The organism is Clostridium acidisoli DSM 12555, assembly GCF_900176305.1.
Taxonomy (GTDB): Bacteria; Bacillota; Clostridia; order Clostridiales; family Clostridiaceae; genus Clostridium_I; species Clostridium_I acidisoli.
Genome location: NZ_FWXH01000014.1, coordinates 1 through 57,671, shown reverse-complemented (window position 1 = coordinate 57,671; position 57,671 = coordinate 1). Strand labels below are relative to the sequence as shown.

54 protein-coding genes and 1 tRNA gene (1 of these 55 running past the window's edge) are annotated in these 57,671 nt (G+C 30.9%); 17 read left to right on the top strand and 38 right to left on the bottom strand.

Annotated features, from left to right (window positions below):
• The 12 genes from kal to B8978_RS14345 form a co-directional block, all read left to right on the top strand.
• A protein-coding gene (kal, locus tag B8978_RS14400; RefSeq protein ID WP_479723216.1) for a 3-aminobutyryl-CoA ammonia lyase crosses the window boundary here: on the top strand, nt 1-213 show its 3' portion. The gene continues 174 nt to the left of window position 1, outside the view; only the last 213 of its 387 coding nucleotides appear in the window; its start codon lies beyond the left edge, outside the window; the stop codon is at nt 211-213.
• A gap of 14 nt (nt 214-227) precedes the next feature.
• Nucleotides 228-1,070, top strand: a complete 843-nt coding sequence (gene kce / locus B8978_RS14395) for a 3-keto-5-aminohexanoate cleavage enzyme (RefSeq protein ID WP_084116743.1) — start codon at nt 228-230, stop codon at nt 1,068-1,070.
• Complete coding sequence (gene kdd / locus B8978_RS14390) at nt 1,057-2,091, top strand: L-erythro-3,5-diaminohexanoate dehydrogenase (RefSeq protein ID WP_278326947.1); 1,035 nt, start codon at nt 1,057-1,059, stop codon at nt 2,089-2,091. Before kce ends, kdd begins: the two co-directional genes overlap by 14 nt.
• A 28-nt stretch (nt 2,092-2,119) precedes the next feature.
• The gene (gene kamA / locus B8978_RS14385; protein WP_084116741.1) at nt 2,120-3,412 is read left to right on the top strand and encodes a lysine 2,3-aminomutase; all 1,293 of its coding nucleotides are present in this window, start codon (nt 2,120-2,122) and stop codon (nt 3,410-3,412) included.
• On the top strand, nt 3,409-4,437 hold the full coding sequence (gene kamB, locus B8978_RS14380) for a lysine 5,6-aminomutase reactivase subunit KamB (RefSeq protein ID WP_084116740.1): 1,029 nt from the start codon (nt 3,409-3,411) through the stop codon (nt 4,435-4,437). The genes kamA and kamB overlap by 4 nt, the downstream gene beginning before the upstream one ends.
• Nucleotides 4,438-4,448: 11 nt before the next feature.
• Complete coding sequence (gene kamC / locus B8978_RS14375) at nt 4,449-5,903, top strand: lysine 5,6-aminomutase reactivase ATPase KamC (protein WP_084116739.1); 1,455 nt, start codon at nt 4,449-4,451, stop codon at nt 5,901-5,903.
• Nucleotides 5,904-5,905: 2 nt separating this feature from the next.
• Nucleotides 5,906-7,450, top strand: coding sequence for a lysine 5,6-aminomutase subunit alpha (gene kamD, locus B8978_RS14370; protein ID WP_084116738.1), 1,545 nt, complete (start codon nt 5,906-5,908; stop codon nt 7,448-7,450).
• A 19-nt stretch (nt 7,451-7,469) separates the two neighbouring features.
• Entirely contained in the window at nt 7,470-8,252 is a 783-nt protein-coding gene (gene kamE, locus B8978_RS14365) for a lysine 5,6-aminomutase subunit beta (protein ID WP_084116737.1), read from the top strand.
• A 23-nt stretch (nt 8,253-8,275) separates the two neighbouring features.
• Nucleotides 8,276-9,448, top strand: a complete 1,173-nt coding sequence (locus tag B8978_RS14360; RefSeq protein WP_084116736.1) for a PucR family transcriptional regulator — start codon at nt 8,276-8,278, stop codon at nt 9,446-9,448.
• A gap of 216 nt (nt 9,449-9,664) precedes the next feature.
• Nucleotides 9,665-10,390: a DUF975 family protein gene (locus tag B8978_RS14355; RefSeq protein ID WP_084116735.1), complete on the top strand. Its 726-nt coding sequence runs from the start codon at nt 9,665-9,667 to the stop codon at nt 10,388-10,390.
• 178 nt (nt 10,391-10,568) lie between these two features.
• The gene (gene greA, locus B8978_RS14350) at nt 10,569-11,027 is read left to right on the top strand and encodes a transcription elongation factor GreA (RefSeq protein WP_084116734.1); all 459 of its coding nucleotides are present in this window, start codon (nt 10,569-10,571) and stop codon (nt 11,025-11,027) included.
• Between the two features lie 104 nt (nt 11,028-11,131).
• Complete coding sequence (locus tag B8978_RS14345) at nt 11,132-11,725, top strand: hypothetical protein (RefSeq protein WP_084116733.1); 594 nt, start codon at nt 11,132-11,134, stop codon at nt 11,723-11,725.
• On the opposite strand, the gene B8978_RS19920 is transcribed toward B8978_RS14345, so the two are convergent.
• The gene (locus B8978_RS19920) at nt 11,722-11,862 is read right to left on the bottom strand and encodes a hypothetical protein (RefSeq protein WP_176212709.1); all 141 of its coding nucleotides are present in this window, start codon (nt 11,860-11,862) and stop codon (nt 11,722-11,724) included. The genes B8978_RS14345 and B8978_RS19920 overlap by 4 nt on opposite strands.
• 91 nt (nt 11,863-11,953) lie before the next feature.
• Here B8978_RS19920 and B8978_RS20470 point away from each other — a divergent pair, with 91 nt between their 5' ends.
• Nucleotides 11,954-12,064, top strand: coding sequence for a hypothetical protein (locus B8978_RS20470; protein ID WP_084116801.1), 111 nt, complete (start codon nt 11,954-11,956; stop codon nt 12,062-12,064).
• Between the two features lie 83 nt (nt 12,065-12,147).
• Here B8978_RS20470 and B8978_RS14335 read toward each other — a convergent pair whose 3' ends face one another.
• The 6 genes from B8978_RS14335 to B8978_RS14310 form a co-directional block, all read right to left on the bottom strand.
• A complete protein-coding gene (locus B8978_RS14335; protein ID WP_084116732.1) occupies nt 12,148-12,786 on the bottom strand; it encodes an ABC transporter permease in 639 nt (212 codons plus the stop codon).
• A 50-nt stretch (nt 12,787-12,836) separates the two neighbouring features.
• Entirely contained in the window at nt 12,837-14,123 is a 1,287-nt protein-coding gene (locus B8978_RS14330; protein WP_084116731.1) for an O-acetylhomoserine aminocarboxypropyltransferase/cysteine synthase family protein, read from the bottom strand.
• 59 nt (nt 14,124-14,182) lie between these two features.
• Complete coding sequence (locus tag B8978_RS14325; RefSeq protein WP_084116730.1) at nt 14,183-15,100, bottom strand: 4Fe-4S binding protein; 918 nt, start codon at nt 15,098-15,100, stop codon at nt 14,183-14,185.
• Nucleotides 15,087-15,743, bottom strand: a complete 657-nt coding sequence (locus tag B8978_RS14320; protein ID WP_084116729.1) for an ABC transporter permease — start codon at nt 15,741-15,743, stop codon at nt 15,087-15,089. Before B8978_RS14320 ends, B8978_RS14325 begins: the two co-directional genes overlap by 14 nt.
• Complete coding sequence (locus B8978_RS14315; protein WP_207651892.1) at nt 15,724-16,731, bottom strand: ABC transporter ATP-binding protein; 1,008 nt, start codon at nt 16,729-16,731, stop codon at nt 15,724-15,726. Before B8978_RS14315 ends, B8978_RS14320 begins: the two co-directional genes overlap by 20 nt.
• An 89-nt stretch (nt 16,732-16,820) precedes the next feature.
• Nucleotides 16,821-17,729 (bottom strand): glycine betaine ABC transporter substrate-binding protein, encoded by a 909-nt coding sequence (locus tag B8978_RS14310; protein WP_139796061.1) that lies wholly within the window; start codon nt 17,727-17,729, stop codon nt 16,821-16,823.
• A 484-nt stretch (nt 17,730-18,213) separates the two neighbouring features.
• Between B8978_RS14310 and B8978_RS14305 the strand changes: the two genes are divergently transcribed.
• On the top strand, nt 18,214-20,094 hold the full coding sequence (locus B8978_RS14305; RefSeq protein ID WP_084116727.1) for an LTA synthase family protein: 1,881 nt from the start codon (nt 18,214-18,216) through the stop codon (nt 20,092-20,094).
• A gap of 49 nt (nt 20,095-20,143) precedes the next feature.
• On the opposite strand, the gene B8978_RS19915 is transcribed toward B8978_RS14305, so the two are convergent.
• Nucleotides 20,144-20,284: a hypothetical protein gene (locus B8978_RS19915; RefSeq protein WP_176212708.1), complete on the bottom strand. Its 141-nt coding sequence runs from the start codon at nt 20,282-20,284 to the stop codon at nt 20,144-20,146.
• A gap of 318 nt (nt 20,285-20,602) precedes the next feature.
• Between B8978_RS19915 and B8978_RS14300 the strand changes: the two genes are divergently transcribed.
• Nucleotides 20,603-20,854, top strand: a complete 252-nt coding sequence (locus B8978_RS14300; RefSeq protein ID WP_084116726.1) for a hypothetical protein — start codon at nt 20,603-20,605, stop codon at nt 20,852-20,854.
• Nucleotides 20,855-20,914: 60 nt separating this feature from the next.
• Here B8978_RS14300 and B8978_RS14295 read toward each other — a convergent pair whose 3' ends face one another.
• The 24 genes from B8978_RS14295 to B8978_RS14190 all read right to left on the bottom strand — a co-directional run bounded on the left by B8978_RS14295 (nt 20,915) and on the right by B8978_RS14190 (nt 49,099).
• Complete coding sequence (locus B8978_RS14295; protein WP_084116725.1) at nt 20,915-21,370, bottom strand: AraC family transcriptional regulator; 456 nt, start codon at nt 21,368-21,370, stop codon at nt 20,915-20,917.
• A 207-nt stretch (nt 21,371-21,577) separates the two neighbouring features.
• A complete protein-coding gene (locus B8978_RS14290; protein ID WP_084116724.1) occupies nt 21,578-22,069 on the bottom strand; it encodes a DUF2691 family protein in 492 nt (163 codons plus the stop codon).
• Entirely contained in the window at nt 22,066-22,437 is a 372-nt protein-coding gene (locus B8978_RS14285) for a hypothetical protein (protein WP_139796060.1), read from the bottom strand. The genes B8978_RS14290 and B8978_RS14285 overlap by 4 nt, the downstream gene beginning before the upstream one ends.
• Nucleotides 22,438-22,470: 33 nt before the next feature.
• The gene (locus B8978_RS20430; RefSeq protein ID WP_278326946.1) at nt 22,471-22,593 is read right to left on the bottom strand and encodes a hypothetical protein; all 123 of its coding nucleotides are present in this window, start codon (nt 22,591-22,593) and stop codon (nt 22,471-22,473) included.
• Nucleotides 22,594-22,983: 390 nt separating this feature from the next.
• On the bottom strand, nt 22,984-23,304 hold the full coding sequence (locus B8978_RS14280; protein ID WP_084116722.1) for a hypothetical protein: 321 nt from the start codon (nt 23,302-23,304) through the stop codon (nt 22,984-22,986).
• Nucleotides 23,305-23,306: 2 nt separating this feature from the next.
• The gene (locus B8978_RS14275) at nt 23,307-23,504 is read right to left on the bottom strand and encodes a hypothetical protein (RefSeq protein ID WP_084116721.1); all 198 of its coding nucleotides are present in this window, start codon (nt 23,502-23,504) and stop codon (nt 23,307-23,309) included.
• 342 nt (nt 23,505-23,846) lie between these two features.
• Nucleotides 23,847-24,341, bottom strand: a complete 495-nt coding sequence (locus B8978_RS14270; protein WP_084116720.1) for a hypothetical protein — start codon at nt 24,339-24,341, stop codon at nt 23,847-23,849.
• Nucleotides 24,342-24,359: 18 nt separating this feature from the next.
• Nucleotides 24,360-25,217 (bottom strand): RHS repeat-associated core domain-containing protein, encoded by an 858-nt coding sequence (locus tag B8978_RS14265; RefSeq protein ID WP_084116719.1) that lies wholly within the window; start codon nt 25,215-25,217, stop codon nt 24,360-24,362.
• Nucleotides 25,218-25,831: 614 nt separating this feature from the next.
• Nucleotides 25,832-26,275 carry a hypothetical protein gene (locus B8978_RS14260; protein WP_084116718.1) on the bottom strand — a complete coding sequence of 148 codons (444 nt, stop codon included), beginning with the start codon at nt 26,273-26,275 and terminating at the stop codon, nt 25,832-25,834.
• A 27-nt stretch (nt 26,276-26,302) separates the two neighbouring features.
• Nucleotides 26,303-26,461, bottom strand: coding sequence for a hypothetical protein (locus B8978_RS19910; protein WP_176212707.1), 159 nt, complete (start codon nt 26,459-26,461; stop codon nt 26,303-26,305).
• Nucleotides 26,462-26,710: 249 nt separating this feature from the next.
• Complete coding sequence (locus B8978_RS14255; RefSeq protein WP_084116717.1) at nt 26,711-27,040, bottom strand: hypothetical protein; 330 nt, start codon at nt 27,038-27,040, stop codon at nt 26,711-26,713.
• A gap of 2 nt (nt 27,041-27,042) precedes the next feature.
• Nucleotides 27,043-34,593 (bottom strand): GBS Bsp-like repeat-containing protein, encoded by a 7,551-nt coding sequence (locus tag B8978_RS14250; RefSeq protein ID WP_084116716.1) that lies wholly within the window; start codon nt 34,591-34,593, stop codon nt 27,043-27,045.
• Nucleotides 34,594-34,925: 332 nt separating this feature from the next.
• Entirely contained in the window at nt 34,926-36,407 is a 1,482-nt protein-coding gene (locus tag B8978_RS14245) for a hypothetical protein (protein WP_084116715.1), read from the bottom strand.
• A 123-nt stretch (nt 36,408-36,530) separates the two neighbouring features.
• Complete coding sequence (locus B8978_RS14240; RefSeq protein ID WP_084116714.1) at nt 36,531-37,925, bottom strand: sugar porter family MFS transporter; 1,395 nt, start codon at nt 37,923-37,925, stop codon at nt 36,531-36,533.
• A 94-nt stretch (nt 37,926-38,019) separates the two neighbouring features.
• A complete protein-coding gene (locus B8978_RS14235; protein ID WP_084116713.1) occupies nt 38,020-39,639 on the bottom strand; it encodes a mannitol dehydrogenase family protein in 1,620 nt (539 codons plus the stop codon).
• 34 nt (nt 39,640-39,673) lie between these two features.
• Nucleotides 39,674-40,423, bottom strand: coding sequence for a GntR family transcriptional regulator (locus B8978_RS14230; protein ID WP_084116712.1), 750 nt, complete (start codon nt 40,421-40,423; stop codon nt 39,674-39,676).
• A 33-nt stretch (nt 40,424-40,456) separates the two neighbouring features.
• Nucleotides 40,457-41,527 carry a mannonate dehydratase gene (uxuA, locus tag B8978_RS14225; protein WP_084116711.1) on the bottom strand — a complete coding sequence of 357 codons (1,071 nt, stop codon included), beginning with the start codon at nt 41,525-41,527 and terminating at the stop codon, nt 40,457-40,459.
• Between the two features lie 189 nt (nt 41,528-41,716).
• Nucleotides 41,717-41,792: transfer RNA gene (locus tag B8978_RS14220), tRNA-Thr, on the bottom strand.
• Nucleotides 41,793-41,931: 139 nt separating this feature from the next.
• Complete coding sequence (gene tkt, locus B8978_RS14215) at nt 41,932-43,911, bottom strand: transketolase (protein ID WP_084116710.1); 1,980 nt, start codon at nt 43,909-43,911, stop codon at nt 41,932-41,934.
• An 8-nt stretch (nt 43,912-43,919) separates the two neighbouring features.
• Nucleotides 43,920-44,504 (bottom strand): D-sedoheptulose-7-phosphate isomerase, encoded by a 585-nt coding sequence (locus B8978_RS14210; protein WP_084116709.1) that lies wholly within the window; start codon nt 44,502-44,504, stop codon nt 43,920-43,922.
• A gap of 56 nt (nt 44,505-44,560) precedes the next feature.
• The gene (gene fsa / locus B8978_RS14205) at nt 44,561-45,205 is read right to left on the bottom strand and encodes a fructose-6-phosphate aldolase (RefSeq protein ID WP_084116708.1); all 645 of its coding nucleotides are present in this window, start codon (nt 45,203-45,205) and stop codon (nt 44,561-44,563) included.
• Nucleotides 45,206-45,281: 76 nt separating this feature from the next.
• Nucleotides 45,282-46,634 (bottom strand): PTS ascorbate transporter subunit IIC, encoded by a 1,353-nt coding sequence (locus B8978_RS14200; RefSeq protein ID WP_207651891.1) that lies wholly within the window; start codon nt 46,632-46,634, stop codon nt 45,282-45,284.
• A 58-nt stretch (nt 46,635-46,692) separates the two neighbouring features.
• Complete coding sequence (locus B8978_RS14195) at nt 46,693-46,971, bottom strand: PTS sugar transporter subunit IIB (RefSeq protein ID WP_084116707.1); 279 nt, start codon at nt 46,969-46,971, stop codon at nt 46,693-46,695.
• Between the two features lies 1 nt (nt 46,972).
• Complete coding sequence (locus B8978_RS14190) at nt 46,973-49,099, bottom strand: BglG family transcription antiterminator (RefSeq protein ID WP_084116706.1); 2,127 nt, start codon at nt 49,097-49,099, stop codon at nt 46,973-46,975.
• 437 nt (nt 49,100-49,536) lie between these two features.
• Here B8978_RS14190 and hsp18 point away from each other — a divergent pair, with 437 nt between their 5' ends.
• Complete coding sequence (hsp18, locus tag B8978_RS14185; protein WP_084116705.1) at nt 49,537-49,977, top strand: heat shock protein Hsp18; 441 nt, start codon at nt 49,537-49,539, stop codon at nt 49,975-49,977.
• Between the two features lie 108 nt (nt 49,978-50,085).
• Here the strand turns inward: hsp18 and B8978_RS14180 are convergent, their stop codons facing one another.
• The 6 genes from B8978_RS14180 to B8978_RS14155 all read right to left on the bottom strand — a co-directional run bounded on the left by B8978_RS14180 (nt 50,086) and on the right by B8978_RS14155 (nt 57,208).
• The gene (locus tag B8978_RS14180; protein ID WP_084116704.1) at nt 50,086-51,417 is read right to left on the bottom strand and encodes a replicative DNA helicase; all 1,332 of its coding nucleotides are present in this window, start codon (nt 51,415-51,417) and stop codon (nt 50,086-50,088) included.
• Between the two features lie 71 nt (nt 51,418-51,488).
• Complete coding sequence (gene lonC / locus B8978_RS14175) at nt 51,489-53,390, bottom strand: Lon family ATP-dependent protease (RefSeq protein WP_084116703.1); 1,902 nt, start codon at nt 53,388-53,390, stop codon at nt 51,489-51,491.
• A gap of 14 nt (nt 53,391-53,404) precedes the next feature.
• Nucleotides 53,405-53,848: a 50S ribosomal protein L9 gene (rplI, locus tag B8978_RS14170; protein ID WP_084116702.1), complete on the bottom strand. Its 444-nt coding sequence runs from the start codon at nt 53,846-53,848 to the stop codon at nt 53,405-53,407.
• Between the two features lie 3 nt (nt 53,849-53,851).
• Nucleotides 53,852-55,873 carry a DHH family phosphoesterase gene (locus B8978_RS14165; RefSeq protein ID WP_084116701.1) on the bottom strand — a complete coding sequence of 674 codons (2,022 nt, stop codon included), beginning with the start codon at nt 55,871-55,873 and terminating at the stop codon, nt 53,852-53,854.
• A 10-nt stretch (nt 55,874-55,883) separates the two neighbouring features.
• On the bottom strand, nt 55,884-56,861 hold the full coding sequence (locus B8978_RS14160) for a DUF2232 domain-containing protein (protein WP_084116700.1): 978 nt from the start codon (nt 56,859-56,861) through the stop codon (nt 55,884-55,886).
• Between the two features lie 29 nt (nt 56,862-56,890).
• Nucleotides 56,891-57,208, bottom strand: coding sequence for a MazG-like family protein (locus tag B8978_RS14155; RefSeq protein WP_084116699.1), 318 nt, complete (start codon nt 57,206-57,208; stop codon nt 56,891-56,893).
• A 197-nt stretch (nt 57,209-57,405) separates the two neighbouring features.
• Here B8978_RS14155 and B8978_RS19905 point away from each other — a divergent pair, with 197 nt between their 5' ends.
• Nucleotides 57,406-57,582, top strand: coding sequence for a hypothetical protein (locus B8978_RS19905; RefSeq protein ID WP_176212706.1), 177 nt, complete (start codon nt 57,406-57,408; stop codon nt 57,580-57,582).
• The last annotated feature ends 89 nt before the right edge of the window (nt 57,583-57,671 follow it).

Here is a 57,671-nt window from a genome sequence, read left to right as displayed (position 1 = left end):
TCACCAGTTTATGCTGGTGATTTCATAGAAGTTAGTGGGAAAATAATAAAAGTAGGAAATACCTCTCGAAAAATGACTTTCGAAGCCAGAAAATTTATATCACCAAGACCTGAAATTAATGATTCTGCTGCTGATCTTCTTAAGGAACCTATTATTGTGTGCAAGGCCATTGGTACTTGTGTTGTTCCAAAAGATAAGCAGCGAAAAAAGTAGACTAGGAGGCATATATGGACAAATTGATTATTACCGCAGCAATTTGTGGTGCGGAAGTCACAAAAGATCAAAATCCAAATGTTCCATATACAGTAGATGAAATTGTTAAAGAGGCTGAACTTTCCTATAAAGCCGGTGCAAGTATAATTCATCTGCATGTTAGAGAAAATGATGGTACTCCTACTCAAGATTATAATATATTTAAAAAATGTATTGATGGTATAAGGCAATGCTGCCCTGATGTAATTATTGAGCCTTCTACTGGTGGAGCTGTTGGCATGAGTAATGATGAACGTTTAAGTCCATTAAAACTAAATCCTGAAATTGCAACTCTAGACTGTGGAACTTTAAATTTTGGAAATGATGATGTATTTATAAATACAGAAAACACAATAATTTATTTTGCTGAAAAAATGGAAGCACTTAATGTAAAACCAGAAGTAGAAGTTTTTGATAAGGGAATGATTGACACAGCCATAAGACTTAATAAAAAAGGAATTTTAAAGTCACCGCTTCATTTTAATTTTGTTATGGGTGTACCCGGAGGAATTTCTGCAAGCTTAGGTGATTTAGCTTTTCTAATAGGAAGCCTTCCAACTGATTCAACATATACAGTAACTGGAATTGGCAGACATCAATTTAACCTAGCTGCGATAGCCATAGCAAGTGGTGGTCACCTACGTGTTGGTTTTGAAGACAATATTTATATACAAAAAGGAGTGCTTGCAAGTTCAAATGCAGAAATGGTTGCAAAGATAGCTCGCATTGCTAAAGAACTTGGAAGAGATATTGCTTCTCCAAATGAAGCAAGAAAAATTTTAAGTATAAAGGAGAAACATAATAATGGAATCATCTAAATATGGTATACACAGAGTTATTGAGCCTAAAGGAACATTACCTCAAGCAGCACTTAAAATATCAAATGATATGAAAATAACTAATAATGAAATTTTAATAGACGTTCAAGCCCTTAATATAGACTCTGCAAGTTTTACACAAATAGAGAAAGCTTCCAATGGAGATTTAGAAACAATTAAAAATACTATTCTTTCTATTGTAAATGAACGTGGCAAAATGCAAAATCCAGTTACAGGGTCAGGTGGAATGCTTATAGGAACAATTAAAGAAATCGGAGAAACTTTAATAAGCAAAACAGATCTTAAAGTTGGAGACAAAATAGCTACCTTAGTATCCTTATCACTAACACCACTAAAGATAGATAAAATAAAAAGAATCTATACTGAAATAGATCGAGTAGAAATAGAGGGTTCGGCAATTCTTTTTGAAAGTGGTATATGCACAAAATTGCCTAAGGATTTAAGTGAAAATCTTGCTCTTGCAGTCCTTGATGTAGCTGGTGCACCTGCCCAAGTGTCAAAGCTTGTCTCACCTAATGAAAGCGTACTTATTTTAGGTGCCTTTGGAAAGTCTGGAATCCTGTGCTCCTATGAAGCAAAGAAAAGAGCTGGCAAAAATGGCAGAGTTGTTGGTGTTGTAGCCTGTGAATCGGATAAAAACGGTCTTTTAGAAACGGGATTTTGTGACGAAGTGATTTTAGCTGATGCTACAAACTGTATTGAGATTTTGGATGCCTCACTTAAAGCAAATAATGGAAAAGAATATGATATAGCAATAAACTGTGTTAATGTCTCTAACACTGAAATGTCAACCATCCTTCCTGTAAGAGATGAGGGCACGGCTTACTTCTTCTCCATGGCTACAAGTTTCACAAAAGCTGCTCTTGGTGCAGAAGGTGTAAGCAAGGACGTAAAACTATACATTGGAAACGGCTATACAAAAGGTCATGCAGAAATTGCTCTCAATGAACTTAGAGAGTCAAAGTTACTAAAAAAAATTTTTGAAAAAAGATACTCTTAATTTAATTTTTATAAAGGAGATTTTTATAATGTTAACGAGCAGACGGTATGAACTATTTAAAGATGTAAAAGATAGTGATTGGAATGACTGGAAATGGCAGCTTAAAAATAGAATAGAGACTGTAGAAGATTTAAAGAAATATCTTCCCCTTACAAAAGAAGAGGAAGCTGGTGCAAATAAATGTGTTGAAAAATTTAGAATGGCAATAACACCTTATTATTTATCTTTAATTGATCCAAATGATAAATATGATCCTATCAGAAGGCAGGCAGTACCTACCATTGATGAACTAAATATATCAAGTGCAGACCTTTTAGATCCACTTCATGAGGATGGAGATTCCCCTGTTCCCGGTTTAACTCACAGATATCCTGACAGAGTTCTCCTACTAATAACAGATCAATGTTCAATGTATTGCCGCCACTGCACTAGGCGAAGGTTTGCTGGTCACAAGGATAGTTGTCTTCCAATTTCTCAAATTGATAAATGTATAGAGTATATTGCAGCAACACCTGCTATAAGAGATGTCCTTCTTTCTGGTGGAGACGCCCTTTTAATAAGTGATGAAAATTTAGAATATATATTGAAAAAATTAAGAGAGATTCCTCATGTAGAAATAATCAGAATAGGCTCTCGAGTTCCCGTTGTTATGCCTCAAAGAATAACAGATAATCTTGTAGCCATGCTTAAAAAATATCATCCAATTTGGCTAAACACACATTTCAATCACCCCAATGAAATTACAGAAGAATCGAAAATGGCATGTGAAAAATTAGCCAATGTTGGCATTCCTCTTGGAAATCAATCAGTTTTATTAAAAGGTGTTAATGATTGTGTTCATGTAATGAAAAAACTTGTTAATGAATTAGTTAAAATAAGAGTGAGACCATATTATATATACCAATGTGACCTTTCCATGGGACTTAGTCATTTCAGAACTACAGTTTCAAAAGGTGTAGAGATAATAGAAGGTCTTCGCGGACATACTTCAGGTTATTGTGTTCCAACTTTTGTAGTTGATGCTCCTGGTGGTGGTGGAAAAATACCTGTAATGCCAAACTATGTTATAAGTCAAAGCAATGACAAGGTCATTCTTAGAAACTTCGAAGGAGTTATAACTTCATATCAAGAGCCTAAAAACTATAATCCAGATTGCCATTGCGATGTATGTACAGGCAGAAAAAAGGTTCATAAAATTGGTGTAGCAGGCCTTTTAAATGGAGAAAAAATAACTATAGAGTCTGGAAATAATGAAAGAAAATCTAGAATCAAGAATTTTGCTAGTGAAAAAGAAACTACTGTCACCACTGTAAAAGCATGAAAATATCTAAGTCATTAAATCATTTTATTAATAATGTGTGTAAATACAAAACTTTATCTATTATAGGTCTTGAAAAAAATACAGGTAAAACCACTACCCTAAATTTTATTTTAAATAATGTAGTAAATAAAACTATTGGAATAACTTCCATAGGAAGAGATGGCGAAGAAAAGGACCTTGTACACGGAACTTCTAAGCCTAAAATTTATATAGGTGTAGGTACACTAGTTGCCACTGCAAAAAATAGTCTTCTTATGAGTGATGCTACTTTTGAAATACTTCACGTATTAGATATAAACACACCTCTTGGAAAAATTGTAATTGCTAAAAGTGTAACTTCTGGTTTTGCAGAGATATCTGGTCCATCAACAAAAAGCGGAATAAAAGCTGCAATAAACTCTATGGAAAATTATGGAGTAAACTTAAGCATAGTTGATGGTGCCCTCTCAAGAAAAACTTTTGCTGATCCACTTATTACAGAAGCTTTAATATTATGTATTGGTGCCGCCTACTCTGAGAATATAAATACTCTTGCATGTGAAACTTTAAAAATAGTATCCTTTTTTTCTATATTAGAAGCTGAGAATGAAGTTAGTAACCTTTATAATAAGGTCATGACAGAATGTAAACTTGCTTTTATATATGAAGACAAAATACTGAAGAGTTCCTTAAAAACTGTTATTGGTGCCTCAGAAGAAATTATTTCTAATTTTAATGACAAGTTAAAATATATTTTTATTAGGGGTACCCTTACAAATTCACTTATTGAAGGCATTTTAAATTCTAAGTATACCTTAAGTAAAATAGTTTTTATTATAGAAGATAGTACAAAGTTATTTTTTAGCAGAGAAATTTATCTTAGATTCCAAGCTAAAGGTGGCTCTTTTAAAGTAATAAATAGGATGAATATAATTGGTATAAGTGTGAATCCAAAAGCTACCTCTGGCTACTGCTTAGATTACACTGAACTTAAATCAAAACTAGAAAAGGAAATAGCTATCCCTATTTTCAATGTTTGTGAATAGGATGTGATTTTATGATTAATTCGGATAAGAAAATTTTAGAAAAAGTTGGATTTTTAAAAGTAATAGCTACTCTCCAGCTTTCTACTGTTTTCAGTAAACCTTTAATATATAATACAAAGCAGCTTATAGACAAAAAAAGCCTAGAAGCTGAATATAATAATATAGAAAAGTGTATTTCAAAAATTAAAGATGAACAATTTTTTTCTGATTTTACACATTTATTATCTAGATTTAGAGATATCAGAAATACCTTTACAAGATGTAAGGCGGGTGAAATCCTAGATGAAGTAGAACTTTACGAAATTAAAAGTTTTGTCATTACATCCTTTGATTTAAAAAATATGTATGACTCCTGTGACTTTAAGCTTCATGACATAACACTTTTAGATTTTAAAAACATTTATAAATTACTTAACCCAATGCATAACAAAACTGAAAGTTTCTATATTTATAATGAATATTCACAAAAACTTTCTGAAATACGTCTAAACAAAAGTGAACTGGACAAAATTCTCTTTAAAGAAAAAGATTTAGAAAAGCAAAAAGATTTTTTTAAAAGAAGAGCTTATTTGATAAATGAAGAAAAATCCGAAGAATTTAAAGTTAGAAAAATGCTTTCCTCTGAAATTTCAAAATATGCAGAGGAATTATTGTTTTTTACTTCAAATATTGGTAAGTTAGATCTTATTTTTGCAAAAGCAAAACTTGCATCAGATTATAATATGTGTCATCCACTTATATTAACTGAAAAAAAAATAGTAATGAAAAATGGTATACACCCAATTATAAAAGCAGAAGTTATAAAACGTCATGGAGTTTTCTACCCAATTTCCATTGATGTTTCTACTGGCAGTACTGTAATTACAGGTGCTAATATGGGTGGCAAAACTGTAATTTTAAGCATAGTTGCTCTTAATTACATAATGGCCTCTCTAGGCTTCTTTTGCTTTGCAGATACCTTTGAGTTTAAGCCATTAAATTTCATAAGTTTTTTATATGAAGATACTAGTTCTCTTGAAACAGGCCTTAGTAGCTTTGGTGCTGAAATAACAAAGCTAAAAGAAATACTTGAAAGACTAGCTAATGAAGATGGTCTTCTACTCATTGACGAATTTGCAAGAGGTACAAATCCAATTGAAGGAAGTAACTTAACAAAAGCTTTGGTATGTTACTTAAACAAATTTTCTTCAATATCAATACTGTCAACACACTATAACGGAGTTTGCAATCTAGCAAAACAACATTATCAAGTAAAAGGTTTAAAAGCTGTTGATTTTAAAGCTATAAAAAATTCCTTTAACACAGAAAAAAATTACCTTGAACTTATAAATAATCTTATGGATTATACTTTAGAAGAAGTAGCTAAAGATGCCCCTATACCAAAAGATGCTCTTAACATATGTTCACTTATGGGGTTAGACGAAAAAATTATAAAAATTGCTGATGAATTATACAGGGAGGTTTAAACATGGAAAGCAAACTAAATCTTGATTTTGAAATAGTAAATAAAGCGAGAACTTGTGCTCATAATATATCTTTAGAGGTTCAAAACTTCATAGACAAACACACAACAGTTTCGGTTGAAAGAACAATTTGCAGGTTATTTGGTATTGATGGAGCCACTGAAGAAGGCGTTCCTCTACCAAACATTGTTGTAGATAACGTACTTAATAAAAATTGCCTCTCAAAAGGTATTGCTTATTATATAAGTAATGCCATGCTTTGCACAGGACTGTCACCTCAGGAAATAGCAATGCAAATTTCACTTGGCAAATTGGATCTTACTGAACTTAGCCAACATGATGAATTAGAAATCATGAATCTTTCCATAAAAGTAGCTGAAGATTCACTAAAAATAATAAATGCAAACAAAGAAGCTAGAGATAAAACATTAGCACTTTATGGTGATAAAACTGGTCCTTATTTATACGTAATAGTTGCAACTGGAAACATATATGAAGATATAATTCAAGCAGTTGCAGCTGCAAAACAAGGTGCAGATATCATTGCCGTAATAAGAACCACAGGACAAAGCCTACTTGATTTTGTTCCCTATGGTGCCACCACTGAAGGTTTTGGTGGAACCTATGCAACACAAGAAAATTTTAAACTTATGCGAAAGGCACTTGATGATGTAGGTCATGAACTTAAAAGATATATAAGATTATGCAATTATTGTTCTGGTTTATGCATGCCTGAAATTGCTGCCATGGGTGCTCTTGAAAGACTTGACGTCATGCTTAATGATGCACTTTACGGCATACTTTTTAGAGATATAAATATGAAAAGAACCCTGATTGACCAATATTTTTCAAGGGTAATAAACGGCTATGCTGGTGTAATTATAAATACAGGTGAAGACAATTATCTAACTACTTCTGATGCCTTTGAAGAAGCTCACACCGTCCTTGCCTCTCAGTTTATAAATGAGCAGTTTGCCCTAATGGCTGGACTTAAAGAAGAACAAATGGGACTTGGTCATGCATTTGAAATGGACCCAGATATGGAAAATGCCTTTGTTTATGAGCTGTCTCAAGCTCAAATGGCACGCGAAATCTTTAGCAGCGCTCCACTAAAATATATGCCACCTACAAAATACATGACGGGAAACATCTTTAAAGGTCAGGTTCAAGATGCATTATTTAACATGGTTACAATAATGACAGACCAAAAAATTCACCTTTTAGGTATGCTTACAGAAGCAATCCATACCCCATTTATGTCAGATAGAGCGCTTTCTATTGAAAATGCAAGTTATGTTTTTAATTCCATGAAAAATTTAGGGGATGAAATAGAATTTAAAAAAGATGGAATGATTCAAACAAGAGCGGATTTTGTACTAAAAAAATCCTACGAACTTTTAAAAACAATAGAATCTGACGGCCTATTTAATACTCTTGAAAAAGGTGCTTTTGCAGGAATTAAAAGATCAAGGGATATGGGAAAAGGTCTTGATGGAGTAATTGTAAAAGATACTGATTACTTTAATCCTTTTTTGCAATTAATGTTATAAAATAGAAAGGACGGTTGTTATGAGTGGCGGATTGTATTCTCTTGAAAAAAAAGAATTTGATAAAACACTTGATTTAAAGAATGTTAGACCTTATGGCGATACTATGAATGATGGAAAAATGCAAGTTAGCTTCACACTTCCTCTTGAAGATTCGGAAAAATCTACTGAAGCTGCTAGAATTTTAGCTGAAAAAATGGGACTCACATCTCCTGATGTGGTTTGCCACAAAAAATTAGATAAAGACTTCACATTTTACGTTATATACGGTAATCTTAAACATAGTGTAGATTACAATTCAATAAATATTAAAACAGTAGATGTTAACACTATGACCATGGATGAAACAGATGAATACATTAGAAATAATATAAAAAGAAAAGTCATTATTGTTGGTGCCAGCACAGGAACCGATGCACATACTGTTGGCATAGATGCAATAATGAACATGAAAGGTTATGCTGGTCATTATGGACTTGAACGTTATGATATGATTGAAGCTTACAATCTTGGAAGTCAGGTTGAAAATGAGGACTTCATTAAAAAAGCTGTTGAATTAAATGCAGATGTGCTTTTAGTTTCTCAAACCGTAACTCAAAAAGATGTTCACATTAAAAACTTGATAAATTTAGTAGAACTTCTTGAAGCAGAGGGTTTAAGAGATAAATTCATACTCATATGTGGTGGTGCAAGAATAACTCAAAAACTTGCAAAAGAACTTGGTTATGACATTGGCTTTGGTCCTGGAAAGTTTGCAGATGATGTGGCTACTTTTGCAGTAACAGAGATGGTAAACAGACAATAATTAAATTTTATGGGGGTGCTACCTTGGCTTTTCTAGTTAGAAATATTATAGATTACAATTTACTTGAAGGTGCTACAATTGCCGCTGGTAAAGCTGGAGATAACAGTGAAATATTATGGATAAACTTAATGGAAATTTTAGATGCCTTGGACTCCCTACAAAAAGGAGAACTTTTAATTACAACTGGCTACCAAATAGACAACGAAAAGCTTTATAAGGACATAATCCTAAGACTTAAAGCAAAAGGCCTTGCGGGCCTTGCCATACAAACAGGTTATTATATATCTGAAATTCCAAAATACATTATTGAAACCGCAGATAAATACAATTTTCCTGTAATTGATTTACCGCAAAACCTGACTTTTTCATATATAACTCGTACTTTAATTGATAATATAAACTTGCAGTTTAATTTAAGCAGCGATTCCGATTTTATAAATCTAAAAAACAAATTAGAAACCGTTTTAATTGATAATTCTAGCAACACCAATAAACTGTTAACTTCCGAATCACTTTATCCCCTACATCTTTTTTTGCTGTCTATTTCTTCTGATAACAATATCATAACAAATGATGTTGTTTTAAAAGCAGTAGACAAAATAAATTCCTATTTTTCTGGAATTCATAGCGAAACAAAACTAGAGTGGTGTGGTAAAAAAATCTTATATATAGTCTCCTTAGAGAATGGTTTAAATGTTCAAAATGTATACTTTGATCTTTCAAAAATACTTAAAAGTTTAACAACTGAATTCAACATGACCTTTTTAATTGGTACAAGTGTTTTAAATAGTCTTAAAGACCTAATTTCCTCATTTAACGATGCCTTAGCTAGCCAACAAATTTTAAAAAAGCTTGGAACTAAAAAAGGAATTTGTTCTTTTGAAGACATAGAGTTATTTAAAATGTTTGATATCCTTCATCATAGCGATTTATCTATTAAATTTGCATATGATACCTTAAAACCTGTACTTGATTATGATCTCCTACATAAAACCTCATACTTTGAAACACTTAAGCTATATTTGATTAACGAGTGTAGTATTGCTGAAACTTGCAGTAAATTATTTATACATAGACATACTTTAAAAAATAGACTAAACAAAATAAGTGAAATATGCAAGATTGACTTTGAAAGTTATTATTCTAAAATGCGCTTTTCCATGTCCATATTTATTTATGATCATTTTATTGGATAAGTTTTATTTGCATCCTGTGTTTTTATAATTATATGCTTATATTTCACTCTTATTGCAGATTAAAAAAATAGCGTAAATCAAATTAAATCCTTACTAAAATTAGAAATCAAGTTAAATTATTGATTATGTTGTCAAATCATGTTAAAATATATCAGAAAATAGGAATTATTTATTTTATAAATCGCAATTTTTTTATTTAAAATTAGGAGGACATTTATGCACATTGGTCAAGTAAAATCAGATGCAAAAGCAAGTTTAAAAAACAGGAAGTTAAAAGCAGCAGGATCAATTTTGGTTTATCTTTTATTGGCTTCTATAATTCCACAATTAATTAATTATTTCCTTCAAATCTCTATTGGAAAATTTCCCGGAGCAATTATAGGTTTAATTTTAAGTATCATTGTTACTTCTGCTTTGTTAGTAGGAAATTATAGATATTTTATAAGTTTTTCTGATAGAGATAAAGATACCAAACTATCCTTATTGTTTTCTGGATTCGACTCATTTTTAAAGGTGATTGGCTTCCGTTTGCTTTTAGGACTAATTTTGGGTGTTATATATGCAATCATTTTTGGTATATGTTTTATAATAGTCTTAAAATATAACACAAATCCAGCTGTTATACTTATATTGATACTAATTGGATTAATTGTATATATTGCAACTATTTATGTATCTTTAAGATTAAGCTTTACTTGTATAATATTTGCCGAAGAAAAAACAAGTGGAATAATCTATTCTATGAAAAAAAGCTTTGGCTTATCAAAAGGTTACACATTAAAATTATTTTTATTAAATCTTAGCTTTATAGGGTGGGCTCTATTGTGTATTTTAATAATACCAATATTTTATGTACTTCCATACATTGAGCTTTCCAATATTAATTTTTATTACAAGTTAAAAGAAATAAGAGAAAATAATATTACTTTAGCAGCAGAATAATACTGCATTTTTAATTTTAATCCTATTTTCATTCATTAAATAATAACATGCTGACACAATGTTAGCATGTTATTATTTTAGTAAAAATTTTTTCTAAAGTTTACCTATCTTACATTCCTTAAAGTGGTAAAATATATATTAATATTAATGATATAACAAAAAGCTACGGAGGTTTTTTATGAATAACCAGTTAACCCAAGAAGACATAAAAAAATTAAAGGAAGAAATGGATTATAGAAATACTACCTTGCGTTTTGAAATTGCAAGAGAAAAAATGGTAGCTGCTGCATTTGGTGATAGAAGCGAAAATGCCGAATACAAAGCAGCTAAGCAAAGATATTATGAAAACAACAGAAGAATAGGCTACTTAAAACGTATGATAAAATCGTCTACTGTAGTAGAAGCTGTTATTCATAAAGATAAGGTTAGCATAGGAAGTAAGGTTAAAATCAAATTTTTAGATAGTAATGAAATTGATGAACTTACCCTTGAAACTGTACTTAACGCAAATCCCATTGAAAATATTATCAGCATTGATTCTCCTTTAGGAAAAGCCATCATTGGTAAATCTATTGGTGATATTGTAAACGTTGATTTTCCTGATGGTTCTCATTCTATAGAAATACTTTCATTATAAAAACTCAATGGCTAACAACAGCGGTTACACCTCATTTATTACATTTTAATATACTTTTGTTTGAAAAAATATATGTTAAGAAAAGTAAAAAGGAGTTTAATAGTATGGTTAATGTTTTTGCTAAATTTACAGATTTATTTCTTAAATTCACAGATTTGTTTGGATGGACAAATTCAAACGTATGGATTGAGATTGCTAAAAAAAACAATGGTAAGTATATTCAAGGTAATATCATTAAACCAACTTCCCTATGTTTTAAGTACAATTCTTTAGATATAATTTTCGATACATTTAGAAGAGCAAATGATGAACGTGGAATAAATACCCGCATAATAATTAATCTCAATTCAAATTCTAATTTTAAATTTAAAATTAGAATTAAAAATAGTATATATACTCCATTTGTATTTTTTAATAAGATGAAACGTATAAATATAAAAAACAACATTACAGATAAATATATAGTAGTAAGTAATGAAGAAAATACTATTATTAATCTTCTAAAAGATAATATAATTAAAGATATTAATAAAATAGATTTATTTTGTATAGAACTTAAGACCTTGGCAAGAAAAAACAAGAAGCAATTATACATAGAATATAACGGTGTGATAAATGATATGGATGAATTTAATTCTCTCTACAATTTGTGTATTTCACTAATTGATAACATAAGTTATAAAAAAGACCCCTGTTAGGTTCTTGATTTTTTTATTTCCTCTTTTATGTTTTCTAATGTCATCTTCGTTTTGGGATCTGTTGTAATCCTATTGGGATGTTTAGGACTTTTGCTTTTGTTATTATTCTCTCTGTCTTTTTCTGATTTATATTCCATTATACTCACCTTCCTTAGTAATTGTATCTCCAAAGGTTAATAAAAATATTCATTTAATGCTAGCATTTATGTCTTTAGGCAATTTTGAAAGATTTCTCATGTAGTAGGAACACTTGGAATTAGTGCATTTGGTGATATAAGCGAAAATGCCGAATACAAAGCAGCTAAGCAAAGATATTATGAAAATAACAGAAGAAGTTGATTTTCCTCATGGTTAGCATTCTATAAAAATACTTTCATTATAGTGCCAAAGAAGTTTGTGACTCCTCTGGCATCTCATAAATACTAATCCCTCTGATATTTTGTAATACTCTGTTGAAAAAGTAACAAAATCATCTCTGAAATAACTGATAATAGAGCTACAGATGCACCTCCAACAAATAACATTACATAATCATTCATGCTAAGTCCTGTGAATATAAAATCCCCTAGTCCGCCAGCGCCTATATAAGAAGCTAATGTTGCACTTGCAATAACCTCTACAGAAGAAATTCTTATACCTGTTATTATTAATGGCAGTGCTAACGGAATTTGAATTTTAAAAAACAGCTCTTTTGAACTCATTCCCATGCCCAATGCACTCTCAATAATTGCTTTATCTATATTTTTAAACCCTAAATATGTATTAGTAAGCATTGGAGGAATACCCAAAATTATTAATGCCACCAATGCAGGTATAAAACCTGTTCCTAACACTGGTAATACTAAAACTAGGATTGCTAAACTAGGGGTGATTCTTAAAAAATTAAAAAAATTAAGCACAGGATAAAGAACTTTTGCGCTCTTTGAGCATAAAATACCTGTTGGGATAGCTATTATAATGCTTATTAAAACAGCCGTTATACTTATAATTATATGAATACTAACAGCTTTGTAATATTGTGTATGATTACTAATTATAAACTTAATAACTTCATTCAACATAACTAATATTTCTCCCTTCTAATATCCTTTAAAACAATACTATTTTATTTCTACATGACTTTATCAAATGCCTGACTTAAATCCGCTATTAAGTCTTCTGCTTTTTCAAGTCCTATAGACAATCTTAATGCCTCTGGAAACGCCCCCGCATTGTTTCTATCTTCTACACTAAGGGTACCGTGAGTTGCTACAGCCGGTTGAACGATTAAGGATTTCGAATCTCCAATATTTGCAACAAAACTAAATAATTTCAAATTATTTATAAAGTTATTTATAGCTGTTTGATCACCTTTAAACCCAAAGGTAAATATTGTACCACTACCTTTAGATAAGTATTTTTTTGCAAGCTTGTTATTTCTATCGTTTTGGAGGCTTGGATATCTAACCCACGAAACCTTAGGATGTTTAGATAAATATTTTACTATTTCTTCTGTAGTTTCTACCTCTTGTTTTACTCTAACAGCTAAAGTTTCAATACCTTGGATTATTAAATATGAATTAAACGGACTTATAGCTGCTCCAAAATCACTTAGATATCTAAATCTTATTCTTGTAGTAAAAGCTGTTAATGGAAATATTTCATATATATTTCGATTTTGAACACTGTAATCTAATTCTGTAAATTGTGGAAATTTACCATTACCCCAATTAAATTTTCCACTTTCAACAATTACACCTGCAACAGCTGCCCCGTGACCACCTATTGCTTTCGTTGCTGAATGAACCACTATATCTGCTCCGTATTTAATTGGATTTAGAAGATATGGACTTGCTAAAGTATTATCTACAATAAGTGGAATATCATTTTCATGTGCTATTTTGGCCACTGCCTCTATGTCCAAAATACTAATAGACGGATTACCAATAGATTCTGCAAATATAGCTTTAGTATTTGGAGTTATCGCCTTTCTAAAAGATTCAATATCGTAACTGTCCTCTATCCATCTAACCTTTATCCCAAACCTAGGAAGAATATGATTAAAAAGATTAAAAGAACCTGAATATAGAGTTTTTACTGCTGCTATCTCTCCACCGCATTCAGCCACATTAATAAGCGTATATGTTATAGCAGCCATCCCTGATGCAACCGCAATAGCTGCTGTTCCTCCTTCTAAAGCTGCAATCCTTTTTTCCAATACTTCAGTTGTAGGATTAGCTATTCTAGTATAATAAAACCCTTCTTCCTGAAGAGAATATAACCTTCCTAAACGCTTAGTATCTCCAAAATTAAAAGCTGTTGTTTGATAAATTGGAACGGAGGATGAATAGTTATGATTTTCTGGTTTATAGCCTGCTCTAACCTGTAATGTTTCAAATCCATAATCGTTCTCTGACATAAATAAGACTCCTTTGTTTTTATATTATTAATTTATTTTATAAAAAGACATACAACAATCTATATTTTTTCTAAGTTCAAAGCCTTTTTAGGGCAAGTATTCACGCATATTCCACAACCTAAACATTTTGAAGTATCTAATACTATCTTTTTATCATGTTTTTCGAAAACTTTTTGTGGGCATCTCTTTACACACATACCACAGCTAACACAATTTTCTTTTTCTAATTTTATGACATGGCTTACATAGGGCCAGCTCCCCTTAAGTCCTAATTCCTTTGAAGCTCTCAAAGGATAACAGCAACAGCTGCAACAATTGCATATAGCACTTTCTTCTATAGAATGAATAAGTCCCTCTTTATCCGCATGTTTTAATAGTTCTATTGCTGCCTCTTTATCTAACTTTTTACCATGTCCTCTATCTGATGAAGTGTTTAATCCACTGCTCATACTCATACATACATTTCTATCAAAGCCGCACCCATCTTCTATGGATTTACAATCACAAGGAATGACATAAATATCTCTCTTCTCAACTCTTACAAAATCTATTGCATCCTTAAGCGGTACGATTTTACTGGCATTATATGTTAATTCTTTTACGTCCTTACTCCTCTTTCCATCTAAATATTCTTTATACAGCCAATCAGCTATTTTTTTTCTATCCTTATCTTGTATTTTATGCCATTTTTCACTTTGGAAACTTGCAAGGTTATCTAATCTAACTGTAAGGTGACTTACTTTGTATTTTATTTGATTACTCTGCAAAACCTTATCAACTACAGAGTCTCTATATGCATGGTTTAATATTATCTCCACATCTCTTCCTATTGAAATCTCTATCTCAGATTTTGTTAATATAGAACCTTTTATACCTTTAATAATTTCCAAATCATCTTCAGTATAAATTATATTTAAGAAAGGTATTACGATATCAGGAACTTTTAAAAGTTCTATAACTTCATCATATTTTTCCACTAAAATCACTCCCACACTCACCTCTAGCTTTTTGAGATGCAATTTTTTCTAAAACGAGTAACACTTGATTTGTTATTAGGGATAAACCAGCAGACATAATAGTACCCCAAAGTATTTTTGTTAAATAATTCATTCGGAGTCCATCAAAAAGCATTACTCCAAGACCCCCAGCATTTATTACCGCTGCAATAGTTGCAACTCCTATAGTGGAAACCATTGCTATTCTAGTTCCACCCAAAATTATTGGGAGAGCTAATGGAATCTGAATATTTATAAATAACTGCATCGAACTTAAACCCATTCCTTTTGCTGCTTCTATTATTGAAGGATCTATAGACTGAAAAGCAACCAGTATATTTCTAACTAAAATATATTGATTATAGATTATAAGCACAACAATAGCTGTTTGTTCTCCTAGGCCTAACACTGGAATTAAAAATGCAAACATTGCAAGGCTAGGTATTGAATACAATACTCCAAATAAAGCTAACACAATAGCTGACAATATTTTTGAGTGAAATATAATAAGTACTATTGGAATTGCAATTAGTAAAGATATTAAAACACTCATAGCCACTAAATAAATATGTTGTGACAATAAGGTCAACATATCACTGTAATTTTCAAACAGATATTTTATCACGATTCTCACCTGTCTTCTCTTTGTTTTCTTCTCCAAATTTTAGTTGTAGTTGTTTCCAATCGATTTGTCCAATAACATTATTTTTGTCATCCTCTACTATAATGATTTTCCCATCATTAAATATATGAGTGGTTAATACATTGTACAGACTTTCTTCTCCCCCAACTCTTATCATCTCATCATTTATAGGTATTTCTATAGGTATTATCGCCTGGTTTGCTCTTAAGAACTTTAATCTTTGGAGGGTATCATCCGAAGTAACAAGGCGTGAAACAAATTTGTTTGCAGGATTAAAAAGAATATTATATGGTGTATCAAATTGCTCTATTTTACCTCTGTTCATTACAATAACTTTATCTCCAAGTTTGAAAGCTTCATTGACATCATGAGTAACAAAAATAATAGTTTTATTGAGCTTTCTTTGTATCCTTAAAAGTTCATCCTGTAAATTTTGTCTTGTTATGGCATCAATAGCTCCGAAAGGTTCATCCATAAGCATTATTTCAGGATTTGCTGCCATGGCTCTAGCAAGACCAACCCTTTGTTGCTGCCCTCCTGATAGCTGTCTTGGATACCTTTTTCTAAAAGTATCTGGTGGAAGATTTACCAAGTTTAATAAATTATCCACCCTTTCACTTATCTTCTGTTTATTCCAGTGTAGAATTTTAGGTACTGTTCCTATATTCTGCTCCACAGTCATATGCGGAAATAATCCAATTTGCTGAATAACATATCCAATTCTCAATCTAAGTTTTTCTACAGGCAGCTTTTCTACACTCTCACCAAAAAATAATATTTTCCCGGAGCTAGCCTCATATATTCTATTAATCATCTTTAAAAGAGTTGTCTTACCCGATCCAGAGGTTCCTAAAACAGTAATAAAACTTCCTTCTTCAATGCTTACGCTTACCTCTGATACCGCATAATCCTTAGTTCCATTAAACTTTTTACTAGCCTTTACAAATTCAATAGCCGGCTTATTCAACATTTATGACACCTCTCTTTAATATAATTATTAAAAGATTGGCATATAAAAACTGTGCTAATGCCAATCTATATTTTTACAAATGTCCTAATCTATTTACCGAACTCTTTATCGTAAAATTCCTTTGCTACAGCTTTATACTCTTTTTTATCTATATCTACTTCTGCGTTTAACTTTATTAGCGTTTTATTGTCTAATTTAGCAGTAACCTTATTAAGTATAGCTTTCACATCTGGATTTTTAGTTAAGATATCTTGTCTTACTACTGGAGCTACATTATATGGAGGCCATGCATGTTTATCATCCTCCAATACAACAAATTGAGAATCGGTTAATTGACCTTCCGTAGTGTATGCAACAGCAAGATCTGCTTTATCATTCTTTAGTACATCATATTTAAGTCCATTATCATACAATTTTTCATCTTTAAAGTTAAATTGGCCATATATCTTTGTTAAAGAAGGTAAGCCATCTGATCTTTTATCGAATTCTCCTTGTGACGCAAATCTAATTTTGCTTGCATTCTTCTGTAAATCAGAAATAGTGTGAATATTGTATTCATCTGAAGCTTTTTTGGTAATTACTAAACCTTGAGAATCATTAGCTGCAGATGGATCAAGCCAAATCAGCTTATATTTTTCTTTATATTTTGATGCTACCTCATCATAAACTTCTTTAGATGTATATTTAGGCTGTTCTTTCAATATTGAAAGTAAACCAGTACCTGTATATTCAGGGTATAAATCAATTTGCCCATTAACTAAAGATGTATGAACTATCGCATCACCTAAATTAAATTTTCTATCAACTTTATAACCAGCATGTTCTAAGGCTTCTGAATACAATTCTCCTAAAATTAGAGATTCTGTAAAGTTCTTAGAGCCAACTTTTATAGTCGGTTTGGAATTTGCGCTATTTGATACTGTACTTCCACACCCGCTAAATATTATGGCTACAACACTTAATGTTATTAATGATAAGGCCATTAATTTCTTTTTCATTTTTAACAACTCCCCCTAATAATATTTTAATCTTATTAAAATCTAATCATATAAAAATAGTAAGGAAATCAAAAAAAGGATTGGCAGAGATATAATACATCCTGCCAATCCTTTTATCATTAATTACATAAATGTAATTTAACTTACTTTGATAAAATATATGGACGCAGAAAAAATCTCTTTACTAAAGATACTGCAAAGAAATTCAACATTCGTAATGAAAATGTCATGAAATATATTTCTACACTCATCATATTCTACGTCCCCCCTTTTTATAATTCCCTACTATTAATATATGAATACTATTATAACATTTTTTATATTGTTGTCAATATATTTAATTTGCCTTTTAATATTAATAAAAATTTAATATTCTTCAAATCTATATTATTGTACAATTAATACAATGCGTAACCATATATTTCATTGATTATTAAATTTTGTATACTCTTGACATTATATTAAAGAAAGGTAGTTAATATTTATGAATCATATAAAGTTCTTAAAATTAATATTAAAAAAAATATTTATAAACAATTTAGATATTATATATTTTTTTATTATAATTTCTATAAAGGAGATCAATTATAATAAATTAATCTCGCCATATTTCTTAAATTACAAAATTCCTATTATTTCCTCTGTAATTGTAATTTCAAGCATTTCCATTTTATTTAAAAACAAAAACAGAATACGATACCTGTACATTATGGATATACTAATAAGTATAATTGTTTTTGCGGACTCATTATATTATAGGTATGCCAAAGATGCTATATCTATAGGCACAATAAAAAATGCTACCATGCTTGGTAGTGTATCTTCTAGCGTTGAAACCCTTCTAAAGTTTTCAGATGCCTTTTATTTTATAGATATAGTTGTTTTAATACCTGTACTTTTTTTATATAAAAAAATATCTAGAGTTGACACTTCTTTTTATATACGATTTATTGTTTTTTTAACAGTATTTTTTATAGGTGCTGCAGGTGATGCACTATGCATTCACAATTTAGATATTGAGCAACCAGGACTAATTCATACAATGTCTAACAAGATATATTTACTAAGCAAAATTGGAAATATTAATTACCATATGCTTGATTGCTATAACGAAACTTCAACAAAATTATCTAATTTAAAACCAATTCCTTCTGCCACACAAAATGAGATAAAACAGTATTTAAATAAGAAAGATATCCCTACTGGTACAATGCTCAAAGGTGCTGGACAAGGTAAAAATTTGATTGTAATTCAAGTGGAAGCACTTCAACAATTTGTTATTGGTAAAAAAATCAATGGTGCAGAGATTACTCCTAATCTAAATAGATGGCTTGCTAAAAGTTTATATTTCAACAATTATTACTACCAAGTTGCTGCTGGTAATACATCAGATGCTGAATTTTTATCGCTGAATTCCTTATATCCTGCTCCTACTGGTGCTGCATATGAGCTTTATCCTGGGAATACTTTTAACTCCACTGCAAAACAATTTAATAGCAAAGGATATTTTACCGTGGCCCTAAATGGTTACGAAGATGGATTTTGGAATAGAAATGTAATGTATAAGGCTGAGGATTTTAGTAATTATTGTTCTGAAAAAGACTACAATATTGATGAACAAGTTGGTCTTGGTTTAAGTGATAAGTCATTTTTTAATCAGACTTTAGAAAAACTGAAGACCTATAAACAACCATATTATTCTTTTATGATTACTTTAAGTAGCCATATACCTTATGATGATCAAAAGGGTTATGGTAATGATTTAAACCTTGGCAAATATAAGGGTAGTCTTATTGGTAATTACATGAACGGAATTCATTACACTGATGCTCAGCTTGGTATGTTTCTGGACAAACTTGATAAGGAAGGTATTTTAAAGAATTCTATACTTGTAGTTTATGGAGATCATTTTGCCATTCCTAAATATGAGGCTCAGAGTTTATACGACATTGAAGGTATAAAAAATGCTACAGATTTAGATTGGGAAAATCTTCAAAAGGTACCAATGATGATTCACTTTCCATATGACGCCAACAAAGGTATCAACAGCCTGCCTGCGGGCCAAGTAGATCTTTATCCAACTATTGCTAACCTTTTTAACTTAAATAAAAAATATATGTTTGGAAAAGATTTATTAAATGCTACGACTAACATTGTCTCTCTCAGAGATAGTTCTTTTACTAACGGTAATGTTTTTTACGTAGCTTATACAGATACTTATTATGATATTAAATCTGGAAAGCAAATACCATCAACAAGTAGTTTGGTAGATGAGAAAAAAGATACTCTTAAGCAGCTAGAATATAATGATGATATTTTAAATCACAATCTTATAAAAAATTTCTTATATGAGGACAATAAATAAACTAAGCTTCTCTATCTAGACCTGTCTGACGTGCTAAACAAGAACCCTGTTAGGTTCTTGTTTTTTTTATTTCTTCTTTTATGTTTTCTAATGTCATCTTGGTTTTGGAATCTGTTGTAATCCTATTGGGATGTTTAGGATTTTTACTTTTGTTATTATCCTCTCTGTCTTTTTCTGATTTATATTCCATTATAATCACCGTCCTTAATAATTGTATTTCCAAAGGTTAATAAAAATATTCATTTAATGCTAACATTTCATTAGTCATTACCTTAGTATTTTTCAATTTAACATAAATTCCACTACATAATATATTATTTGCATTGTAATTTTTATCGTTGCTTACGATATTGTAAAAAAATTACAAAAACTCTTAACTATTAGGTGATTATATGGTAATATAATATTGAATTTATTACTTAATTTTACATTAATAAATTAGTTTTGGAAATCATTGCATCATTAATTTTAGGAATAAAATTATGTAATTACTAGGGGGAGATGTATTATGAATAAGACTTGTAAGAATTGTCAGTTTAATTTTGATGGTATTTGCGCAGCACATGATAGCTATTATGACTATGGTAATAAAATCTTTGATTTTAATGTCACTTGTGATGAATGGGATATAGCCTTTTCACATTTTCAAAGGCTTTGTGAAAAGCATAAGGGTAATCATATAGTGCAAGATTATATGCATAATCAATGTAGTAAATATACATTTAAAGATGTTATGAAAATATTTGGTTTACAATATTAGAATACAAAATTTCAGATTAAACATTATTAAAATAGGTGCTTAGATAAACGCACCTATTTTTTATAATATTGGTACGCAAATCTCGCAATAATGCCTATTTATCATCTGCACGGCATAGCGTTCAAGAACAGGCTTTCTATCATCAAATTTATAACTTCTTTTTGATAACTCCAAAAATATGTCCATCCATGCTTTTTGCATAGCATCTACTGTGTGACTTATTTTAAATACGCAATATTTTCCTCCAGTAGTTTCTCCAAAATTAATATACTTATTATCAATCCTAAATTCATCCGAAACAACCAAACAGGTATCATAACGACAATCTTTAGGTTCTGTTAATTGAGGATTATCTTGGGCTATTCCTAATATGATTGAACTTTCATTAAATAAGTTTTTTTCTTTAGCCCAACTTTTTAATTGCTCCATTATTTGAACATTCCCTGAACCGTAGGGGCCTGTTCTTCGTATATAAGCAATTTTATATGATGGTATCATTTCAATATTAACCTTCATAATTTACCTTCTTTTTAATAGAGTACATCGATGCCTGAATTCATCATATAATGCTTTAAAATATATTTCAACTTATTTTTTAAAATTGTCAAATTAGGATTTATCTGTTTATTGTTTAATCAATATTTGTTTTGTATCTTTTTCATTACCTATATGCCCTACTCCTTATGTTTCATAGATTTTCTTCAGCTTGTCCCAAAATGCTACCTATAAATTACTACTATATGAAATCCACCTCACCTCCCAAGCAATTAAATTCCTTTCTAAAGCTTCCTCTATAGTTACATATTTTACATGTTCAAAACTATTATTCATGCAATTATTATATACTTTTTCTAATATATCTTTATCTTTGCAGTAAAATTCAATAAAAGTTGAATCTGTACAAAGAAGAGCCAATTCGCAATTGCTTTCTAAAAAATCTTTAAATGTTTTAATCTCACTACAATCATTTCCTATATGATACGCTTTTATATCAGTAAATATCATATAATAACTATCTCTTGATATACTTTTAAAAAATTCTCCTACACTCAAAACATTGGATTTAAAAAAATCCTCTTTTTTATTTCCATCATCTAAATATAAAAAGTCATCAGTATTTATCTGCCACACATAATTTAGAAAATCAATTCCATTAAAAATTTTATATAAATAGTTACTATATTCATTCTTAACTCTAATATCCAAACCAATCATTTTATATTTTCTCCTCTTTCATTAATAGTCGTTTTTATCTTAGTTATAGAAATCTTTTGAAAATGTACCAAGATAGTTGCTCCTGATGCAAAAAGTATTTCATGGGATAATGTTTTTTCATCTATTTGAAAAAATTCATCATATCCATAATCATCAAATCCTCTATATTCTTTTCGTTTTCTCTCAAATCCTTCAGTTTCTTGTTCATAATTAATAGCTACTTTTTTTATTTTATTATACAAAATATTCCACGTATGTTCTGTATCAGTAATAACTATACTAACAGCCACCGGATCTTTGTATCCACTTCTTCCATGAATCACCTGAAAATTTTTAAGATTGTAATCATGAAAGCCTTCCTCCTTCATATATATCTTTAAAAAGTTTTTAGGCAACTTTTTTCACGTCTTCAAATATTTAACAATATTTATCAAGATTTTTTCCCATTTAGAACTTGCATTTTCTCTTTCTTTTTCTGATTCACTATTTATGCCACACCATAATTCATCAGTAAAATATTTCATCTTATTCTCCCCTATCTTAATTTCTTATACTTGCTACATTGCTACAGTGCATCACTGTTTGAAATCATGAATTTAGCACTGGATGTTTCAAAAGTTTACCTGAAAACAGCTTATTTGCGGCAATGATTAAGTAAGCTTGTAGCATCATTAGTTTTTCATTCTTCTTAATGCTTTCAAAAATTTAAGGCTTATTGTCTATATTTTTCATTGGTTTTTCTAATGGTATTTTTTGTATCATACATTATTTACATCATGATATTTTTTGTAAAAAAAGTCAACAAGTATTATTAGTACCTGTTGAACTTTTCCCGTTATTACTTTTAACTACATAATTATAATCATACTGTTACTGAAATCATCCTAAATCTTAACTTTCTAAAACTCTATATTTTATCTTTTTAATTTCTTCAAATATTGAAGCAATATTATTGATATAATAAAAAATAATATAAGACCTCCGAATACCAAATATATATTATGAAAATATATACCTAGAAATCCAATAATTAATGGTATTAACATTAAAAAAAACATTATTGCTACTTTATAACTTTTATTTAAAACTAAGTATAATATAACACTAATTACACATACTATTGAAAAAGACATTAATATTATCCTTACATCATTTCCAAAATAACTACCTAGTATTTTACTAAAAATCATGCCAATAATAACCCCTGCAATCCCCATATACTTTACTTTTTTCATTATTACCGTTTCCTCCTATAGTATTCACTTTTTACTGCATCTGTGCCATAATCTATTAACACACCTACTCCAACACCAACTGCAAAAATGCCGACACCAACTGCTATTTCTGGTAATGCAAAAGTTGTAACAATAGCGGCACCTATTCCTTCTAGTACCATTCCTGCTCCTATTCCAGCTGCTCCTGATACTAAGTCCATACAAGCACCAACATACTGTTTATTGCTTACACTTGTGATAACATCCTTAGACGTAAATGTAATTGAACCAACCGCACCTAATGCCTTTGATTTAATAAGCTCCCCTACAGTTGGTTTCTCTACAAGTTTAAATGTTGCTAACGCCCCTGCAACCCACTTTTTAGCAACTCTAACTGCTGTTCTTGAGCCTGATTTATCCCCTACCGCTGCATCAGCATTTTCCCTATATATGCTGGTCTATCTCAATCTGCATTAATAAATCTACCCCCATCAGGATTATAGTATCTACTCTGCAGTTAATTTAATTCTTTCAATCATTTTATTCTATATCCATATTAAAAATCAAATATCCTTAGACGCGAAAAACAGTATTAACGCAACAGCAATCAATGTAATGTATATCATGCAGGCTAAAATTAATATCTTTTTTCTTTTTGAATTATTTTTATTCATTATAAAAAACGCTCCAGGTATATCAAATAACAATGCCATGACACAAATTGAAATTTTAATTACATACGCTAACATAATATCATTGTTTGTATTACTATATTTATTTATTTGATATACCATGATAGTTGCAAATATTGAAAATAAAGTGCCTACAATATAAGATATAATCATTTTAATATTTTTATCTTTTCTTAAAATCTGTATTATTGCACCAAGCATTAAGACTGCACATATACAACTAAGTATAGAAACCACTACATTATTACCTAATAACTTTGTTGTAAAATAAGTTATTAATACAACTGCAATGTTAACAAAAATAGAAATATTTGAATTTGTATAGCCAAAAATGCTAATTAATTTTCTTTTAAAAGAATCTATCATAATTTTCTCCTTATTTTATCATTTAGGATCGTTAAAGTATCTATCCTTTATTGCATTTCCACCTGCTGATAGTAAAGCTCCACCTGCTACACAAATTCCCACTGCCAATATACCTGGTGAAAGGAATGTTGCTACTCCGACTCCAATAACACAGCCAATGCCAAACACACCCACATCTACAGCTGTTCTCGCCCAACCATGCTTATAGTTCGCAAAATTATCCCATACACCTACACCAAATCCAACTGCTGAAAGTGCACCCGTAAATTTAGAAAATTTTGTAGCTGTATAAAGTGCCCCTAATCCCCCTTCTGCAGCCTCACTAAGATTTCTTGGTATAAATATATTTTTTTCCCATCGTTGCACGACTTTACTTGCTACATAAGCGTCTCCTGATGCTAAAGCAGCTGAACCTCCAGGACTTCCCGTCACATTAGAAACGTTGTGCACAATTTTATTAACTGTACTACCTTTCCTTGCTACTGGTCTTGCTATACTTCTTCCAGTCAACATTCTACTAGTAGCTGCGACTGAAGCCTCTACATCAGAAGCTGTTTCTCCTATATATGCTGGTCTATCTCCATCTGCATCTGACATATTTACAGGATTATTCTTACTGTATGCAAACATATTTCCTGATAATAGCTCACCTGTATTTGCTGCTATTCCATCTGCATTAACAAATCTACCCCAATCAGGATTATAGTATCTTGATTGCAAGTAATAAAGTCCTGTTTCGGTGTCATACCTATACCCTCTGTATAAATACGGATTCACCGCTCCAACAGTTGAAGCAAGACTTCCTGTAGTTGATATAAGTTTACCCCACGTATCATAAGTATAAATTACTACCTGTGTTCCTTTTTTGTCAAACATTCCTATGATGTCGCCTTGGGCATTTTAAAAATATTAAATGAAGCTCTACAGAAATTCTGTAGAGCTAAGCGACTCACAACAAATCAAAGATTTGTGTTCTCTGCTTATTGTTCCATTATCTTCGTATGTTACCTTATCTCCTTCTAGTCTATAATTTGTTGTAACTCCATAGTTGTTTCATATTGATCTTCAATGAGATAATTTCTAAAGCTTGTAATGGTAAACAAAATCTGTTGACTTTAATATTCTCCTTTCAAGTATTTTTACGTAGAAAAAGAGTTAACACGTATATTACTGCTATTAGAATATAGCTAAAAAAACACCAATAAGTAGTTTTAATACCTGTTGGTGTTTTATTCTTAGCTTGGATTATACAAGGAATAAAGTTTTTCGTTATCTGACTCATACTTTAGTTGCTCATTTTTTGATGTACATTTAGATGTTATAGGGCATATCCTATTATGGTAAGCTTGGACTCAATGTATTCAAAGGATTAACTTTAAATCACATTAATTACAACTCTGCATTTTCCCAGTATATTTAATAATATTTTTGTAGTTAAATAGGCTTTACCTTATCATATTAATGTCATTTTAGAAACAAATTTTCTTTGATTAAAAAAATAATGTGTATATGAAAAATATTATTGCCAATGTTAATGAAAATTTCACTCGATTAATTCTTTCATTATCTCTTGATTTCTTCACATTCATATATCCAGTAATAAATAGAAGCATCAATGCTATCGGTATAATTATACCACTAATGCTTAAATCTAATCCCTTTAACTTCATATAGTACATGATAATCATACAAAATGACAAAAGCATTGCTATTAGATATATTAATATTTTTGTAATATCTTCCTGATTAATAATAGACATAATTATATACAACAACATAACTAATGTTGTGAATATTGCAAAAACAATTATAATTTTAGGATCAACAAATTTGCTCATTATTATCATAATCAAGGAAATTGCTATAAAAATATTTGGATTTACTTTGTCTGATGGTTGATTTATTAATTTTCTTATTTTATTAATTAAATTCATCTAAATTTACACCTCTCTTTTCATTTGTCATGCTAATTTAAACCTAATTTTTGTTTTGAAATATAATCCAATCCTCCTATAGCTAACGTCTATACCCATAAGTGCCATGGCTCCTACGATAGGAATTGATAGTGCTCCAATCTTTGAGCCAAATGCTACCCTTGAATTACTAAAATCAAAAGCCAACAGGTGTCCCCATTGGCTTTCTTACTAACAAATTTCATTTAGCTTTACATTCCATTTTTTGAACTCAATTTCGCTTGTTATTAGTTATAATTCTTGTTTATTTATGATTTTAGTTACTACTTACTACAGAATTATTATCATGCAGTTTCCTAGATTATATTCATGTATTCTAAATCCTTAACCTTCCAGTATTTTAATTATAAGTTTATCTTTTGCAGTATGTTCAATAATGTTTTTGCATCGATTATATTATTTATTTTTACTATTTAGATATTTGGTAACTCCAAATAGCACAATAAAAAATAATAGTATACTTCCTATCATTATATACAAATTATCTAAATATGCACCTGTTACACCTATAAAGATTGGTAACATTACAATAAACAGAATAAATGCAACTGATTTATATCCTTTATATGCTATGAGTAAAACTATTACTACATATACAACACATATTCCACTAATTACTGTCAATTTTACATTATCCCCACCATATGCACTTATTAACTTACTTAGAATTAATCCTAAAAAAACCCCTACTAAACCTAAACCCTTAATTCCTTTTCTATCTTTCATTATTAATTGCCCCCATAGTATTTTTTCTTTATTCTATCTTCTGCATAATCGAAAAACATGGATGCACCTATTCCTGCAAGAACCACGGCAGCACCAACTAGTATTTCTGGTGCTGCAAAAGTTGTAACAATAGCAGCCCCTATTCCTTCTAGTGCCATTCCTACTCCTATTCCTGCCGCTCCTGATACTAAGTCCATACAAGCACCAACATACTGTTTATTGCTTACACTTGTGATAACATCCTTAGACGTAAATGTAATTGAACCAAATGCACCCAATGCCTTTGATTTAATAAGCTCCCCTACAGTTGGTTTCTCTACAAGTTTAAATGTCGCTAACGCCCCTGCAACCCACTTTTTAGCAACTCTAACTGCTGTTCTTGAGCCTGCCTTATCTCCTACCGCTGCTTGAGTATTCTTAAATGCACTTGCCGCATAATCAAATGATGAACTCGAATACCTGTTAGCAACACTTCTTGTTTTACTCAACATTCTACTAGTGGCTGCAACTGAAGCTTCTACATCATCAGCAGTTTCTCCTATATATGCTGGTCTATCTCCATTTGCATCTGACATATTTACAGGATTATTCTTACTGTATGCAAACATATTTCCTGATAATAGCTCACCTGTATTTGCTGCTATTCCATCTGCATTAATAAATCTACCCCAATCAGGATTATAGTACCTTGATTGTAGATAATAAAGTCCTGTCTCGGTATCATACCTGTACCCTCTGTATAAATACGGATTCACAGCTCCAACAGTTGAAGCAAGACTTCCTGTAGTTGATATAAGTTTACCCCACGTATCATAAGTATAACTTACTACCTGTGTTCCTGTTTTGTCAAACATTCCTATTATATCGCCTTGGGCATTTTTCATGTAGTAGTACTCCGTACCATTTAAATTCATAGATAACAAACTGCCTGCACTGTCATAAGTATAATAAATCTTATTTGTTCCATTATCTTCGTATGTTACCTTATCTCCTTCTAGTCGATAATTTGTTGTAACTCCATTTACTGTCTTTTGCGTTCTTATTCCTGAATCATTATACTTATAGGCTATTGTCTTACCATTTCCTGATATTCCTGCTAGCTGTCTTCCTTCTTCCCAGCTATAATTGTAAGTTCCATCATTTAGAGGGTTTCCTATGGCATCATATGTTATAGATTTTCCATTATAACTTGTTAACTTGTCTTTCCAATTTGAATCTCCATAGCCATAGTTTATCGTGCTTGTTGCTGTGCTTAATGTTCCTGTTGTATATGGATATACTGTCTTACTGGTTATGTTCCCACCAGCATCATAGGCGTAAGTTATTGTTTCATTTAATACTTGATTGTCTTCTCTTGTTACTTCATTTAGTTCATTGTAGGTATAAGTTATTATTTTTCCATTTTGCATTATTGTCTTTATGTTCTCATTAGCATCATATGTGTAGGAAATTTGATTTCCATTATTATTTATTGATGCCACCTTTGCTGAGGTTGAACCACTTCCCGCTGTACCCGGTAAATAACTATAACTTATAGTATTTGTTGCTGTTCCTGTATTAACTGTTTCGCTACTTAATCTAGCTAAATTATCATATGAATAATTTACAACATTATTACTTGAACCCTTACTCACATTTTGTATGTCAGTACTGCTCATTGTTGAGCCAGAATATGAAAATTGTTCCATTTCTCCTTTTAGTGGGAGATTTCCTGTTTCTGATGCTCCTAAACTCACATTTGCTCCACTAAAGTCCTTAAAATCTGTTGTACTTCCCGTATAACTTTTATCGTTTAAATACAGTGTAACATTTAATGTTCCGTTCTGCACCTGCCAGTTTACTGCTGTGAAGTACCACTGATTTGCACTTATTACGTCACTTGTACTTGCTACATCAACCATATTTCCAGCATTGTTTCTTACTGCTATTTTCAATTTATCATCTGTTCCTAAGTACAAATACAGGCCTTCGTCATTTTTCCCTTGAGCTGCCATTACAAATCTCATTGCTCCTGTTACATTAGTCTTAAACCTAGTACTCAATGTTCCTGCATTTTTATTTATTCCTAGGCTGTACACCGCAGTTCCAACACCATCTGCAAGCATCACAGTCTTTCCGGAATCATTTGTCATATCTATTCCATCTACTGGTGCATATAAAGTTGTAGCTGTTCCTGCTACAACACAGTTTCCTGAATTGTCATATACATAAGCATGTGTGTTATAAGCTCCATATTCATTTTTATGATCACTTCTATTTACATGATATGTATAAGTATCACCAGATACACTTGTTGGATTTCCCCATATCAAGTCATCTTGCCATTTATTACTTGTCCATGTTGGAAAGACTACTCTGTTTATTCCATTTGCATCTGGTGTTACCGTTGCTACTACATCATAACCATTAGCAGTTACATTTGTTATGTTTGCAGTAATTCCCAAGTTAGTGCTATTTAGAGTTACTCCAGTTGGAACTACAATGCAATTACCAGAATTATCATGTAAATATACATGTGTAATATAGGCTCCATATTCATTTTTATGATCACTTCTATTTACATGATAAGTATAAGTGTTTCCAGATACACTGGTTGGATTTCCCCATATCAAGTCATCTTGTCCATTATTACTTGTCCATGTTGGGAATACTACTTGTTTTATCCCACCTTGCGCTGATGTTACTGTTGCTACTACATCATAACCATTGCAATCAACATTTTTTATTACTGCTGTTATATTAGTTGCTGTACTTGCTAATGTAGTGCTTAATGGTATTACTTTAACATTTCCAGCATTATCATATATATATACGTGTGTAGTATAAGCTCCATACTCATTCTTATGATCACTTCTATTTACATGATATGCATAAGTGTTTTCAGATACATTCGTTGGATTTTCCCATATTAAGTCATCTTGTCCATTATTGTTTGTCCATGTCGGGAATACTACTTGCTTTATCCCACCTTGTGCTGATGTTACTGTTGCTACTACATCATAGCCTTCTGATGTTACATTTTTAATTGTTGCTGTTCCTGTCACTGATGTATTTATATTAGATCCCATTGGCCTAGTTCCATTAGTTCCGTACTCTGTTCCATTTAGCGGAAATAATTCTGAATTACTATTAGATCTTGTATAGCTTACTTGTGTTTGCTTATTATCCTTATCATATCCATAACTTGTTATGTATCCCTTATTACTTACATTATCAATAACACTACTTACATTATTGTTTAAGTCATATTGATAATTCAAGAAATTTCCATTAGAATCCACTGCACTAGTAAGTCTATTTGAACTATCATAAATATAATTATAATTTACACCATTCAATATATCCTGCTGATATCCTAAATTCCCACTTCCATCATATTGATAAGTATATCTTGTTTTACCATTAAAATTCTTTGCCGTAACCCTATCTAAATTATCATAGTTATTGCTTACCACTTGTCCATTTCCATAAGTTGATTGCTGGAGTATACTTGTCCTTGGTTCATAAGTGTTGGTAATCAAATTCTGATTTCCTACAGCCACGGTAGTATTATTCCCTAATGAATCATATGCAAAATTATAGTTAAAACCATTATGAGTAATTTGACTTATCTTGTCATTTTGATAACTATAGTTATTGCTTACCTGTTGTCCATTTACAGTTTTATTAGTACCAGTCAATCTATCCATATTATCGTAGCTGTTATTTGTTGTACTCCCCTTAGCATCTGTAACACTACCTAATAAGCCCTTTGTTTCATCATAATTATAATTTACGGTATTACCTAAACTATCTGTAAGTGATTTTATATAGTCACCACTTTGAGTATAAGTAGAACTTGATTTTATATAACTGGAATCATCTCCTACCTTAGCTGTTATAGGATTTCCATAACTATCATATGTAAATCCATAATTAATATTTTCTGATGAAGTCGCTGCGGTTAAATTATGCTTATCATCATATGTATAGTTAAAAGAATTACCTTTAGGGTCTACTGATTGAATCAAATCATTATTTGAGTTATATTGAAAATTTGAGTTTTGATTTGCAATGCTTGCCGTAGATTGAACATTTCCCTTAGAATCATATTGATAACTACCCCCAAACTCCTCTCTATATAATTGTGCTCCATCAAAATATGCTGTGTTTGCATTGTCTTTGTAAAGATAATATACATCTATTCTTGAATAATCCGAGTTAGCTATACATTCGCCTGAAACATACTGCCAATCATTTGATGCTTTATTAAAATCAAAAGTTACCCATTGTGCTCCACTGGAATTTATAAATGCTGCTTGAATCTGAAAAGTTCCACTTGGCACAGAATATGCCTTTCCCCATGCACCTAATGAATAAACATCTCCTGCTTTTCCTTGTACATTTACTGATTGCCATAATCTCTTCTCTACTCCATAAACACCATTAACTCGATATACACTATTATCTAAGTTACTTGGATGATCTGAATCACCTGTGATAACTAATCCATCAGAACCGCTTATTCCACTTGAAGCCCATTTATTTGGTGTACCTGATGCTCCTGTAAGATCTCCATTATCTATCAGGTTGTATCTATTGGCAATATTTCCTTCTTCTAATTGCATGCTATCAAAATATGCTGTACCTGTTTCCTGTAGCAAATTTACTCTTATACATACACCACCATCTGTTGCATCACTTGGAACTGTAAATGTATCTTGAAGCCTTTGCCAATCTTTTGTTCCATTTATTGCCTTTGTCTCTTTACATTGAAATGCACCTGCGTTATTTTTAAAATATACACCTATAGTAGCGCCTTGCCCATTACTATTTGATACATTATTAGTTTTTACATACGCTGAAAATGTGTACGTTTTTCCTTTTTGTAAGGTTAGCCACTGATCCATATATTGTCTGCTTACATTATCTGTCTTAGTTATCTTTATACTTTGATTTCCAAGATAACTTGCCTCTATACTAAAACCTCCTGTGCCATTGCCACCATCACTGCTAGATCCCCAAGAATCTGTGTTTTCCAGTTCATGATTAGTTAATAAATTTACTACTGTCTTTTCTAGTTTTGATTCTGATGTTAATTTTGTAGCATTAGCAGTATCACCATATTGATAATACTTAGCACTTCCATCTGTATCTTTTACTGATATGGTCTTTCCACTGTTATCAAATTGGTAAACATTTTTTCTTCCTTTTACATCTGTAAAGGTAGTGCTATTATTTCCATATGAAACACCTAATTCGTCTCCTAAAGTACCATTTGTATTTGATTCTAATACATCACTAACTCTATATGGTGCTATTCCATAATATTGATAGGATATTTTATATCCATCATAATTTGTAGCACTCATTAAATTATGATTTCCATCATAGCTGTATGTGGATGTTTTATTATCTGGATATGTTATTGATGTTAAATTCCCACTTCCGTCATAATTATAGTAGGTGCTTCTATTGGCAGTATCCACAATTGATGTAAGCAAACTGCCTGTATAATTTAATGTTACTACCCTTCCTGCCCCATCTGTAACCTTGGTAAGATTTCTAACACCATTAAAATTTCCGCCTCCATAGGCAAATGTCATAGTGTTTCCATTTGCATCTTTGATATAGTTTAAATCGCAGTTAGCTGCATTAAAGTCTATTTTGTTATCCTTTTTATCCTTTATAGATAGTGTTCCATCAGTCTCTTTGGTAAGCGTTAAACCTAGATTTAATTCATCACTTAATTGGGAGGAACCCGTATCTTTAAAATAATGTCTTGTTCCGTCTTCATCTGTATATTTATAATAGTTTGTTCCACTTATGGCTTGTAACTCTAACCTTTGATTTATATTTAGTCTCCAGCCGTTTCCTGTTCCAATGTCTGAGTTTTTATCATTGCTATTAAACACATGATTAATAGCCACCGGCATTTTACTGCCATTCATGTCTATATCACTATGTGTAAATATTAAATTTCCATTATAATCATTTAAGTAGGAAGTTCCCGCTCTTCCCACGTCTTGTGAGTGATAAGTCCAATAATCTTCTATACCGCTATTATTTATATAATTAAAAGTAACTTGTGGTCTTGCCGAAGCATAGGTTGAATATATGTCAGATGACCAAAAAGCACTATAATTCCCACCATTATCTTCCTCTAGCATTAAGCCATAATTATTTCCCTGAGTAAACCATTGCTTGGCAATACTAGTGATATCCCAATTAACCCACTGATCTTGGTTTGAACTTATATTGCTAAGTGCTTCAACATTAGAATCATAGCTCGGCTGTGTTCCCCATGAAATAGTATCTGGATTAAAATCTTGATTTATTTTATGTACATTTACTTGATTGTTAGAAATTTTACTTACCCCTGAACATAATTGTAAGTTTAAGTCTGCACTAGTTATCATATCTCCAGTTGAAAGTTGTGGTAAATCAAATTTAATATAAGTTCTTGTTGTTCCTACAACTGGTGTTTGTCCAACTCTTACATATTGATTTTGTGCTTTATTGCTTGGATCATTTGAGCACACAAAATTATCATGAATATTTGTTCTGTCTAAAGATGTAGTCATAGATGGATCTACAGTTACAGGATACACCCTATCATTACTATTTAACCAATCCTTATTCGGTGTTAATGTTAATACATATCCATCTTTTGCTTCATTAATACTAACATCTATACTATTACTACCTTCACCTGATTTATCATACATAATAGGTGCTGCTATCTTAAATACCTGTTTTGTTTTATCATTTGAGTCATAAAATATTATTGACTTATCTTGCTGTAAAACTGGTGTAACATTTTTTAAATTTAAATTAAATTTGTACTCCGTGTTATCACTAGCTTTGTTTATTACAATATTTTCTTTCACATCACTACCATTCAATACATACTGTAAATCAGTGTTTGAGAATATGTTTGAAAAATTAATAGTTGAAGTTAAATTTTTTAAAGTTTTCACCTTTTCATTACTAACTAAAGTATCCTTTGCCGCCTGCTTATCAGTTGAACTCTCAACTGACAAATCCGCATCCTTTTTTATTTCATCATCTGCACTTTTATTTATGTCCTTATTTAATTCATTATCATTTGTTGCAACAATGTTCCCTTGTGCTCCCTTGGCATCTTCCAAATTCCATGAAATTTCATACTTATCCTTTTTAAGGTCTACAAGCTTTTTCGTAGCCGAATTCTTAGCTATTTCAATTTTAAAATCATTTTGTTTATTCTCTAAATAACCATTGTCCTTAGAATCTTCTAAACTGTTATCAATATCCTTCCATTTCCCATTATCTAGATAATGAATTGGTGTTTTATATTCTGCTACTTCATAACTTCCATCATCTTTTTCATATTTTTTACTATTTTTAGTTCTTTGATCTGTTAATTCTTTTGTAATTTTACCTACTTTTTTCTTCTTGATTTTTTTTGTTTGAATTTTTCGAGTACTTACATTATTAGCACCCGCTTGTTCTGCATTCACCGTAATTGGTAATACTGATGTTATTAAAAAAACAATCAGGCTTGCCGAAATAATTTTTTTTATTCTCAACATAAAAATTCCCCTTTATTCATAAAATATCTATATTTTATGAACATATAGGGGATTATATCATAATGTGAATGTCGAAATTAGCAAATATTTGTCCCGCATCCATATTTTTTATTAATTTTATGTATTAGTATGTTGCAAAAAATAAAAATCATCATGAGCTTTTTCTATTCTATACTTAGCTAAATCCATAATCACACCATCCATGGACATTTATTAAAAGCGATGTCATACTTAAGACTTTTATCTTTGCACTAACAATAGAAGTTAACGGCAGAAGAGGGTTGCTCTTCTGCCGTTAACTTCTATTGTTTTTTACATGTCTATAATAGGACTTAGCTAAAAAATTGTTTTGCAAAGACAGCAAATGAACTTTGGAGCTCTGCTACATAACTATTATCATGACCATTTTCAAAATATTTTTGTAGAATGCTATCAAAGCTATTTTGAAATGCACTAGCACCAGAAATATCTAAGTTTTTAAGCTGTTTATATGCTTCATTAGAATACTCTGTATCTATGTCCTTGTTTGCACTGCTTTCTTGATTATAAATATGCTTGTTATATGCTTGTAATAGAAGTGCTCCAGCAGAATTTGTCATGTCATGCACAGCAACATAAGAGACTTTTGAATTTCCTAGTGCTGCCTTATAAGCATCAACTGTATTGCTTGTATTGGAAACCGCAAATGCGTCATTAAGAACCTGTCCAGCAGAAACTATATCCTTATAGGTGAAGCTTGTTCCAGAAATATCTGCTGCTACTGTTACCTTATCTTGACTATAGTCCTCAAATTTCTTTGCAATATCCTCTACACTTTCATTAGAATAGTCAATATTATTATCTTGTTTAAACTGACTATATACAGAGAAAAGCTGTTTTTCCATATCTACAAGTGAATTACTAATGGACGTTTCATTGGGATCATTAATGGATTTGGCACCATTAAAAAATGCATTTAGATTATTAGCTTGTGCATCAATGTTTTCACCTGTATCTTTAGAATAGTATTGATTAAGGTTTTGCAATTCTGCTTTCTCCTGAGTTTGCTGCTGTTTAGTGTAGCCATCTACATCACTAATTCCTTGTTCTTCTGCTCGTTTTGCTATATTATCACTAGAATAGGTATCTTGAATCTCTGTCTTTGCCTTATCATAGGCTACTATGGATTCTGCAAGATAGTTCCCATCGCCTGTAGGCACATCTGTTAAATTGTTAGCTGCACTATGAATGTTCTGATTTTGAAGTTCTAAAAGATAAGTATTCGTTGAATCTGCAATTGGTGTTAAGTAGCTATCGTATTGATGTAATACTGCCTCATATTGACTTTGCATTTTTTGATTTTCAGCTTGTATTTTATCAGACGCTTCATCGTACTCAGCTAATGTTTCTTTCTTTTGCGGAATATTATTGCTCATTGGTCTATATGCAGAAAAAGAAGTGTCCAGATCATCTAAAATCTTTTGCTGAGAAGTTTCTCCTCTATTACTTAAAGAGAAAACGTCAGAGTAGGTATCTGCTCTGGAGCTAGGAGCATTCATTTGTCCCTTGCTATTATAAGTAACAAATTCATTTTCTCCAGTATTATAATCATATCGAACTAGAGCATCTTCCACGTAAATTTTGCTTTTATCAAAATTAGCTGCTTGTATTGTGTCTTCCCCCGCTACAACCTCAGTGAGTTTTCCTGTTGCTGAATCAATGTGTAGACATCCAATAGGTCCTTTAGAATATTCACAAGAATTATCAGGTGGTTGCTTAACAGTTATATTATTATTCGAATATACTGTTGATGACCCAATAGAATTAATTGACATACTATTACCTCCAGAATGATTTTAATTAGTATATTATCGTATATAATATTCAATTTTATAGTGTTATTAGAAAAAATAGTGTAATATGTCAATTATGAAAATAACGTATCACTTTTAAAATTGTTATTTGTTACTGGATGCCCAATAAGCTTGTATTTCTTCTAATGATTTTCCCTTTGTCTCTGGAAGCCATTTTAAGGTGAAAATGAACATAATTACACAACATATGCCAAAAATTGAAAATGTCTTAGATCCGCCTAAGCCATGAAGCATCATTGGGAACAACTGAGTTACAACATAAGTTGCGAGCCACAGAGTAGCTGAAGCAAGTGAAGTAGCACGACCACGTATGCTTGTTGGGAATATTTCAGAAATAACAACCCAAACACCACCGCCCCATGATAATTCAAAGGCAATTGTATGAATTAAAACCATAAGAAGAATTATTATATCAACTACATGATTAAATGAGGTTGAAGTGAAAATTATTCCAAGTGCAAACAGACATATACCCATAACAGCAGAACCGCAAAGCAATAATCTCTTACGTCCACGATCTATTAAATACATTAATCCGAAAACAAACATTACTTTAACAGCACCAAGCACAATTGTTTCAACAAGGGCAGCATTTGTACTCATACCTGTCTGTTCAAAAATAAGAGGTGCATAATAAGCAACAGCACTTACTCCTGTTAATTGCTGCATTATTGCTAGAACTAAAGCAATTATTAAAGCACTACGAAAACCTTTTCTAAACAAAAGACGTAAAGATGCATTTTTGTCTTTTGAAATTGATTCTTTTATACTATTTACTTCAACTTCTGCTTCTTTAGCTCCAGCAATTTTTGTCAATACATCACGAGCCAATGATTGATTTCCTATTTTCACAAGATAACGAGGGCTTTCAGGTACTAAGAACAAAAGAACAAAGAATAGAATTCCAGGAATTGCTCCAGCGGCAAACATTAAACGCCATCCAGTAGCTTGATTCCATTGAACCGTATGTGTGTTTGCAATGATAGCGTTTACTATATAAACAATAAACATTCCAGAGGCAACAGCTAGCTGATATGCTCCAACTAATCTACCACGTATACTTTCTGGTGCTATTTCAGAAATGTATAGAGGCACTAGGGTAGAAGCCATTCCAACTCCGAGACCACCTATAAGTCTTCCGATAACTAAAACCGGAACAAAATCAGCGAATGCACAGGAAAGGCTTCCTACAATAAATAATATACCAGCCATAAATAGTACTAACTTACGCCCAATTTTATCGCTTAAAAAACCCGCAATAAAACATCCAACCATTGCTCCAAGAGGTATAGCTCCGGATACAAACCCGGCCATACTATTACTCATATGAAATTTAACCTGTAAAAAGTTAATTGCACCAGATATTACTCCCTGATCATAACCAAAAAGGAGACCTCCAAGAGCTGCAATTGTTACTACAATTACCAAAAATGTGTTTTGTTGCTTTTGATTTGATGTTGAATCATTTATATCTTTCATTGCATTTAATCCCCCTAATTTAATTTACTAATACAATGATGTCCTTAACTTTACTGCTTAACTATTTTATTTCTAAACTAAATACTTTTTTAATTTATTTATTAGCAAGATGTCTTCTTAAAGTTGCACGTACGGCACCAGGACCTTCCATAAGCTCAGAAAAATCTTTTTCTACAACTTCACCCAAACCAGCTTTATATAGATCAACAGCAAAAATAGTACTATCAGATAATATAGGCTGTAATATAGTATGAACTGCACAATCTTCACCAAGCTTTAAATCTTTAATTTGAGAATCAAGAGTATCAAGCATTGGATCTGGACTAATATCAAAACTTTTACCGTCATCATCTACACCAAGTAAATAACGACACCATGCTGCTAAAACCAAAGGAATAAATTTCAAATCTTTTATATTTAATTTGTCATTTGCAAGATATGCCTTAATTGTCTCGCCAAAACGTATGGCTAACTTTTGAGAAGTATCGGTAGCAATACGCTGTGGTGTATCCGGCATAAATGGATTTGGAACACGCACCTTAAGAACTTCATCTAAAAACTTTCTTGGAGAAATTATACCTGGATCTACAACAACAGGTAAACCTTCTTTATATCCAATTTCTTCAACTAGTTTTACAAGATCCTTATCCTTCATTTCGTCACTAATTTTTTTATATTTTAATAGACAACCAAATATTGCAAGTGCCGTATGTAATGGGTTAAGGCAAGTACATACTTTCATTTTTTCAACTTTATCAACAATTTCTCGCTGTGCAAAAATAACCCCTGTCTTATCCAATTGAGGACGTCCATTTGGAAAATTATTTTCAATAACAAGATATTGTGATTCTTCTGAATTAACAAAGGGTGCGATATATGTTTTTTTTGTAGTAATTATGCCTTCTGTATCCTTAAATCCACACTTTTGTAGCATATTTTTAACACTTACATCAGGACGTGGTGTAATTTTATCTATCATACTCCATGTAAAAGAAATTTTTTCTGGATTCTCTATATAATCAAGGAATCCTTTATCTACAAGTCCTTTATCTAACCATTTTGAAGCAAACTCATGTATAGCACTATAAAGCTTTGAACCATTATGTGAACAATTGTCCATACTAACCATAGCTACAGGATATGCTCCAAACTTGTAACGTTCAAAACAAAGTGCGGAAACTTTACCAATATAGCTTTTGGAATTTTTAGGACCATTTGAAAAATCATTTACAACATCAGCTAAAAATTTGCCACTTCCATCAACTAAGCTATAGCCTTTTTCTGTTATAGTAAAGCTTACCATTTCAAGACTTTTTGCACGAAAAATTTCTTTAAGACGTGAAAAGTCAGCTTTATTATCACTATCCACTTTAAGAGATTCTGCTATACTGCCTATAACTTTTTTATCAATAGTTCCATCAGACTTAAGTGTTACAAGCAAACTTAAATTATCATGTGGTCTATATATTTTGTCTATAATTTCATAGTCATATCCTTCAGCTACAATAATTCCTCTCTTAGAATACCCATCGTCTAATAATTTTTGTTGTAAAGCTGCAGGAAATGCTCTGAATATATTTCCTGCACCAAAATGAATCCAAAATGGATCTTTTTTTGTAGCTTCAATCATTTTAGTTCGATTAAATTTAGGTATACTGATTTCAGCTCTTTGCCACTGCTTAATATTGTCAAGTTCATTGTTATTTAAATACATATTTATCCCCCCATAAAAATTATTTTAACTTACACTATAAAGTAAGAAAAAAATCATTATTTAAAGAATCATATTCTTTTGATGTATCGTTGTTTATAAATAAATCCGGATATTTTTCACTAAATATAAATTGCTGAGAACCAATCTTATCCAAATGATTATCAAATAATTTTTCAATTTTACTTGCATCATTATTTTCAAAAGCATTAATCATTTCGCAATGTTCACTTAAAACTGTTTTAGCAATTTCAATATCACTATTTATCAATAAACGCATACGTCTATAATGAGTTGAAACTTTAAAAATAATATTGGCGCAAAATGAATTGCCTGTTGCCTCATAAAATACATTGTGAAATTCATCATCTAAATCTAGAAAACTTCTAATATCTTTATTTTTTATACTCATTTTTTGATTTTCAACAGAAGTTTTAAGACAATTAATAAATTGTTCTTTGGGATTGTCAGCAAAAAGTTTAATTACATTCTTCTCCACACACATTCTTAAAAATCGTTCTTTCTTAACACGATAAATATCAATTTTAGAAATCATTGTGCCACTTTGAGGCAGCAGTTCAACAAGTCCTTCTTCTTGCAAACGTAAAAGAGCATCTCTCATAGGTGAACGATTAATTTGATAATGTTCACATAAATTTTTAATACTAACAATGTTACCTGGTCTTAATCTTAATTCAATAATATCTTTTCTTAGAGAAGAATAAGCTATATCATCATTTACCGAAGTTATTTTTTTTGCTTGATTACTTTGTTTGTTTATATCCATAGTTTATTTGTTTTCTCCCTTTAAATATAATATTTATTTAGTAGACATTTTCTCTATACTTTCCCATAAACCATTTAAATAAGTAGCTCCAAGAGCACGGTCATATAATCCATAACCAGGCATAGACTTTTCACCCCAAATTGCACGTCCATGATCTGGCCTCATTGGTCCATCAAATCCAATATCATAAAGTGCTTTTAAAATTGCAAACATATCTAGTGATCCATCGCTTGAAAGATGTGCTGCTTCCTGAAAATCACCAGCTCCATTATATTTTAGATTACGTACATGAGCAAAGTGTATTCTACCTTTACTTGAACGAATAATATCTGGAAGATCATTTTCAGGATTTGAACCAAGTGATCCAGAACAGAATGTTAATCCATTTAATGGGCTATCAACAAGCTTAAAAATTTTCAATATATTTTCTTTTCCTGTTACAATACGTGGAAGTCCAAAAACTGGCCATGCAGGATCATCAGGGTGAATTGCCATTTTAATATTATATTTTTCACATGTAGGCATAATAGCTTCAAGAAAATATTTAAGGTTGGCAAAAAGCTTTTTCTCATCAACATTTTTATAAAGACTGAATAATTCTTTAATGTGACTCATACGTTCAGGTTCCCAACCTGGCAATATAAATCCATTAGATTTTTTATCAATAGTAGCAAATATTTCATTAGGTTTTATCTTTGAAATTACCTTATCGTCATATGCAAGAACAGTAGAACCATCTGGCCTTACCTTAGCTAAATCTGAACGTGTCCAGTCAAATATAGGCATAAAATTATAGCATACTAAATGTATATCTTCCTGTCCTAAATGTTCAAGGGTTTCATTATAGTTTTTGATATACTTATCACGATCCGAAGATCCTATCTTTATAGAATCATGTATGTTAACGCTTTCAATTCCTTCAATAGTAAGCCCTGAATCTTCTACTTCGTTCTTTAACTTATGAATTTCTTCTCTAGACCAAGCTTCCCCTGGCTGCTTATTATACAGTGTTGTTATAACACCTTTTACACCTGGCACCTGACGAATTTGTTTTAATGTAACAGAATCATACCCTGTTCCAAACCATCTCATTGTCATATTCATCGTTTATCATCCTCTCGTAATATACTAATATATTAGTATATTACCACTTATTACATGCACACGTCAACAATTTTTCTTTAATAAGCACAATAGAAACTTAATATAAAAGAAATTTATATTATAATTAAGCAAAATAAAAAAGCTGATGAAAATCATCAACCTTTTGTAATGCGCCATTTGTATATGTTTTGGTGCTCCCGAAGTGATTTGAACACTCGACCTACTGATTACGAATCAGTTGCACTACCAGCTGTGCTACGGAAGCATAGACATATTTAATTTACTAATACATTATACTACAAATTCACTTTTAAGTGAACCTTTCACTTTTTTGCCGCTTCTTAATTTATATTTTCTAAAATAATGGAGACTTAAAACTCCATAAAGCTTTAAGTCTCCAACTTTTATTTGCACATTTTTTTTGCGGCATTCACTATATTGTCCACTGTAAATCCAAACTTTTTAAACAAAATATTGGCTGGTGCAGACGCTCCAAAATGATCTATACTTATTACTTTGCCATCTAGTCCAACATATTTATGCCATCCAAAGGATGCTCCCGCTTCTACGGCAATTCTTTTCCTCACCGAATTCGGCATTACTTTTTCTTTATATTCATCTTCTTGTTTATCAAATATTTCAAAGGACGGAATATTAATAACCCTTGCACTAATTCCAAAGTTTTTTAGTTCATCCGCTGCTTTATATACAAGTTCTACTTCAGAGCCTGATGCCATTAACAGCAAATCAGGTTCACTTTTATCACAATCTTTTAATATATATGCTCCTTTATTTAACTGCGTGCCTGTGCCTTTGTACAAAGGTACAGTTTGTCTTGTAAGAATCAATGCTGTTGGTCCATCTATTCTACTAAGTGCATAATTCCAGGCCTCCTCCGTTTCTTTTGCATCAACAGGTCTTATAACTGTTAGGTTTGGAATACTCCTAAGTGAAGCTAGCTGCTCAACAGGTTCATGAGTTGGTCCATCTTCGCCAACACCTATACTGTCATGTGTTAAAACATAAATCACAGGTAGACCCATAAGTGCCGACATTCTCATAGCACCCTTCATATAATCACTAAAAACAAAGAATGTAGATACAAATATTTTAAGCCCACCATGAACACTAATTCCATTTGCAATAGCAGCCATAGCATGCTCTCTTACGCCAAAGTGGAGATTCCTACCACTGTACTCCTCTTTGGAAAAATCACCTTCGCCTTCCATATATGTTTTGTTTGAAGGTGATAAATCGGCAGAGCCACCTATCATGTTAGGTATAAGCTTTGCGAATTTATTAATTGCAATGTAGGAGGCTTGTCTTGTTGCCATTGATTTTTCAAATTCTTTTAGTTTGTCCTCATCTATTAACTGCTTTGAAATTTTATTATTCATCCACGTATCAAATTCCTCTGAAAGCTCAGGATAATCTCTATCATAACCACTTTTCAGTGCATTCCAATGGTTTTCTTCTTCTTGTAAGCTACTTTGAATTTTTTTTATGTGTTCAGTTACTTCATTAGGAACATAAAACGTTTCTTCATAATCCCAATGGAGATTTTTCTTAGCATTTTTTATTCCTTCTTTTCCAAGTGGTGCTCCATGCACCTCTGAGGTTCCTGCATTTGAAGCTCCATATCCTATAATTGTTTTAATTTTTATAAGACTTGGTTTATCCTTCTCTAATTTTGCCTTTATTATAGCCTTGTTGATTTGTTCAACATCATTTCCATCTTCAACTTCAATGGTCTGCCAGCCATAAGCTTTAAATCTCTCTGTAACATTTTCTCTAAATGCTATATCTGTACTTCCTTCTATTGATATATTATTTGAGTCGTAGAGTACAATTAATTTCCCAAGTCCAAGAGTTCCTGCAAGAGAGGCAGCTTCACTTGAAATTCCCTCCATCATACATCCATCTCCTGCTAAAACATAGGTATAATGGTTTACAATATCATACTTTGGTCTATTAAATTTTTCTGAGAGATAAGCTTCTGAAATTGCCATTCCAACTCCATTTGCAATACCTTGTCCAAGAGGTCCTGTGCTTACTTCAACTCCTTCAGTAACTCCATACTCAGGATGTCCTGGTGTTTTACTTTTCCACTGTCTATAATTTTTTATATCCTCTATAGACAAATTATATCCAAAAACATTTAACATTGAATATAAAAGCATTGAAGCATGACCCGAAGATAAAATGAATCTGTCTCTATCTATCCAATTCGGATTATTAGGGTTATGTTTTAAATTCTTTGCCCACAATGTATATGCAGTTGGTGCTGCCCCCATTGGAGTGCCGGGGTGTCCAGAGTTAGCTATTTCTACACCTTCTATGGATAATATTCTAATGGTGTTTATTGATAATTCATCTATATTCATTTTCTTCTTCACATCCTAACCAATTCATTTTTTACATCATCTTTATGCTCATAGACATAGACTATTATGTGTTCAATCATTAAGTGTATGTCTTCAATTTGCTCTATTGTATTACTTTCTATATTTATATTAAAATCAGAAATTTTCTTAAGTTTTCCTCCATCATTGCCAGTCATGCTTATTAAAATACCATTTCTAGCTTTCACATAGTCAGCTGCATGAAGTACATTTTTAGAATTTCCACTTGCAGATAATGCTATTACAACATCATTATCTTCCATGAGATTCTTAAGCCTTTCTTCAAAAATTGTCTCATATCCTAAATCATTTCCATATGCAGTTATAGTTGCCAGATTGTCACATAGTGAAATTATTTTAAATCTTTTTTCATTACCATGTATGGCATTTTTTCCAAAGTCACAAACAAAGTGGTTTGCGGTAGTTGCACTTCCACCATTACCTAAAATAAAAATATTTTTCCCTTCAATTCTTGCCTTTTCAAGTATATTTATCATGTCTTCAATTTTTTTGTAGTTAAAATTATTAATAAGTCTTCCTATATGGTCAAAATAATTATTTATAATCTCCTTCATAATTATTTTCACTCCTTTAAGATAGAATTCACCACTTAATATGCGCTCAAACTTCCTTATTTTATAGATTTATTATAATCCTCCATAAACTTTTCCATTCCACTATCTGTTAATGGATGCTTAGTCATTTGTATTATTAACTTATATGGTATTGTTGCTATGTTTGACCCAAGTTTTGCTACTTGTAATACTTGCATAGGGTTTCTTATACTTGCTGCAATAATTTCTGTTTTAATATCATATATTTTAAATATTTCAGCAATATCAGCTACAATTTCAATTCCACCATTACCTATGTCATCTAATCTTCCTACAAAAGGACTTACATAGCTTGCTCCTGCTTTAGCTGCAAGCAGTGCCTGTTGCGCTGAAAAAATTAAAGTTACATTTGTTTTTATTCCATTTTTATTAAGTTCTGATACTGCTTTTAACCCTTCTAAGCACATTGGTATCTTAACTACTATATTTTTATTTATTTTTGAAAGTTCTTTTCCTTCTTTAATCATATCTTCTGAATTTGTGCTTATAACTTCTCCACTTATAGGTCCATCTACTATTTTACATATTTCATTAATTACTTCTTTGACATCTCTTCCTTCTTTAGCTATAAGTGATGGATTTGTAGTAACGCCATCAATAACTCCTAGTTCTGCAGCCTTTCTAATTTCTTCTACATTTGCTGTATCAATAAATATTTTCATATAAATTTCTCCTTTTTAATAATTTTTTTGTAAATATAAATGACCAAGATAGCTTGGCCATTTATATTAATTTAATCTATTCGCTAACTTGTTTTGAATTTTTTGATTTTGATTTTATAGTAAGTGCGGCAAATACTATTGCAATTATTACTATTAATGCATAAATACCACCCTTAGAAAATGCTTTTCCTATATTTCCAACTACTATACCAGTAAATGCAAAGTCTGCATCACCAAAGGTTGAGTTTGCATATCCTAAACTTGCAAGTAATGGGAGCAAAAATGCTGGTATTGTGTTTAAAATTAATCCATTTACAAAACATCCTATTATTGTTCCTCTTAATCCTCCTTGGGCATTAGCAAGAACACCTGCTGCTGCTCCAACAAAGAAAGCTGGGATTAGTCCTGGAATTAATACTGGTAGTCCAACAAATGGTAGTATTATGAAAGATACCACAGCGCCTACTAAAGATGCTAAGAAACCTATGATTACAGCATTTGGTGCGAATGGGAATATTACAGGGCAATCTAGTGCTGGTACTGCATTTGGCACTATCTTTTCTGAAATACCTTTGAATGCTGGAACTATTTCAGCAAGCATCATTCTAACACCTTGAAGAACCATTACAAATCCTGCTGTAAATCTAAATGCTGACATAATAGCGAATACAGTAACATCTGTTCCACCTGAAAGTTTTAATGCAACGGCAGAACTAGCTAAATGTAATGTAATAACAAATATTAAGATCATGACAACAGCTGTAGATATTACATTGTCCTTAAAGAAACTTAAGCCTTCTGGAACATTTATATCTTCTGTAGAATGTTCTTTATTGCCTACTAACTTTGAAACTGAAGCTGCAATAACATAAGTTAACCCATTAAAATGACCCATTGCAACAGTATCGCTACCTGTTACCTTCCTATAGAATGGCTGAACAACAGCTGGAGTTATAACCATTGTGGCTCCTAAAAGTAATGATCCTACAACTATAAGTTCAGTTCCATTAAACCCTAAAACAGATAATATTGCCGCAAGTAAACCTGCCATAAATAACATATGATGCCCTGTCAAAAATACATACTTTAATGACGTAAATCTAGCAATTAAAATATTTACAATAAATCCTAGTGCCATGATTAAAGCCATTTGCGTACCAAAATTTTTCTGAACTAATGCTATGACTGCTTCATTAGTTGGTACAACCCCTTGTAGGTGAAATGCACTTTCAAATGCAGGTCCCAACACATTAAGACTATCAGAAATTGCACCTGATGCTAGTTGAAATATTACAAAACCAATAATAGTTTTAAATGTTCCAGTAACAATCTTAGATAGTGGTTTCTTTAATGCAATTAAACCTATCAATGCCATAATTCCTACAACAATTGCAGGTTGATCAATGAAACTTAAAAAGAAGTTCATCATTTTTCTTTCCCCCTCGTTTTTTATTAATGTAATACTTTACATTCGCTTTAAATTTTTATTATTTTTTTAAATTTTTAATTGCTTCTAAAACAATTTCTTCTATAGCCTTTTTATCAATAACGTTATGAATATAAACAGTGTTAAATCCTTTATCTTCAATTTGAGACTTTAATTCATAAGTTGTTATAACTAAATCAGCCTGTTTGCCACTTACAGATCCTAAATCACAAGCTTCAACATCAGCTTCCATTCCATTTTTCTTTAATATGTCATCAACATTCATTTTAAGAATTAAACTTGATCCCATTCCCATTCCACATACAGTCATAATATTCATTTTACATCTCTCCTTTATTTTTAATATAATTTGTTATATCACTAGCATTATTTGAATTTAGAGCAGTGCTTATAAACTCTTTATCCCCTAAAAATGTAACTAATTCAGATAACGCTTTTAAATGGCTTGAATGATCTACTGCACATAAGCATACTACCATTCTGACTGGATCATTATCCTTATTGCCAAAGTTGATTGGCTTATTTAAGGTTATTAAACTCATCCCTATTTTTTTAACACTTTCATCTGGTCTTGCATGTGGCATTGCAATTCCAGGAGCAATTACTATATATGGTCCCAATGTCTTAACACTATTAATCATATTTTCTATATATTTTTCTTCTATTACATCATTGTTTTTTAAAATTTCTCCTCCAGCTCTTACTGCTTGCTCCCAGTTTTCTGCCTCTACATTTAATTTTATAAAATCATTTGTTAATACCTCATCTAACATTGGTTCAAACACCCCTCTCTTAAAGTCATTAGCTATTGAAAGATACATAGCTAAATCTTCTGCTAATTTTTTACTATTTAAAATGGTACAATTTTCATTTATTATATCCATTACCTTATCTAGCGAAACTTTATGCTTATTTATATGTCCATTATTGTATTGTCTTAAAACCTTGCTTATATCATTTATGTTTTTCTCTGTTAAAAATGGATTTACTTCGATACATGGAATATTATTTGTATCCGATTTAATTGGTACTGTGGTTATTATTAAATCTACTTCTTTATTATTAAGTACCTCATCTAAATTATAATAAGATGCTGTATTTATTATATTTATATTGAAAAGCGACTGTATCCTTGATGATACAAGCTTTGCTGTTCCTATTCCTGTTGCACAGACTATAACAACGTTTACAATTGGTTTGTCACTTTCTTTACTTCTTTCAATTGCTGCTCCAAAATGTAAAGTTAAATATCCTATCTCTTCTTCACTTAATTTATTCCCAGCATACTCTTCTATTCCATTAGCGCACTGTTTTATAGCGTAAAATACTTTTTCATAAGATTTTTTTATTTCTTTTAACAGTGGATTTTTTAATGTAAGGTCATGTTTTAATCTATATATTGTAGGCCTTATGTGTTGCAAAAGCCCATCAAAAAGCTGTTTATCTCCAAGTAAATCAATATTAAGGCTTGAACCAACTCTATTAATTAGATTGTCAGTTATAAATTCAATTGCTCCCCAATCTGCATCGTTATTTTTTGATGTAGCAACATTACTTCCTAATAAATGAATTGTCATATAACCAATTTCATCAATTGGTATAATAACCTTGAATCTATTTTCTAGTATTTTTGCAATACTTGATGCAACTACAAATTCTTTTGTAATTTCAAGAGCTTTAAGTTCATCTTCTTCCATTACAATATCTTTTTCTTCTCTTATCCTTTTTATTGCAATAGCTATGTGTATAACTAATCCTGAATATGCCTCATCTGTAAACTTTGTTTCTAATTGTTTTTCTGCAATATGCAAGCAATTTTCTATATAAGGAATATCAATGTCTTTAAAAAATTCTTTTTTGTACTTATCTAAACCAAATTCTGATTTTGAAACTTTCGGATATTTAATTAGATTAAGTGCCTTGTATACATCCACATTACTTGTAAGTAACTCTAATGCTGCTTTTCTTAAATGCCTTTCCTCCCCAATAATTTTTACACCATGTCGTTTACATGATTCAAGTTCTAAATCTCTGCTTAAAAGCCATTCCCTTACCTTATCCATATCCTTTATAATTGTACTTCTACTAACAAGTAAGATTTCTGATAACTTCTCCATTGTTATATACTCTCTAGTTTCCAATAATTCAGAAAGAATTATTGTAATTCTTTCATCCTGAGATAATATATATTGATCTAAATCGATTTCACCAAGTAAATCTAGAACCTTACCTTTCTCTACTGAATCACACTTATAATTTATACCTTCATTTGGTTTCCTGATTAATTGTGGCAAATTGCTACTTTTTAAAAAATCATCTACCTTATCAAGATCATACCTAATGGTTCTATTACTTACCCCAAATTCCCTTGATAATTGTGAAATATTCATATATCCTTCAACGTTCATAATCTCATATAATAACTTTGAACAACGTTTATTCAGCATAGCTATACCATCTTTCTAACTTTAATATTACATGTATTTATTTTGCTTACAATTTTATTATAAGCTATTTATACGTATACACAAGATTATACTTTTGCACTGCAATGTGGCAAAAAAATAAAAAATATCTATATTTAAACTTTACAACTATCTTTTATCCTAATTATTTGAAAAACTATCTAATACATCAAATATCTTTTTCATATTATTTTTTCCAACAAATTCATGAAAATTTAATCAAAATTTATTAAATAATTTTATTAAAATAGTTTATATTAATATATATATCTATTGCTCCTATTATCTTTAAAAATCGTAGCATTTAAACTTTGACTTTCTTTGACCTTAGCTGTATTATATAACTGTAATCAAGGAAAGCACTTGAAACGCTTCCCTTAATAAAAACAATTATATAAATATTGAGGAGGTTGTTGTTTATGTTTGATATGATTCCATTTAGAAGAAATAATGGTATGGTTAAAAAGGGTTCTGGTTTTGATGATTTCTTTAACACATTTTTAGGAGATGATTTTTTCTCACCAATATTGGCGAATAGCGGTAGTTTTAAAGTAGACCTTAAGGAAGATGAAAACAATTATACTATAGTTGCAGATTTACCTGGTATTAAGAAGGAGGATATTTCACTAGAATATGAAAATAATTATTTAGTTGTTTCTGCAAAACGTGATGATACAGTTGAAGATAAAAATGATAATTATGTAAGACGTGAAAGAACATATGGAGAATTTAAAAGAAGTTTTTATATAGATAATGTAGATGAAAATTCTGTTGATGCTTCCTTTTCTGATGGAGTGCTTAGGGTAACACTTCCGAAAAAAGATAAAGGAATTCAAAAAAAGAGAATAGACATACATTAAAAATAAATAGTCCACAGCTGTGGACTATTTATTTTTATGCAGAACTTTTTATTTATCCACATGTTAATTGTTTTCATAATAAAAAGTTATCAACATCGTGCATAACTTTTATTCCTCTCTGTGTATAACATCAAGTCTTCCAAATTTACTGAATTGTCCAAGCCAAGCAAGCTTAACTGTTCCTGTTGGACCATTTCTCTGTTTTGCAATAATACATTCTGCTACATTTTTATCTTCTGTTTCCTTGTCATAATATTCATCTCTATATAAAAACATAACAATGTCAGCATCCTGTTCTATTGAACCTGATTCTCTAAGGTCAGAAAGCATTGGCCTATGATCTGTTCTCTGTTCAGGAGCACGAGATAGCTGAGACAATGCTATTACTGGACACTGCATTTCTTTTGCAAGTGCTTTTATAGATCTTGATATTTCTGAAACCTCTTGTTGTCTACTCTCTCCAGAACCCGACATAAGCTGAAGATAGTCAATTACAATCATGTCAATTCCATGCTCTATCTTAATTCTTCTGCATTTAGAACGCATCTCCATTACGGATATTCCTGCAGTATCATCAATATAAATTTTAGCTTCTGCAAGTGGTCCTGATGCTTTTGCTATGTTATCCCAGTCACTATCTTCAAGGTTTCCGGTTCTAAGCTTTAGCATATCCACATTTGCTTCTGAACATAGAAGTTTATATGCCAGTTGCTCTTTTGACATTTCTAATGAAAATACAACTATACTTTTTGCTGCTCTTAATGCAGCATATTCAGCTAGGTTTAAAGCAAAAGTTGTTTTTCCCATAGATGGTCTAGCTGCAATTAGAACCATATCTCCTTTTTGAAAACCTGAAGTTTTTGCATCAAGTTCAGGGAATCCAGATGGAACTCCTGTAACTTCTCCTTTATTGTTATATAATCTCTCAATTTCAGAAAATCCTCTTTCAAGAACTGTACTAAGAGCTTCAAAATCACTAGTTGATTTATTTTGTGCTATGTTAAATATCTTTTTTTCAGCACTATCCAAAACCTTTGGCACATTATCCTGTTGATTGTAACTTTCATCAATGATTTCATTGGAGGATTTAATTAGCCTTCTAAGCACTGCTTTATTCTTTACAATTTCAATGTATGAATGTAAATTTGCAGTGGATGGCACAGAATTACATAATTCAGAAATATATGTTATTCCACCTGAACCTTCTAGCTTTTCGGTAGACCTCAAATGCTCAATTAACGTTATCATATCTACAGGTATATCCTTTTGGAAAAGCTGCATTATAGCACTATATATAATTTTATGATTTTCCCTATAAAAGTCATCACTTCTTAAAACTTCTGTTGCCGCAGCTATTGAATTTTTATCAAGAATCATTGATCCAATGACTGATTGTTCTGCTTCTATGTTTTGTGGTAAACTCCTAAGAGGTGCATCCATTTATCATCTCTCCTATGTGTTTTAGACATCTTTATAAAACCAAACTGCTTTTTATAAAGATGCCCTAAATGTTATTTTTTTAGTACTATATCCATGAGTTCTTCTATTGTATCAACAGCTTTAACTTCTATATCCTTTAAGCCTTTTGGTACTTCTTTATAGTTCTCTTTAGGTACTGTAACAAGCTTTATTTGTTTTCTCCTTGCTCCATATACCTTTTCAAATATTCCTCCAACTGGTTTTATCTTACCTCTTAAAGATATTTCTCCAGTGATTGCTACATCTTGCTTTATTGGTCTTTTTAAAAGGGCACTTATTATGCATATTGTAATAGCAGCTCCAGCTGATGGTCCATCTATCTTTCCACCACCAACAAAGTTTACATGTATATCATAATCTTTAATGTCCTTATCTGTAATTTTTCTTATGACAGAACCTGCATTAAACACCGAATCCTTTGCCATACTTCCGGCTGTATCATTAAATCTTATTGTTCCATGAGCTTTTTCCTTTGATTCAAAAACTGAAGTTTCTATTTCTATAGTTGAACCAAGAAAGCCACTAACCCCAAGTCCATATACATGACCTATTTCATAATTATTTTCTTTATCAATAGTTTCATAAGGAATTAATCTGCTTATCCCTATTACTTCTTCTAAGTCTTCAAGTGTTATAGTTACCTCATCCTTAGGATTTAGTCCCTTGCTGTAAAGCACAAGACCATACACATCTGATAATATATTTATTGCTCTTCGACCTTCAATAGTGTATCTACTTATACCTTCAGCTACTCCATCCTCAAGTTTTGCATTTAACTTCTTACCTGCATTTTCAACTATAATTTGTATATCCCTGGCGGAAAGTGGTTCAAAATAAACCTCCGTACACCTTGATCTAAGTGCAGGATTTATTTCTGAAGGCTGTCTTGTCGTTGCTCCAATTAAAATAAAGTCTGCTGGGGCACCTTTTTCAAAAAGATATTTTATATATTTAGGTACATTTTCATCATCTGGATCATAATAAGATGATGAAAATTCTACCCTTTTATCCTCTAATACCTTTAATAACTTATTTTGAAGTATATTATCAAGCTCTCCAATTTCATCTATAAAAAGTACTCCACCATGTGCTTCTGTAACAAGACCTGTTTTGGGTTCTGGTACACCTATTTCAGCTAGTTCCCTTTTACTTCCTTGATAAATAGGGTCGTGAACAGATCCTAGAAGCGGATTTGTTATTTCTCTTGGATCCCATCTTAAGGTTGTTCCATCGACCTCAACAAACTTAGAATTTTCACTAAACGCTGTATATTTGAGTTTTTTTGATTCGTTTAATGCAATTCTTGCAGCAGTTGTTTTTCCCACTCCTGGCGGTCCATATAAAATAATATGCTGAGGATATGGCGATGCAATTTTTGATAATATTGCTTTAATTGCTCTCTCTTGTCCTATTATTTCTGAAAAGCTTTCTGGTCTCAAAATGGACTGAATACTTTTTGTAAGTTTTTTTGAATCAAGCTCTTCTAATTGTTCTAATCTTTTTAATGTCTTAGCATTTTCTGTTCCATTTTTCTTTTTAATTATACCGAGTTTTACCTCTTCAATATATTTATCTTGCTTTTCGATTAAAGCCTGCTCAACTTCATTTTGAAGTTTGTTTTCAACATATTTTCTAGCTATATATTCTACCAAAAATTTGTTTGTACTTTCAATAACTTCTTCAGCGTTTTCTTCTGTTGGTACAACACTAATTCCTGTATTAGTACATATAATTTTATTTAGAGCATATAATTTCTTATATACATCATCACTTTTCATATATTTTTGAAGTTTATATTTTACAACTCTTGATTTAATAAGCCCTGGGTCAAATACGTTTTTTAAAGTGTTTAATAATATATCAACCTTAACATCTAAAGGTACCAATTTCCCACTATCATTTCCTTTTTCATCTGATTCAAATTGTAGTTTCAAGATTTTTCTCCTCTCTATTGCTCCACAACAAAAACATTTATCTTTGTTGTCACTTCAGGATAAATTTTAAGTTCGATTTCATAATTACCTAATTGTCTAATAGACTCTGTTATTATCTTTTTCTTATCTATGTCAATTTTAAACTGTTTCTTTATTTCAGCGGATATATCCTTACTAGTTATTGCTCCAAATAATCTTCCGCCTTCTCCTGCTTTAGCTGCTAATTTTAGTTCTTTTCCTTTAAGTCCATCAGCTATTTTTTGTGCTGCTTCAGTTTCTTCTAATTTCTTTCTCCTTACAGCCTCATTTTTCTGATTTAATATATGCAAATTTGAATCATTTGCTTCTTCAGCATATTTTCTAGGAAATAAAAAGTTTCTTGCATAACCATCCGATGCATTTATAACCTCTCCTTTTTTTCCTACGCCTTTTATATCCTTTAAAAGTATAACCTTCATAATTTATTCCCCTTCCTTTACGTACTTTCTAATTGAATTTTTTAATTCTATAATTACATCTTTAATTTCAGAACCTTCTCCTCGGCCTTTATCATCAGATGAAATTTCAACTTTAGCGCCTGCCATAGTCATATGTCCACCGCCACCTAGAGATTCAAGTATAAGTTGCACATTTATGTCTCCAAAAGATCTCCCACTTATTAAAATTTCATTGTTTATCTTAACAAGTACAAAAGATGCCTTAATTCCTGTAATATTTAGAAGTTCATCCGCAGCCTGCGCTGCAAGTATGTTATCTTGTATGCCACTAGGGCAAATAGCTATTGCTATATTTTCATCAGTTATTTCAGCAGATCTTATAATATCAGCTTTTTTAATATAACTGTTTAAATCACTTGAAAACAATTTTTTCACATCAATTGTATCTGCTCCATGTTTTCTAAGATATGCTGCTGCTTCAAAAGTTCTAACTCCTGTTTTAAAATAGAAGTTTTTTGTATCAACGCATATTCCTGCTAGAAGAGCCTCAGCCTCAATTGGTTTCATTTTATATTTATCATTCATATATTGTACTATTTCTGTAACTAGTTCTGCTGTAGACGAAGCATATGGTTCAATATAGCTAAGTATCGCATCTTCAATGGAACTAGCAGACTTTCTATGATGATCTATAACAACAACTCTCTTAAACTTACTAAAAAGCTCTGGACTTTGAACATAACTTTTACTATTTACATCCACTAAAATGAGGAGACTATTTTCATCTATAATCTGAAAACTTTCTTTAATTGTCTTAAATCTATTATCGTAATCCGGGTCTTTGTTAAATTTATCAACAATATATTTTACGTTATTGCTTAACTTATCTGCTAATACATAACTTTTATCATTAAACATACTAATTGCGCTATATATTCCAATTCCAGAGCCGATGCAATCTATATCCGGATTATTATGCCCCATTATAATTATATTGCTGCTTTCCTTTGCAAGATCAACTAATGATTGGCCAATTACTCTTGCCCTAACCTTTGTTCTCTTTTCAACTTCTTTTGTTTTGCCACCATAAAATAAAAGTTTATCTCTTTTTTTTACAACAGCCTGATCTCCACCTCTTCCAAGTGCTAACTCTTTAGCAGAAACAGCAAAATTATAATTTTCAATAGGTGTTTCCCCTCCTCTTCCTATTCCAATACTGAGGGTGATAGCTAGCTTATTCCCTACATTTATTTCTCTCATTATATCCAAAATATCAAATTTCTTTTCTATTTCTTTTCTCAAATTTTTATTTTGAATTACTAAAACATATTTACCAGATGAATACTTTTTAAACATTGCGTTTATGCTCTGAGCATAACTATTAATATTTCTTTCAATCTCAGCAATTAGCAAAGGCTTTTTATCCTCTGGTGTACTCTTTACCACTTCATCTAAATTATCAACCTCAATAAGTATAACTGATTCCTTTATATTTTCAATTTCATTCAAAAGTTCATATTTATCACTTACCTCATAAAAATATAGGAGAATTATATTATCCTTGCCATTTATACTATCTGTAGTATTAACAATACTTACATGTATATCAAAAAATTTATCCTTTATCTTTACATATCTATAACTTTTTTTATTGCCTTCCAGTATATCCTTAACACTTATTTTATTTATTACATCTTTAATATTTCTTTCAAGTATGTTTGTATCATTAGCTATCATTGAAAGATTTTGATTATACCAAAGTATTTTTCCTTTATCACTTATTATAATAAGTGGAAATGGAAGTTTTACTAAAGTATTTTTTGTAGCAGAATCAAGCTTAGATGAAAAATCCTCTATAAACTTTTTCCACTCGTTTTTTCTGATTTTGTTGTTTTTTATATTGTATACTATTAGTACTAAGAAAAACAATAAAAATATACCACCAATTACTATATGTCCGTAGAATAAAATAACAGCTATTAATATACCGATTATTATCATATATACTAAATTACCCTGAGAAAAAAAATCATATTTATTTTCCATTTTTATTCACCTAATCTTTTCTAATTCTATTAGAGTCAAGTTTTCTAAAATCAAAAATGCTATCTATCACTCCAATTAGTACAAACCAACTATTTAAAATCATCATTAATATCAATATTACAAATACAATTAAAGATTTAGGTAACTTAGATCTGTTTCTTAAAAAATATGACATGTAGGCTATGGCATCCAAATATAGAAGTATAGTGAACAGTAAAATTCCAGTAGTATATATATATTCTCCTATTATCATGTTTTTATTTTGAAATAAAAGGCCAATACAAATAAAAACTATAAGAAAAGCAAGTATTAAATTTGGTACAAAAAAATATGTGAAATTTCTTCTTTTCTCCATAGATATATTTAACTTTTTAAATATTATCTCCGTTACTTTATAGCTTATCATCCCATAAAAAAGTGATCCTGTTACCATAGCTGTTGGCATCATTTCGAAAATCTTAGTGCTGGTTACTTTAAAACCATCAACTTGATTTACAATGTCTTTACTTATACCAGAATTTAAATATATTGTTTTTGTAAGATCTAAAGATTGATTAAATTCCTTTACAATATAAGCTACAGCACCAATAAATCCATTTGAATAAATAAAAAGTGGTAAAATAAAAAATGTTATAGCCGTAACTATTAAAAATCCTATACTTGTAAAAATAATAGTGTTTGCAGGTTTCTTTTTATTTTTTATACAATATCCTAATGGTATTCCTACAAAAGGCATTACTGGACCAATTGTTATTATTTGAACTAAGTTTGTTAACATAAAGCCTAATATCAACGCAATTATTAGAGCTGTTACTGAATATTTTGCTCCATTTCTAACATAAATTAATGCCACCACCGTTGGCAATATTACATATGCTAATAAACTTAATGTTGGAATGTATGAAGTAAGAAGCATAATGACTAGTAAAACTGCCGCCATTATCCCAGATTCCGTTATAGCTCTCGTATTGTTTGTTTTATTTTGCATGTTTTCCTCCTACTTATTATGCCGTGAACCTAATTTCTTTCTTTTAAATGATTATACAATTTGCTTAGATCTTTTCCATCCTTTTCAATGTCATCTTCTTCAATTATACCCAACTTTAATTTTTTTTTCATTTCATCATCAATTTCTAGATGTGAATATCCAATTCTTCCACCAAGTACATACAATAATATTATTGCCCCGGAAATACATTCAAGTATTGAATTTTGAGCAACATTACTTCCTTTAGCAAAAAGTTTATATAAATCACCTATAATACAAATTATATTTGCCTTCAACTCTTCAATAATTTTAATATTTGACATTATCTTAAAATCTTCATGTTTCATCCTATCCCTCTTCCCCTTAAACCCTTTATATCTATTTTAGTTATTTTTCTTAGTTTATGCAACTATGACCTATATTTAAAATTATTATATAAATTTTATTCGTAGTTGTGATAAATTGCGAAGTAAGGACTAAAGAATTTCATCATAGCTAAAGCTAGATGAAAAGATTAAAGAAAGCCTTCGGCTAGATAGAAGAATTGACGAGGCTAAAGCCGTCAAAGGTGAGAGAAGTTATTTACGCAACAGGTAAAGGAAATTTTTCTTCCTACGTCAGAAAAATAATGAATTTAAATTTATATACTAAGATAACTCTACAATATGTTTTAATCGTAGGTTTTGCTTTTAGGCGTAGCCTTTTGTATTCATATTATTAAGTTAATATGTTATAAACACTACGACCTTCGGTCAAAAAAATGAAGTACAAAATACTTTAGATTTATAAATTTAAGTTCAAAGATTTTTC

Coding starts and splice junctions, on each gene's coding strand:
- B8978_RS14230 (WP_084116712.1), bottom strand. CDS start 40,423: ATGGATATAAACAAACAAAGTAATCAAGCAAAAAAAATAACTTCGGTA.
- B8978_RS14260 (WP_084116718.1), bottom strand. CDS start 26,275: ATGAATTTAATTAATAAAATAAGAAAATTAATAAATCAACCATCAGAC.
- fsa (WP_084116708.1), bottom strand. CDS start 45,205: ATGAAAATATTTATTGATACAGCAAATGTAGAAGAAATTAGAAAGGCT.
- B8978_RS14300 (WP_084116726.1), top strand. CDS start 20,603: ATGAATAAGACTTGTAAGAATTGTCAGTTTAATTTTGATGGTATTTGC.
- B8978_RS14265 (WP_084116719.1), bottom strand. CDS start 25,217: ATGTTTGACAAAAAAGGAACACAGGTAGTAATTTATACTTATGATACG.
- greA (WP_084116734.1), top strand. CDS start 10,569: ATGAATAACCAGTTAACCCAAGAAGACATAAAAAAATTAAAGGAAGAA.
- B8978_RS14235 (WP_084116713.1), bottom strand. CDS start 39,639: ATGTATTTAAATAACAATGAACTTGACAATATTAAGCAGTGGCAAAGA.
- B8978_RS14195 (WP_084116707.1), bottom strand. CDS start 46,971: ATGAATATTATGACTGTATGTGGAATGGGAATGGGATCAAGTTTAATT.
- tkt (WP_084116710.1), bottom strand. CDS start 43,911: ATGAATATAGATGAATTATCAATAAACACCATTAGAATATTATCCATA.
- kamC (WP_084116739.1), top strand. CDS start 4,449: ATGATTAATTCGGATAAGAAAATTTTAGAAAAAGTTGGATTTTTAAAA.
- B8978_RS14240 (WP_084116714.1), bottom strand. CDS start 37,925: ATGAAAGATATAAATGATTCAACATCAAATCAAAAGCAACAAAACACA.
- B8978_RS14330 (WP_084116731.1), bottom strand. CDS start 14,123: ATGTCAGAGAACGATTATGGATTTGAAACATTACAGGTTAGAGCAGGC.
- B8978_RS14165 (WP_084116701.1), bottom strand. CDS start 55,873: ATGGAAAATAAATATGATTTTTTTTCTCAGGGTAATTTAGTATATATG.
- B8978_RS14285 (WP_139796060.1), bottom strand. CDS start 22,437: ATGAAGGAGGAAGGCTTTCATGATTACAATCTTAAAAATTTTCAGGTG.
- B8978_RS14310 (WP_139796061.1), bottom strand. CDS start 17,729: ATGAAAAAGAAATTAATGGCCTTATCATTAATAACATTAAGTGTTGTA.
- kdd (WP_278326947.1), top strand. CDS start 1,057: ATGGAATCATCTAAATATGGTATACACAGAGTTATTGAGCCTAAAGGA.
- B8978_RS14270 (WP_084116720.1), bottom strand. CDS start 24,341: ATGATAGATTCTTTTAAAAGAAAATTAATTAGCATTTTTGGCTATACA.
- B8978_RS14280 (WP_084116722.1), bottom strand. CDS start 23,304: ATGAAAAAAGTAAAGTATATGGGGATTGCAGGGGTTATTATTGGCATG.
- B8978_RS14335 (WP_084116732.1), bottom strand. CDS start 12,786: ATGTTGAATGAAGTTATTAAGTTTATAATTAGTAATCATACACAATAT.
- B8978_RS19920 (WP_176212709.1), bottom strand. CDS start 11,862: ATGGAATATAAATCAGAAAAAGACAGAGAGAATAATAACAAAAGCAAA.
- B8978_RS19915 (WP_176212708.1), bottom strand. CDS start 20,284: ATGGAATATAAATCAGAAAAAGACAGAGAGGATAATAACAAAAGTAAA.
- uxuA (WP_084116711.1), bottom strand. CDS start 41,527: ATGAATATGACAATGAGATGGTTTGGAACAGGGTATGATTCTGTTACA.
- B8978_RS14345 (WP_084116733.1), top strand. CDS start 11,132: ATGGTTAATGTTTTTGCTAAATTTACAGATTTATTTCTTAAATTCACA.
- B8978_RS14200 (WP_207651891.1), bottom strand. CDS start 46,634: ATGATGAACTTCTTTTTAAGTTTCATTGATCAACCTGCAATTGTTGTA.
- B8978_RS20430 (WP_278326946.1), bottom strand. CDS start 22,593: ATGAAATATTTTACTGATGAATTATGGTGTGGCATAAATAGTGAATCA.
- B8978_RS14275 (WP_084116721.1), bottom strand. CDS start 23,504: ATGGACTTAGTATCAGGAGCAGCTGGAATAGGAGCAGGAATGGTACTA.
- B8978_RS14245 (WP_084116715.1), bottom strand. CDS start 36,407: ATGTCAATTAATTCTATTGGGTCATCAACAGTATATTCGAATAATAAT.
- B8978_RS14155 (WP_084116699.1), bottom strand. CDS start 57,208: ATGAAACATGAAGATTTTAAGATAATGTCAAATATTAAAATTATTGAA.
- B8978_RS14355 (WP_084116735.1), top strand. CDS start 9,665: ATGCACATTGGTCAAGTAAAATCAGATGCAAAAGCAAGTTTAAAAAAC.
- kamE (WP_084116737.1), top strand. CDS start 7,470: ATGAGTGGCGGATTGTATTCTCTTGAAAAAAAAGAATTTGATAAAACA.
- kamD (WP_084116738.1), top strand. CDS start 5,906: ATGGAAAGCAAACTAAATCTTGATTTTGAAATAGTAAATAAAGCGAGA.
- hsp18 (WP_084116705.1), top strand. CDS start 49,537: ATGTTTGATATGATTCCATTTAGAAGAAATAATGGTATGGTTAAAAAG.
- B8978_RS14160 (WP_084116700.1), bottom strand. CDS start 56,861: ATGCAAAATAAAACAAACAATACGAGAGCTATAACGGAATCTGGGATA.
- B8978_RS14190 (WP_084116706.1), bottom strand. CDS start 49,099: ATGCTGAATAAACGTTGTTCAAAGTTATTATATGAGATTATGAACGTT.
- B8978_RS14295 (WP_084116725.1), bottom strand. CDS start 21,370: ATGAAGGTTAATATTGAAATGATACCATCATATAAAATTGCTTATATA.
- B8978_RS14250 (WP_084116716.1), bottom strand. CDS start 34,593: ATGTTGAGAATAAAAAAAATTATTTCGGCAAGCCTGATTGTTTTTTTA.
- B8978_RS14315 (WP_207651892.1), bottom strand. CDS start 16,731: ATGTTGAATAAGCCGGCTATTGAATTTGTAAAGGCTAGTAAAAAGTTT.
- kamB (WP_084116740.1), top strand. CDS start 3,409: ATGAAAATATCTAAGTCATTAAATCATTTTATTAATAATGTGTGTAAA.
- B8978_RS14305 (WP_084116727.1), top strand. CDS start 18,214: ATGAATCATATAAAGTTCTTAAAATTAATATTAAAAAAAATATTTATA.
- B8978_RS14180 (WP_084116704.1), bottom strand. CDS start 51,417: ATGGATGCACCTCTTAGGAGTTTACCACAAAACATAGAAGCAGAACAA.
- kce (WP_084116743.1), top strand. CDS start 228: ATGGACAAATTGATTATTACCGCAGCAATTTGTGGTGCGGAAGTCACA.
- rplI (WP_084116702.1), bottom strand. CDS start 53,848: ATGAAGGTTATACTTTTAAAGGATATAAAAGGCGTAGGAAAAAAAGGA.
- B8978_RS14255 (WP_084116717.1), bottom strand. CDS start 27,040: ATGAAAGATAGAAAAGGAATTAAGGGTTTAGGTTTAGTAGGGGTTTTT.
- B8978_RS14210 (WP_084116709.1), bottom strand. CDS start 44,504: ATGAAGGAGATTATAAATAATTATTTTGACCATATAGGAAGACTTATT.
- kamA (WP_084116741.1), top strand. CDS start 2,120: ATGTTAACGAGCAGACGGTATGAACTATTTAAAGATGTAAAAGATAGT.
- B8978_RS14290 (WP_084116724.1), bottom strand. CDS start 22,069: ATGATTGGTTTGGATATTAGAGTTAAGAATGAATATAGTAACTATTTA.